Below are 57,671 nucleotides of genomic sequence, written 5' to 3'. Positions count from 1 at the left end.
GATTCTTATGGATTACCATCAAGACGTGGATATCTACAAAAAAAGGATGAAAGAGATTATTGATGAATAGTCCTTATTGAATATTTTGGTTTCTCTTAAAACAAGCTAATATTGTGGCATCATTTAACAAAATGTTTCCACAAGGTTCGGGGAGGGTCATACTCTCATGGGTCACCAAGGGGTATTCCTTTTAGGTCGCCCTCACAAATTCCTCAACCTAAGTCCGTCAGACCACTCGGTACATTAGCCCTTTGCAGGCCATGAGCACCTTCGCTCTAAAGGTTGAGAAACGTGGGAAACACGAAATGTTATCTGAAATAAATTACTATGCTATAAAATTGAAGTGGTCATAAGAATATTACGAATTTAAGAGTGATCATTATATAATTATTAGAGTCTATAAAAATTGAGATTAAATAAGGAGCTGAAGAATAAATGAATATAAATGATTATAACCCTAAAGAGAGATTTAGTAGTCGTGCAGAAAATTATTCAAAGTATAGACTTAGTTATCCAAAAGATTTGATTGTTTTTTTGAAGAATGTATACGGGTTTGATGAAAAGTTTGTAATCGCAGATATTGGGGCGGGAACAGGCATACTTACTAAATTGTTCTTAGATAATGGTAACAAGGTCTATGCAGTTGAACCAAATAAAGAAATGCGTGATGCTTCTGAGGAGGCACTTAGTTCATACGATACTTATAACTCTATTTGTGGATCATCAGATAAAACTAATTTAAAAGCAGAATCTATTGATTTGATATCAGTAGCACAGGCATTTCATTGGTTTGACCTGGAGCTTACAAAAAAAGAATTTTTAAGGATATTAAAACCCGACAGTCCGGTTATTATATTATGGAACGATATAAAAGTAAATTCGAGTGAATTTATGACAGAATATAAACATATTAGGGATAAATACTCTGAAAATCTTAATCTTAGTCCAATAGATGAATTAATATCAAGTTTTTTAAAACAACATAATGTACATAAGAAAAGTTTTCATTGCTTAGCTCAATTCAATTATGAAAGATTAATTGGAGAGATAACATCTCATTCTTATATGCCAAAAGAATCTCATGATAGCTATAATGCTATGAAAGAAGAGCTAGAACATATATTTAGAAAATATAATGAAAATGGGAAAATAGTCTTTGAGTATGAGACACATCTTCGTTATTCCTTAAAGGGCTTCAAGAAAATTTGGGATTAAAGAATATAAGAGAGATTTGGTAAAGTAAGTGTAGTGTAGGTATTTAATGAAAGTATGATAAAGCACTTCCGTAATTAACTCCAGATAACAAAAGGTTTGCGTAAGGTTCGGGCGTAGTCAGGAAGCAGGGCATGAGCACCGTCGCTCTAAGGTTGAGAAACGTTGCAGATGGAACGATATCTGAAATTCAATAATTCATATCGGAGATCTAATATAGGGTCTTTCAGCAGGAGGGTCAACACAGAATATGAGAGAATGGTTTACTATCGATAAGGTAGATGAGAAGACATACATAATAAGCGAGTATGCACATTGGGAGAGAGCTCATTCATATCTTCTGATAGGCGATAAAGAAGCGGCACTGATTGATACTGGATTAGGTATAGGCAATATAAAAGAGGTTGTTGATAAACTCACATCTTTACCAGTCGTGGTCCTCACAACTCATGCTCATTGGGACCATATGGGAGGACATAACTTTTTTGAGCAGATATTTGTTCATCATAAGGATGTAAAATGGATTGAACAAGGTCTACCTATATCATTAGAAGTTATCCGAAATCATGTTATAAGAGGTATGAAGAATAATGATTTACCTGTAGGTTTTAAAATTGAGAATTACCATATATTCAAAGGGCAGGTAAGTGGTAGACTGAAAGATGATGATGTTATAGATATAGGTAATAGGTTCGTACGAGTAATACATACACCTGGCCATTCTCCAGGACATGTTTGCTACTATGAAGATAAAACAGGATATTTGTTTAGTGGAGACTTGTTATATAAAGGGACACTTTTTGCATATTACCCAAGTACTGACCCAAAGTTATTCTATCAGTCGGTTGATAAGTTAACAAAGTTAAATGGTATCAGTAGAATACTACCAGCGCATAATGATCTAGACATAAAGGTGGATTTGATTGATAACGTGCTTGAGGGGTTTAAGGAAATAGATGATTTAGGGTTATTAAATCATGGTAGTGGAGAGTTTGATTATGGGGAATTTGCAATAAAGATATAATGGATAGTGTCAGACGCCAGTGATAAATTAGCGTTTACCAGGAGGTTGTATTATGATTTGTTTTGACAGAGGAAAGAATCGATTCAATCTAAGAGTTGCAGGAGTATCTATATATAATGGAAGAGTTCTTTTACATAGAACGGAAAAAGATGATTTTTGGGCATTACCAGGTGGTCGAAATGAATTTAATGAGTTTAGTGAACAAACGTTGGTTAGAGAAATGAAAGAAGAAATAGATGAAGTGGTAGAAGTTAACAGATTACTTTGGATTGTTGAGAATTTTTTTGAACATGAGTCAAAAGAGTTTCATGAAACATCTTTTTATTATTTGATGGATTTTAATGAAGACTCTCTAGTTCTAACTAAAGAAGAATTCCGCGGAATTGAGGGAGATGGGTATTTAATTTACAAGTGGTTTGATATTGAAGATATTGATGAAGTGGAAGTTTATCCAACTTTTATCAAGAAGAAGTTACTTAATTTATCACCTGAAATAGAACATATTATGGTTCGGGAAGATTAAGATAGGAATCGTGTCAAAAACCTCGTGGGTTATGCCCTCACACACCACTCAACCTAAGCCCGTCAGGAGACTCGGCACATTAGCCCTTGGCAGGGCATGAGCACCTTCGTACTAAGATTGAGTAACCTCGGTAACACGAAACGTTATAAGACATATCCACTATTGCAGGGTTTTCTTTTACTTAAGAGAAGGTGTAGTATCTTCAAAAAAAGAAGGTGGTATATGGGGAAAAGATAATGTGCCATCTAAGTATAAGAAAATTATCAATCAAGCTTTAATGGAATATTGTAATGAAAGAAGTACTGTATTTGATGATAATGAATTGTTAGTTGAGTTTGCTACATATATGTTAAAATACATCATGCAGTGTTAAAGATCATCAGGGTCTGTGGATACAGGCGGGGGACCGTGGTGTACTGGCGCGGATTGTGAAAGAATAGCCTTCGAAGTGTTGATCTAGGGATAGGTCTTCGCAGTCTTTGATATGTCAAGTATGTTATATATGACGAAGTACAGATAATTTATATACTATACAGAAGATAAATAAATGCTCCAATAAATAAACAACTAGCAGTTGATATAACAACAAATGATTGTTTGTTGAGTTTTATTCCTCTCCATTTTATAATATAGCTACAAGTGCTTGTAAAAATTATTATAAGAACGGAGGAATTTTTATGGTTATAAAAATAGGGCAAAAGATAAAAGAATTACGTAAAAAAGCTAATGTGAATCAGGAAAAATTTGCAGAATATTTAGGTGTTACGGCACAAGCTGTGAGCAAATGGGAAGTCGAGGGCTGTTATCCTGATATAGAGATTCTGCCGTCAATTGCGAATTTTTTTAACATAAGCATAGACGAATTGATGTGTTTTGATGTTATGAAAAATCAGGAAAAAATTGATATGATTATTAATCAAGCGGGACCTGAGAGGAGTAAAAAATGGTTCGACGGTACAATAATTGAAATGTTCAGAAACGCCGTTCATGAATTTCCGAATAATTACGATTTATTGTACTGTCTTGCAAAAACATTGTGTTTTACGAAAAAACCATATATAGATGAAGAGGAGAAGCAAAAAAATCTGCGGGAATCTGTATCCATTTGCATACGTATTTTGAGTGATTGCACAGATGACAATCTGCGTTTTCGTTCGCTTCAAGTACTCGCACGCGCTTATAAAGACATAGGTGAAAAAGAGAAAGCTGTTGAAACAGCAAACAGACTGCCGCTTGCGCGTGATTCGCGTGATATGGTGCTACCGGAAATTCTTGACGAGGATGCGAAATCTAATCAGATTGTTCAAAATATTTGGTTGTTATCGGATATGTTTGAATATTTAATTGAAAATCTTGCAAACTCTAAATATAAGAATAACCCAGAAAAACGAGTAGAACTATTTAAAAAAATCATAAGTATAGAAGAAATACTACACGAAAATAATGATTACATTTATGAAACTTTAAGGTTACGAGCAGTTTATTATTGGCTTGCGGAAGATTATATAAAATTGAAAGATTATGACAATGCGCTTGACTGTATAGAGCTGTTTACAGAATATAGCATAAAATTTGACGCTTTGCCGGAAGTATCTACGTACACATCGGTAATTTTTCAAGGCCAAACCTGTTCGAAGTATAAGGATCTTGATATAAAAACCACGGCATCAGGCTCAAAAGAATACTTAGTATCAAAAGAAATTTTTGCACCGGTACGCGAACACGTAAGATTTAAAACTGTTATTACCGAACTTGACAAGTACATAAAATAACCATTAGTACCAAAACTACTGCAGTATATTTGAATTTTGTTAACTAACGATTCAGCAGTTATTGTTTTGGGGCCTGGCGTATTGCCGGTTCTGTTCCTTGCGTCACTACACCCAAGTTCATGAGTCAAAGCCAAGTCTGGCTAGGACTCATGAACTTCGGCAATACGGATACGTTATGTGAAAATTTTCTCACTCATTCAAGTAACTCTATTTCGTGTCTTAGAGAGAAAAGAGTTGTACATAAAAGATTAACGTTGCAGATTAGTAAAATATGAGGACATACATTAAGGAGGATAATGATGGGCATTTCCGTTGATGAACTTTTTACATTGAGAGAATTAGACGAACAAGCAATATTTGGAGGGGTTAAGCATCCTTGGGAAGTTCTTACAAAAATTAATGCTTTTATTTTTGAGTACGCAAAAACTCTGCCAAATGATTTTGAAAGAATAGAGGAGTTTGTATGGGTTGGCAAAGGCACTACTCTTGAAAAAAGTGTTCTGATAAAAGGTCCAGCTATTATCGGTTATAATTGCGAAATCAGGCATTCCGCTTACATTAGAGAAAATGTTATTATTGGTAATGATGTTGTCGTTGGAAACTCAACTGAAATAAAAAATTCAATTCTCTTTAATAAAGTGCAAGTTCCGCACTATAATTATGTTAGTGATTCAATATTAGGGTATAAATCCCATTTGGGGGCAGGCGTTATAACATCTAACTTAAAATCCAATGGAACATTAGTAAAAGTAAAATATGGTACAGATATTATTGAAACTGGTTTAAGGAAATTTGGTGCAATTTTAGGTGATTCATCAGAAGTAGGATGTAATACAGTTTTAAACCCAGGGACAATATTAGGAAAAGGTAGTATTGTTTATCCATTATGTTCTGTAAGGGGGTTTATTCCAGAGAATTGTATTTTGAAAGATAGTGGTGAAATTGTAGAGAGAAAACAAAGGTAAGTAACCAGAATATTTGTCCAGAATTACATATTCAGATGTAAGTTTTTTAGTAATTTTCTTCACCACAGATTTATTCTGAACCTTCGCTCTAAGGTTCAGAAACGCCTCGAATCCAACTCCGTTATGCAAAATATACCCTTTTGTTACCAAGACAAATACAATTAAAGGAGAAATAGATGAAGTTTAAAAGTACAGAGGAACAATATGAATATCATTTAGTAGATGAAGACAGTAAGATTTTAGCTAAAGGATATATTTATGAAAGTGAATCTTCAAAATTTTATAAGGTACCAAGGATGAATTATTATATAGAATATGAAGCAGTGGTGGAGGACACTATAGAAGTTGGTAAAGCAGTTGTTAAAGGGCTGATTGATGTAGCAAAGATAAAGAGGAAATGTTTTGATGGTTTTGATGCCAGAGTTTACCATTGCTGTTTTGCAGAAAATCTGCAAGCAATTGAGTTCTACAATACGATAGAAGGTTTTTATGAAGATGAAGGTATGCACATACTTGAACTAGAACTGAGAAATATACATAGAATTGATCAACTTGATGAAAAATATAGCGTTGTTGAGAATCTATTAAGCACAGAGAATGATATAGAGCAATTAATTGAATGCCATAGCAGGGTATTTCGTCCAGGACTTTACATTATTCAAGATATAATAGAGCTGAAAGAGAAAGATGGATTTAAGTGCATTTCTGTTTACAAGAAGGATAAACTAGTTGCAAATTTATTAGTATACATAGACGAAGGTGGTATTGGTGTTCTTGAAGACTTATTTGTCATGAATAACGAGAGACAAAACGGTATAGGTAAATACTTAGTTGACTATTGTAGCCATTATATGCTTAGTAGAAACGTAAAAAGAATTCAATTGGAAGTATGGAGTAACAATGATAGAGCAATGAACTTATATAAGAGTAAGGGATATCAGTTTAAAAGAATATCTGAAGTTTCAATAGGAATGAGTATCTGAGTTTGCGGTGCAAGCACTTTCTACGAAGAATGGCTCCGCGGGTTCAGTTCATAGACGTCGTAAACACGAAACGTTGTACGACATTGAACACGATAAAAAACTACACATTTATTAGAAATTACTACATACAAATTGCTAATAAAACAAACCGATAAATTGAAAGTTTGTAGAGTAACTAAACAGAGATTTAACCAACTAAGGGTTAGGACGACAAGTCATAATTTATATTATACATATAGGAGGATAATATGTTTCCTAATAGAGAAATGGCTGAAAAGGAATTAGAATTAGCAGGACAATTAAACCATGGACCATGGATAGAACATTCTATCAATGTAGGATTAGCGGCTCAAATGATTGCTAAAAAATGTAGTAATCTTAATCCTGACAAAGCATATGTTTTAGGACTTCTTCATGATATAGGTAGAAGATATGGTATAAGTGCAAGAAGACATGGTATTGATGGATATAAATTTATGAAGGAAAAAGGTTGGAACGAAGTAGGTAGAATTTGTTTGACACATTCATTCCCAGTTCCTGACTCTGACAAAGAAATAGGCAAAAATGATATGAGTGACGAAGAAAGCGAATTTGTTAGAAAGTATTTTAATGACATAACTTATGATGATTACGATAAACTATTGATTGTTTGTGATGCACTTGCAGATGATCAAGGTTTTTGTATGTTAGAAAAGCGGTTTGTTAATACAACAAGACGCTATGGAACATTTCCATTTACTGTGGAACGTTGGAATGCAACTTTTGAAATGAAAGAGTATTTTGAACAACAAATGAATTGTTCCATATATGATATTCTTCCAAATGTAAAAGAGACTACGTTTATAGATGTACCACTATGGAAACCACCAGTAAAATAGACAATTTACAATTTATAAAAGTATATATCCTGAAGCATTAATTACGTCATCTTTTTATATATTACACATGTTTGTTAGTCAAGAAAACTGAAGGATTCGAGAATATTGGTAGCCTCGGTGTGCAACGTCCTACAACAAAAGGTTTTTACAAAGTGCGGGCTAGGGTTAAAAAGCCTAAAGGGTCGCCCTCACATATTCCTCAACCCTAGCACGTCACAACACTCGGCACATTAGCCCTTTGAAGGGCATGAGCACCTTCATTATATGGATGAGAAACGTCTTAAATCCGAAACGTTATCAGAAATTGTTCTATACTGAATTAGTACTGTGATTAATTGTGAGTTTGTGATATAATTACCATAATATATTAATGGAAGGAAGTGGGTTTATGATTATTAGAAAGAGCATTGTTTCAAAGGTGGTTTTTGAATAACATACATATGTTATTAAGTTGAATAACCATTTATCTTTGTATGTTATTCTTCCCACCAAAACTCTTACTATTTGAGATTTTTTTAGAGAGAATAATTATTCAAAGGAGAATTTAATCATGATAGATTTTAAACGTTGTGAAAAATACTATAAAAATTATAGTAATTTTTTTGAGAGTAATAAAATGCTTGGACCAAATGCTATGTGGCTGATAGAAATATTATCTGAAAAAATGGATTTAAAACCAGGTATGCGTGTGTTAGATATGGGTTGTGGTACTGGATTGACATCTATATTTCTTGCAAAGGAATTTGGCGTTACAGTATTTGCAAACGACTTGTGGATTAGTCCATCGGATAATTATAAGCGTTTTGTAGAAATGGGAGTAGACGATAAAGTATTTCCAATTCAAGCTGAAGCTCATGCTCTACCATATGCTGATAATTTTTTCGATGTTGCAATAAGTATTGATGCATATCATTATTTTGGAACAGACGAAACATATTTCCCATGTCATTACTCAAAACTTGTAAAGCAAGGGGGACAATTTGGTATTATTAGCCCTGGACTTACGAGGGAATTTAACGATAGTTTACCAGAAGCGATCAAACCACATTGGGATCCAGACATGTATACTTTTCATAGTTCAAAATGGTGGCATGAAATGTGGGGAAAAACAGGTTTGGTTGATATCATACTTGCTGAAGATGTTCCTGAAGGAAAGGCGCTTTGGAGGTCAACAGCTGATTTTGAACTTCTTGATGCAGATATTGAAAACTACTTGACACTGGTATTGATGACAGCCATAAAGAAATAAACTTTTAATTTTAAAGACCACATCCGTGTGGTCTTTGAAACTTTTTATATAACAATCACAACTTCAGATTACAATGTGTTTAGGCTTGTTTAAGTATAGGAGTTCTTAAAGGGCGCCAAGGTGTATTCCTAATTGACCACCCTCACACATTCCTTAACCTAAGCGCGTTGTGACAGTCGGTTCATTAGCCCTTATTCAGGTCATGAGCACCTCCTTCTAAGGTTGCGAAACGTCGTAAATCCATAACATTAAGTGAAAGATGGTGCTAGTGAAAGACGTGATTATGTAAAAAAAGGAGGTTAATATGGATAGAGGAAAATATCAAGTTATAGAAGATTATATGCTTTCGAGTATGGATAATAATGATACTGCCCATGGTTACCAGCATGTTTACAGAGTACTATATAATGCATTAGAAATAAGCAAGGATTATGAATTAGATGATGAAGTCTTAATTGTATCATCGTTACTACACGATATAGGTAGAGATGCACAGACTAAAAACTCTTACATTGATCATGCTGAAGAAGGAGCTGAAAAGGCATATTTATATCTGATCTCAAATGGTTGGAGTAAAGGTAAGGCTAATCATATTAAGGATTGTATTTCAACACATAGTAACAGAAATGCATGTAGTATTGAAGCAAAGATAATATTTGATGCAGATAAACTAGATGTAATTGGTGCTATAGGTGTTGCTAGAATAATAGCATATAATGGAATAGTGTCACAACCTTTATATTCTGTGAGTAATAACGGTATGGTGTTACCTGGAGAAAAAAATGAAAAAGATTCATTCTTTAAGGAGTACAATAATAACTTTAAGAAGATATATGATAGATTTTATACTAAAAAAGCTAAAGAAATGGCAAAAAACAAAAAGAAGACAAGTGAAGATTATTACAATAAGTTATTTGAAGAAGTCTATAATATACATAAGAATGGAATAGAAAATTTAAACATAGTGTTAAAAGCATAGGTCTAGGGGGGCGGACCGTCCATCACTTAACAAAGCATCTGCATAAGGGTTCCAAAGGTTTTCCTATATGGCTTACCGAGGAAGTACTCCTAACGGGGTCAGGTTCACCACATTCTGTAACCATGCTATAGGAACAAGGTAGAATAGAGTGGCATGGGTGCAGGAAGCATAATGAGAAAAGATTATTTATCAGGGCAGATTATTGGATAAGTCTTTGGAATTAAAGGGGGGCATTATATGTACAAAATAAAACAAAAGTTGAATTCTTTTATTTTTATAGTCTTAATATATGTAGTAGGATATACCATTTGCAATATTTATTTTTCGGTAGGAAAAACTTTTGAAGCATATACAGCTGGTTGGTTTACACATAGCAGTTTAAGGATGTTTATCCCCGTAGCAATTTCATTAATTCTATTATTCTTAGGAAAAAATATAACTGCCATAGCAACAACAGTATCATGTTTTGCTGGAATGCTAATTGGAGAGTGGTTGGGTGGATTTATTAGAAATGTTAATCTAGAAAGAATTAATGAGGTCTTAAATAGTGGAATATCGGTTGATTCATCAGAGATAGCACACGCCCACATGCATTATGGTATCATTCCCATATGGGTTACTGTTTTTATTGCTACGGTAGTAATTGGCTTAATTTTAGATAAGAAAAGAAACAAAAAAAATTAGAGGTTGGGAAACGCTGCGAATCCGATACGTTAGCAAATATTACCACATTTATTACGTGGTATTACTTTGGAGTGAAAGAATAATAGCTTGATACATTTAGAGCTATAATTTAATTTATTATGCTGGGGGCTAGAGAAAATGAAAGAGAAAATTGTTGATTTACATATTCATTCTTTTTATTCTGATGGGACAATGTCACCGCAAGAAATAGTAACTAAAGCATTAACAAAAGGGGTTGGGCTATTAGCTATAGCAGATCATAATACTTTAGAGGGTAACATAGAATTATCCAATTTATCAGAAAAGTATAAACTTGATTTTATATCTGCAGTAGAATTAGACTCTATTGATAATGGAGTGGACGTTCATATTCTTGGATACGGAATAGAAGTAACTAACCAAGAGTTTTGTGACTTTGTTGATTCAAATAAGCGTTTACTTGAGGAAGTTAATATTAGATTAATTGAGAAAATGGAAAATGATTTTAAAGAAATATCAGTATCTGAATACATTACATTTCAATATGATAGGAAATTAGGTGGATGGAAGGCACTTCATTATTTTATGCATAAAAACTTAACGGTTAATCTGATGGATGGAATAAAGTTTTATTCTAAATATGGAAACTCATACAGTAGTGTAAACTTCCCCGATATAAAAACTGTCTGTGAGTCAATTCATAGAGCTGGTGGAAAAGCTATTTTAGCTCATCCAGGATTGACAATCAAATCAGATAATATTCCTGATTTCAAGAAGGAAGTACTGAGAATGGTGAATATGGGATTAGATGGAATAGAATGCTATTATCCCTTACATTCTAATGAAGTAATTTCAGCATGTGTTAATATCTGCAGAGATAAAGATTTAATTATAACTACAGGTTCCGATTACCATGGTAGTTTCATTGAAGATGCTGAAATTGGTGAGATGGATATACCAAAGAGTAAACTTGTTCTTAAAGATTTAGTTTAAGCACATTAGCCCTTTTCAGGGCATGAGCACCTTCGTTCTAAGATTGAGAAACGTTGGTAAAATGGAACGTAAGGCAAAAGAATTAATAAGGTTTAATGATTCAACTGTTATTATAATGTGTAGATAAAAATAGATAGTTGGAAGTTAATGTTGGGGGAAATTTGCTAAGCTTTAGCATAAATTATAGTTAATTATACCATAAATGACATATTAAAAACTGAAAGGGTGTCCTAAACTAGCTAGTATATGATGACTGTTAAAAACGATGATTCTTAAGTCAAAGAAAGGAATTGTTATAACGATGAAAGAGGCTAGTAAAATCAGTATTAGAAAAGCTCAAAGTAGTGATATAGAGCAAATATTTTTATTTGAGCGAGAGTATATTATAGAACATGAACCTGAGCAATTGGCTAAATGGGATTCTGTAAAATACAGGACTATGGAGTTATTGGTGAGTAATTTAAAAAGAATGTTTGTGGCAACTGTAGATGGACAACTGGCAGGTCATGGGTATTGGAGTATATATCTTGGACAACCATGTATTTATAGTATTTATCTTCTAAAAGACTATAGGCTTATGGGAATTGCTGCTGGCTTAATGAAAACAATTGAAAAACAAATATTTGATAATGGGCATAAAAAAATAACATTATCGACTTTAGTGACTAATCCAGCACAACATTTTTTTGATAAGATGAGTTATGAAGTATTGGCAATAGAAGATGGATGGATTCATTATAGTAAAACCATGAAGTAAAAAGCAGGAGGTCATATTTACGGTTTCAAAGAATAAATTATCATTATGTACGATGCTAATAATAATCTAATACAATGGTATTTTGATATTATAAAAAGTATTGGAATAGATTTGGGAAGAGTTTATTTTGAAGATATGTATTTTGATATAGTTTATCAAGCCAAAGGCGATATCTATTTGCTTGATGAAGATGAGTTAGCAGATGCATACAAAGAAAAAGTGATTACAGACCATGACGTAGATGTAGCATATAAAACGTATGAGAAAATAATATACGAAATCAATAGTAACCAGAATTACATAATTAATAATGGAGCAAACTACTTCAATAAACTAATGAAAGTAATTGTAATATAGTACCAATACTTGATGGTGGAGAGTAGTAGTGGAGTAAAATTAATCAGCCTGCATATTCCATCATCTAGCAAAAGATTTGCAAGGTATGGAAAGAGTTTGAATTAGAGAAAGAACAGGGGGATTTTATGCAAAATATATATGATAATGATCAATTTTATGAGGGGTATATCGAACTAAGAAATAGAAGTAATAGTTATAATGAGTTACTAGAAATACCAGCTATAAGATCTTTACTCCCTGACTTAATGAATAAAGTTATTTTAGATCTAGGTTGCGGATATGGCGAAGGATGCCTTTGGTATGTTAGTAACGGTGCAAAAACTGTAGTTGGTGTTGACATATCTGAGAAAATGATTGAGAGAGCTAAAGATGAGAATAGTAGTAAGTTTGTAGAGTTTATAAATAAACCAATAGAGACATTTACTTATGAGGAAGATTTTTTTGACTTAGTATTAAGTTCAGTAGCCTTTCATTATATTGAAGATTTTGATGCTTTAATTAGGAAGATTTATTCACTTTTAAAACCAGGTGGACAACTTGTTTTTTCACAAGAACACCCTGTAATACTAGCGAATAAAAAAAGAGAAGGTTGGATTAGAGATCAAAATAATAAAAAAGTTTACTGGCCTCTTGATGATTATCAGCTAGAGGGGAAAAGAGAAGAAACTTGGATTGTTGATGGTGTTATAAAATACCACAGAACTTTTTCTACTATAATAAATACTTTAATAAGGAATGGTTTCATTGTTGACAAAATATTGGAACCTATTGCTACAGATAAAGCAATAGAGCAAAATTACAGGTTAGTTAATGAAAAAAGAAGACCCTCATTTTTGATGATAAAAGCGAGAAAACAGAATGAATAACAGGCAGATCTTATAAATTCAAAGATGTCGCAAATACGAAAACGTTATATGATATTGGGTAATTCTTCTCAGAGTATTTCTATTGGGTCGAATAGAGCCTATATATTTTGTTTTAGGAGAATCAACTCAAGATGAGACAACCTGCCACGCTCTTGTTGTAGATTTATTAGGGGAAATCTTTGTAGTATTGAGAAATGTGATTCTTAAAATGCAAGTTAAAGATTATTTGACTTAGGAGGTTAAGAAATGTTAGATAGTATGTTTAAAGATACAATGGTCAATATGAAATGGACAGACATAGAGTCCTATGCAAATAAAAAGGCGCTTGTTTTAATACCACTTGGAGTAATTGAAGAACATGGACCACATTTATGTTTAGGAACGGATATATTAACTGCACATGTATATTGTTTGTCAATCAAAGAAAAGCTTGAACAGGAGGGATACAATGTAATAATCGCACCACCCTTTTACTGGGGTGTATGTCAGTCAACGGGTGGGTTTATAGGTTCTTTCAGAATTAGGAAAGAAACCGCTAAAGCTTTACTTTTTGATATATTGGCTTCATTAGCGGAATTTGGTTTTACCAATATCTTTGGTGTAAATGCTCATGGTGATATTGAACACAGTCTTGCCATAATTGAAGCATTTAAAGATGCAACTGAAAAGTTAAAAATCAATGCTTGCTATGCTTTTGATGAATGGAGACTTCCACACTTTGGATTCAGTGGGAATGAACCTTATTTATGCCCCATAGAACTTCAATCAATCGTAGTAAGTACGGCTGAAGTTTCTGATGTTCATGGAGGAGATATTGAAACGGCTATAATACATAAGTTTTATCCTCATCTAGTTGATGTTGAAAAAGCCAAGTCATTGCCCCCTGTTGCATTAGATGATGATAAAGTTGAACAGTGGTTATTTGGTGGTCACATCAAAGAACTATCTTCAGATGGATATTTGGGTACTCCATCTAATTACGAAAGTGTTGATGCTCTAAACTACGTAAGTGATTATACTTACAGGATATCAAAAGCTATTATAGGACGAATAGTATAATCATAATATTAAGTTTATTCTGTTGTAGGAGGAATAAAGATAAGGAGCACCTTTGTTCTAAGGCTGAGGAACGTCGTAAATCCGAAACGTTAGATGACATTAACACTAGAAATTAATAAGGGGTATGATTATGAACGATATTATTGAAGTATTTAAGAATCTTAAAACGACAAGAAAGACCGAATTTAACAATGATCACATCGAAGAAGAATTAGTCGATAAAATTAAAGACTGTATTTTAAGAACTTCTAATGCATCAAACAGACAATCTTATTCAATAATTGAGTTAGATAGAGAACAGATTAAGGAATTAGGTTTTAGGGGGGATAGAGTTCTAATTTATTGTGTTGATTTTTATAGATTAAAGTTATGTGCAGAAGAATTAGAACAAGACTTTAATTCTGAGTATTTTATGCAATTTGTAACAGGATTAATAGATATAAGTTTACTAGTTCAATCAACCGTATTGGCTGCTCAGTCATTGGGAATAGATACACTAGTGACGAATGAAGTATACCATAAAAAGATTGATAGATTATTTAATACATTAAAGTTACCAAAGTTTTTTGTCTTTCCGATGATAGCAGTATGTATGGGCTATACAAACAAGAGCAAAACTGTCAAAGGAAGACTTAACAAAGACAATATAATATTTAGAGGTACATATAAGAGTTTTACTAAGAAAGATATAAAGGGGATTATTGAAGAAGTAGATGATAAGAAAAAAAGGATTGGACTAATAGATACTTGGGATGATAAAGGATATGAGCATTATTATGAATGGTTTTTTGATAAGTGGTCTAAAAGCATAGGGAATGAGCAAGAAAGTGTTGAATTGGTAAATGAGTTGAGAAAACATAAGATGATCTAAGTAGGTCGGTGTTAACATCACCTAATAATATTTTCTCAGCATTCATTCAGCATTTAGTTGAAGAACCTGTTATATATGAACCAGGAACTCACTTTACATATAATAATTCATCTACTTATATGCTTTCAAGAGTTATTGAAGCAGCTACAGGACTTAATTTGCTTGATTATATAGATAAGAAGATATTTCTGCCTTTAAATATTTCTAAACCACAGTGGGATACATGCCCTCTAGGAGTACCTCAGGGTTTTTCAGGATTATATTTAACTGCAGAACAACTATCTAGATTCGGTCAACTGCTTCTAGACAAAGGTGTTTGGAAGGGTAAGCAACTAATTCCCACAGATTATATAGAGCGAGCAACATCTGTTCAAATACAAACAGATGAATTTAATCCATTCTTTGCAACAGATGATCATCATCAGGGGTATGGATATCAGGTATGGATGAACTCATATCCTAACTCATATCGTATGGACGGTCTATTTGGCCAATATGTAGTGATTCTACCAGATAAAAATGCTGTTATTACATATATTTCTAATGAGTCTGAAAACATGACTGGAGTACTAGAACTCACTTGGGACACATTAGTTGATAAGCTTTAGGTAAAAAGCATTGCTCCATCTGAAGACTTAACTGAGGTGAATATTTCTGGATGTTCAAATAGTCTTGACCGGACAGTTCTTCATAAGGGTAACTATGTAATACTCATTACTAAAAGTGGTGTAGAAACCAAAATCAATTATCAAATTATAAAGAGAAAGTCGTATAGAGGCTGAGGGTCTTTAGATTGCCAAATTGGATAATGTAATATGGAGGATACGATATGAAGAAGATGAAGACAATAGTTATTTATAAATCAAAAACTGGTTTTACAAAAAGATATGCGGAATGGATTGGTGAGGAACTTAACTGCGATATTTCTAATTATGAAGATTTCTCTCAATCATCTATTGTGGAATATGATTGTATTATTTATGGTAGTCGTATACATGCAGGAAAAGTTGATGGGTTAAAAAAAATAAAAACATTGGTTCAAGGTAATGGAAGGTCTAAGTTGATTATATTTGCGACAGGAGCAACCCCTTTAGCTGCAGAAGATGTAATTAATACAATTTGGCGAGAAAGCTTTTCAGAGGAAGAGTTAAAAGCAATTCCACATTTTTATATGCAGGGTGGATTGAATTATGAAAAAATGGGTATAGGAGATCGACTGATTATGAAGACACTTGCTCAAATGTTAAGTAGAAAAAAAGCTAAAAGTTCAGTTGAAGCCGGTTGTGAGCAATCTATTGGAAATTCCTATGATATTTCTTCTCGAAAATATATTTTGCCCTTAGTTCAATTTGTACAAAAACAAGTAAAGATGTGAATTACATATAGGTTTATTATAAAGAGTATTTAATCTTTATCTGAGTGCCAATATCTGTGAGAAAGAGGAGATAAGATGGTTATACTGCATTGTATGAAAAAAGAAAAATGGAATGAAGTTAAACGGAATCCTGAATTTGGTGAAAAAAATCTACAAATTGAAGGATTTATTCATTGCTCATCAGTAGAATATTTTTGGCGAGTTGCCCCAAATTTTACAAATATTAAAGATGATCTGGTATTATTGTGTATTGACACTGATAAATTAAAAGCTGAAATCAGATGGGAAGATGGAGACAACTGTGGACGAGAATATCCACATATTTATGGGCTTATTAATACTAATTCAGTCATTAAAGTGCTTCCATATAACAAGGACATTAGGGGCAATTGGATTAAGAATGAAGAGTTTGATACTGTTCAAAATAAGTAATCGTGAATACTATTTAATCAAAAGACAAAAGTCAAACATATACGTTGTAGGCAATTGTAGAATATGATGTACCATAAGGAAGGTAAAATTTATGAAAAGAAATATTTTTATCATGATAGCAATTTTAACTTTATGTTTATCCATTACAGCATGCGGGAATGCAGAGAATATTGTTAAGAAGATTGATGCGGATGATTTCACGATATCTTACGGAAAAAGTATATATCAGGCAAAAGATAAGCTAGAACAAAAAAACATTGATATTCTTATAGAGAACTATAATAAGATTACATTGGACGGGACAACAAATCAGGAAATTAATTACGATAATGCTATAACTATTATATTCATCAATAATGACCAAATTTCTGGGCAAGTAACTATTGATGATAAAGGAATTTGCCGTATAGATGATAATATTGATAACTATATTATTAATAAAGAAAATGATATATATGAAGATTTATTGAAAGTGTATCTTGATTTAAAAGAAAAGTATGAATAGTAATCTACTTAATAATAGAAATTTAAAATGAGAATGTAAAGATGGTACTTATTGTTAATGCAGAATAATATTTATAATGGCATAAGACCAAAGATTTCAGAGAATTTCTTTTGGATCATTTGAGGAGGGATGAAAATGAAAGAAGAGTTTAAAATACCATATATAATTACAACAATTATAATAATGTTATCAGTGGTTGCTTCAGTAGGTGGTTTGCTTTTAAGTAGTCTGTACAATGATAATGAATTTGTCAAGATAGTGTGGAAAAGTAATGATTTATTGACCTTAATTCTAGTTATTCCAATAATGATATTAGTATTGGTTATGTATAAGAGAAGTAAACATTTAGCTCAAATAATTTGGATGGGTACATTAGGTTATATGATTTATAACTATATATTCTATTTATATGGGGCTTCATTTAACTATTTTTTTCTGATTTATGTTTTTCTTTTCACATTTTCAACTTATGCCTTAATATTGATGTTACTTAAGACGAATGCAGATGAATTTATGAGTTGGTTTTCGGAGAAAGTACCAGCAAAACGTATTAGTATATTTATGTTTTCCTTTGCTGTAGTTCTTGGAGGAATGTGGATAGGAATATCTGTGAGTTATGTTATTACAAATGTAGTACCTATGACAATAACTCAAACTGGACATCCTACATCAGTGGTATTTGCAACCGATCTATCTTTTCTAATATCAGGAATGGTTGTAAGTGGAATATTACTTTGGAAGAAAAACATATGGGGCTATATTTTTAGTTCGATAGTATTATTCAAGGCAACTACATATGGATTAGTACTTATAGTAATGACAATAATAATGTATGTTAAAACGGGCCTCAAAGATCCGATATTACCATTATACATTTTTCTCTGGCTTGGTTCCTTAATATCATTAATATCTCTTTTAAAAAGAAGAAATCCAGAATGTTAGGTGAAATCGTTACATTCGATTTTATATTAGGCAAGTGGCATGATAGGAGTAAGATTATTCTGGGAAGGATTTTTTTGTCAGGATGAACTGTACCACAAACATGTACAAGGAGAGGTATAAAATATGATTGAAATAAGAGCTATGAAGCAAAATGAAGCACTGAAAGTTAGAAAACTGGGAAAGAAGACCTTCGAATGGTTCGAAAGTCTTTTTGTACCGAATCCAAAGGACTGTTGTGTTGCTGTTGAGGGCAATACGATTATCGGTGCGGTATTGTACAAGTACCTGACTGTAGCTGGTAAAAAGATTGGTTATGTCGATTACATATTTGTAGATAAAGCTGGTCATGGAAAAGGTGTTGGCAGCAAACTGGTTGATGTTTGTTTAGAGACAATGCAAAAAGAAGGTTGTGATGGCTACAGTGCTATTGTGAGAGATGATAATGTTGGATCTTGGAAGATGTTCGTTAATAGAGGTTTACAAAGGGTTGGTTTAGACGATCTAATTAAGCAATTTGGTATTTTGGGTATGTTTAGTCTGACATTCAAGACACCAATGAACATTGCTACAGGAATGGAGTTTTATCTTAAGCTAAAGCACGATGACCTTTCTGTCAAGAAAGAAGATTCCACTTCGCAGGCCTTCAATTATTTTATTTTTTCAGTCCTGTTATTATTGCCAACACTCATCTATGGTTTTGAGCATGCTTTCCATGTGATCGGAGCAATAGTATCTGTTCTTGGTATCAGAATGGTTTTTGGTTATATTGGAACAATGCTTTCAAATGAAAAATGGTATTTTAGAGTGTGTGATGGTGGCTATATTATACCGTTCATAGCTTCCCTTTTTGGTGGCATCTATTTAATTTCAGGGAACTGGTATCCAAGAGTTTATAGAAAAGAAGCAGACTTTAAGCGTTCTCTAGGTTTAACAGCTTTGGCTCAATGGATTTCTTTACTATGTATCGCACTCATGACAAGAACTCAATTGGGTGAACTGGAATTTATTAGAACTATGGCAAGCATGTCTGGTATTTTTATGTTGATCAGCATCGTACCATTTTACCCGCTTGCTAGTTTTGGTGGAAAAAGGATATTTGACTGGAACAAGTGGCTGTATGTTATCGTTGTACTTTTTTCTTTATGTGCTGTTTTTTTATATTAGTAAGGTCACTAAGGTTGATGCAGCTGAATTTAGATGAGTAGGTGTGTAATAAGGATTATGAAATGAAAGGTGAGTGTTTTGAGAGTAGATGAACTAAGCAATTACGGTAAAGATATTATAACTATTCAGAAGGACGCGAGATTACCATTAAAAAGTAAAGTGAAGATTATAAGATCACTGTTAGGGTTTGGAGGTCGTCTATTATGGCATATGAATCCAATAGGTTTTTTTAAGTTTATCAAGATTGTAAAAATAGAAAAGCAAAAAGCTTTACAAATGGATTGGACACATGTACGGGCAAGGGGTATTTCAGAGGAAAATCTTACATCAGTTATCAGTAAACAGGTAGTAGCTAAGGTTATGGTTGATATCTTGGGCTATGAACAAGCTGCAAAGATAAGAAACCGCTTCTCAGATAAATGCTCATATTACATATTTCAAGAAGTTTTTGCAAAACCTGAAGATTTTGTTGAGTGTGGTAATGGCGATTTTTTAGTAGCCTTTAAAGAATATTATGTAGCTCTTCAAGATGCTATGAAGAAGGTAGGCTTAGAAGAATATGAGATTGGTATAGATACTAAGGATTGCTTCCAGATGAATATAACCTATTGCGTATACCATGAGGTAGCTAAAGCATTAGGTAACTCAATGAACTGCTATTACTCTACTTGCTATGGTGATGAAGTATTTTTTCCTAAACTTTGTGAGCAAGTAAATTTTGAATTTAAGAGAGAGGGTACATTAGCTACAGGTAAACACTGCTGTGATATGACATTTATTCGTAAGTTGAATTGAAGTATGACTACTTGAGCAAGTCACAAAAAGACTGAAAGTGACAATATCGGCGCGACAGTCAATACATTAGCCCTTAACGCTATTGACTTTAAATTGCTACTATTTACAACCTACCTACATATCATGTATAATTTGTAATAAGTGTAACGAGACAATAGCTAATTGCTTTGAAAGAAAATGCCAGAAATGCAAGAGTGTTGATCGTTCTTACAATAGAAAAAGGTAACACACGGACGACAAGTTAAGAATTCAACAGACGACTGAATCGTTTGATTTGTTTACTAACAGATACATAATCATACATAACAAGGTAGACGAAATTGAAATTTAGTACTTACATCGATAAAAACTATATAAACTGATGAACGCTATTGACTTTAAGTATATGAATATTAGAAGTACTTGATCAATAGCTCTTATTTTATAATAGCTAATAGATTTAAATGTCTTTGCAAATCCATCACTTATCAAATTGTTTTTGCAAGGGGTTCGTGAGTATTCCTTTTGGGTCAAGCTCACCCTTATCGATTCATTAACCAAGTCACAAGCCTGCATTAGGCGCTCGGAGGGTTACGATTATGAGCAGACCTTAAATGATGTCACAAACATATGAACGTTATTTGAAAATATGAAACTCTTTACTAGCATTTAGGAGGAATTTTGGAGGTATATTATGAATCATTTAGAACTCGATGGTATTGTTACAGGATTTGTTATAGGGAGTCAATTCATTGATTGCATTATCAAAGACAAAATTGTAAGAGTAGATAAGACTTCTCAACAAGTCGTTAAATCAAGCATAGTATTTGAGAAGGAAGGATTCGCAAGGGACATGATTGCAGATGAGACACGATTATTCATTCGTGATTTTTACACATTGTATATATTGAATCGAAATGATTTTTCATTGCTTGCGATACTACAATTAGGTACAGATTTAAAGAGCGATATTTGCGGTATGGAAATTGATGAGGATTATATATATGCGTGCATAAGAAATGGCCAGATTAAGAAGATTAATTTAAACACTTATAATATCGAATCAACTACCGAATACGATTCAGGTAGTATATGGGATATACGTGTAGCAGGTGATAAGTTGATTGGAAGTAGCGTTGATGGTCAAATTCTACATATAGATAAAGAATCCATGAATATGGAGAGTGAGTTGAAATTAAGTAGGCAAAATATTGGGAGTATATGTTTGAAAGATAACTACCTTTATACTGCTGGGCAAGACAAAACTATTCATAAAATCGCGCTTGTCAATGGTGATGTTATATTTAAGAAGCGAAATGCTCATAAACGAATGTTTGATTGCATTGATGTGTATAAACATTGGTTTATAACAATATGTTATCCAATGAGTGAATTATGTTTTTGGAATAAGAATACATTTGAGCTAGAGCATAGAATTGAAGTACCATTGAAGCTATCTGGTAGGAATGTGATTAATGATGACAATTTATATATAGCCTCTAGGAATATTGAGGGTCTATATATTATTAATCTAAATGAGCTGGAAATGAGGTATTAAGCCCTTATCAGGGTATGAGCACCTTCTTTTAGGCTAAGGAGTAAGAAGGTTTGATCTTTGCAATATATATGTGATTCATAAGCGGGAGGTATGATAAGTTGAGAATAAAGAAGTATCCTATTATTTTATTACTTGGTTTAATCATTTTAGGTGTATTTGTTATAAGCATGAACTTTAAAGATAAGATTGTAGATAACAGTTGGATTTCTGAGTTAGGGTATACTGATGATCAAATACATAGTCTTACATTTAATTTTAAAGGAGATAGAGGTTGCCCAGAAATACCAGTTGCATTAAATAATAAAGAGTATCGTTTATTATTTGATACTGGTTGTGGTAGTGGAATAGCCTTAACAAATGTAGTAGAAGATAGCCTTGATTATGAATTAATAGGTAAAGTGCAACAACTTAATAGAGATGGTTCACATAGAGGTTGGTCTAAGCAAGTATTATTAAAGGAGTTAAAGATTTTTGGTGAATCATATAAAAATATTGAGACTGCAATTGTAGATTGGCAGATGAGTTCATCGAAGGAATTTAGTGGTCTGGTTGGTCTAGAATATTTTATTGGTAGAATTATTACGTTAGACTACACTGGATATCAAATGGGTATACGAGGTAATCCAATTGATTATAGTAGTTTAAATAAGAAAGAGTATATCATTTTACCATTACATAAATCTACAGAAGAAAGTCAAAAGAACTTACTTTTCTTTGAAGCAAAATATAAAGGAGAACTTGTTATTGTATATTTAGATACTGGTAAAAATCATTCATTTCTTTATAACCCTAATTCTACTTTTGCAATGGGGGGGAATGTACCAAACCTGAGAAATATTAATATAGAGGTTGGGGATCTAGAGTTAGAACTTTCTGAAATAGGAGAAGTACATGACATTGCACAAGCTCAGGGGTTGCCATATAAGACTATGATAGAGTTAAATTCTGATCAGATTTGGAAAAGCAATTTATTAGTAACATTTGATTTAATTGAAGGAAATATTATCCTTTCTAAAAGATAAGGTTTAACATTCGCTACGCACATTCATTCCCTTAGTGAAATGCTTAGTTGATCAGAATAAATATCAGCAATACATTTAAGTTAGGTGACATAGTGGCTATTTAAGTAGTCTTTATCAGTCAGTTTTATTTGCACAGATATGATAAGAATAATAATTTTTTTATAGGTGGGTTATTATGTTTGAGGGAAGAGAGTATTGGAAAAATTACATGATAAGATGGTTTGGTAAAGAATTAATAGAAAAGTGGAATGATTGGGCTACAGAAGACTATATAAAATCAAACGAAAAAAATATTCATCTGGAAATATATGATACTGGAGATGTTGAAGCAACAACAATAATTTTTTCGCATGGTATTGCTGGTTATGCAAGAGTATTACTTCCATTTATTGTTCCGTTAAGAGAAAAAGGCTATAATCTAGTTATACCTGATTTACGAGGATATGGATATAATGAAGGACTCAAGGGAGATTTTGAATGGAAAGCACATGTTGAAAATTTAATAGATTCAATAAAATATGCAAAAAGAAGATTTAAAGGAAAGATTGTATTAGGAGGAGCAAGTATGGGTGGATCTTTAGCGTATGCAGCAGCATGTCAATATAATGAAATTGATGCTTTAGTTTGTTGGTGCTTATGGGATTTTAGTGATAAAGAATTTATGCTAAAAGAAACCAATACAAAAGGGTTGACCTATTTATTAATACCATTTTTCAAAATTGCTTCATTGTTTTTTGGTAGAGCAAGATTAAAAACATATAAATTAATTTCATATGATACATTAAGTGATTCACAGGAAATGAATGAATTAGTAAAAAGAGATCCACAGGCAGGTACTCATATTACTTTAAGGGGAGCATCTAGTCTAATTTTACAAAGTAAACCAGATAGAAAGCATGAGGACTTTAAATTGCCCGTACTTGTTTTTCAACCAGGTAAAGATGAGATGACTCCTAAGCACTATACAAAAAAGACATTTGAGAAATTAGGATCAGAAATCAAAGAGTATATAGAATTAGAGGGTGCATCACATTTTCCAACACAGAAAGAATACTATTTAAAATGGGCAGAAGAAACAGATAAATTTTTAAAGAATACTATTATAAGCGTACAAAACGACAATTAGATAAAGAGCTATTAGCAGAATAGTTAAAATATGAGGACCTTTTTTGGGTTTTGAAAGGAGATAGATGTGTACAACAGCTATATACAAAAATGAAGCTTTTTATTGTGTATTGTGCTTCAGGTTGTAATGCAAAAAGAATTTCATGAATAAGTCAATGAAATTTTATAAAGAGAGTGATGAAAATGAAGACACCAATATTAAAAACGGATAGATTGATTTTAAGACCATTCAGAGCAGATGATCTAGAGGCTGTATTTCATGGCTGGGAGACAGACCCTGATGTAGCAAGATATATGATGTGGGAAAGTCATGATGACATTAGCAAAACTAAGAATTTTATCAAAATGGAATTACAAAGAATAGATTCAGATGATTGGTATCGTTGGGCTATTGTAATAAAGGAAACAAATCTCCTTATTGGAACATGTCTGATATATTATAAACATGAAACAGATAGTTTTGAAGTGGCATATAACCTAGGGAAAAAGCATTGGGGTCAGGGATATACTACCGAAGCCATGAATGAAGCTATAAAATTTGCTAAGGATTTTTTAGGTATCAAAGAACTTTTAGGAGGGTGCGCTAAAGTAAATGCAGCATCTGAAAAAGTGATGAAGAAATTAGGTTTTACATATGTGAAAGACTGTCCTTACGATTGTGGTGAGGAAATGCAGTTGGAAGGGGTAATATATCGTTTACAGCTATAAGTAATCATTATAAATTATAGGATTTGAATATAGACTGAGTTTAATATTGTAAAGTTTTTTAGCCTAATATTTTGTCTACTTTTTAGTGTTTTATAGGTGGCTGCCGAATTATCCATTGTATAACAAAAGATTTACGCAAGATTCAGAGGGGGATTATAGAGTAGATTGATTTAAGGATAAATAGACTAGATTGGAAGGGTGTTTATGTTATGATAAGCTATATTAATTCGATAGAGAGTGTAAGTACTAAAAACATAAAAGGATTTTTTGTGAATTGGCCTAACCCTCCTTCCACTGAAAAACATTACGAAGTACTGAAAAATAGCTCTTATATTTGGTTAGCATTGGATAATGAAACGAATGATATAGTTGGTTTTGTAACTGCCATATCAGATAATGTACTATCCGCTTACATTCCATTGTTAGAAGTATTACCAGAATACCAAGGAAAAGGGATTGGTACACAATTAGTAAAACTAATGTTAGAGACATTGGAAGATTTTTATATGGTTGATTTACTCTGCGATGAAGACTTAACAGAGTTCTATAGTAAGTTTGGCATGCTTAAAAGCCGAGGAATGGTAATTCGAAATTATGACAAGCAATGTGGCAGATGATAAAACAGAATGATATTATTTTAGATTTATACAAATATTATAATAGTATTGAGTGGTCCTTAAAAAATTACATATTTAGAAACTAACAATATAAATACAAATAATTCATATGATGGTTCTCTCTATGTATCAAAATGGTATGAACGAAATCTAAAAATCTTTTCTAATATACAAGAATTATGTAAAGATTGTGATAGGTTATTTGTAATATATGGAGCAGGTCACCTACAGATTTTAAAAAATTTTATTAATGCAAGTGATAATTTAATGCTTGTAGATGTTTACAGATATCTATAAAGATAAATAAGGTCTATAGAGTTTTAATGAACAAGTGACTAAGATATATGGGGGAAGCTATGAAGAAAAACAAATTAGCTAAGAATATGATCTTTATTGGAATTAATGCAATACTGTTTTTTATTATAACTATTGTATATAAAGATATGCAAAAGGCTATATCACTATACGATATGGTTAAATTGAATCTGAACATAATTTTTATAGGACTAATTCTATTTGCATTTGGGTTATTAATTGAGTATGACAGAATAAACCAAATAATAAAGATGGGGTTTAAAATAAACAGATTAAAATTATTACTAGCCATAATTATGCTAATAATATCCTGTTTGCCATATGGTTTTATATATAACATTAATATAAGTATAGGAGAACTATTGAATGCTAGACCGGTAAGATATCTCTTCAGTATTTGGAGTGGTATATTGGTTGCAAGAGCATTAATGGACAAGGAAATATCATTTTGACTAAAGTAACTATTTGACAGTGTTATTTTTTAGGAGGAACACAGATGAATAGAAAGAAAGGTATTATATTAATATTATTTACTTGTATTATACTTTTGGTAGGAGTATTTTCAGCACATGTTTATGTTGAGGCTGACAGAGATATGTGGGATATATATCGAATTGCATTAGACTCTGCAATGGATATTGACCCAGCACTTAATCATGAAATGAAATATATAGCGATTGATTCTAATTCATTAAAAGAAATGACTCTAAAAGATAAGACTAGAATTTTTACTTATTTTGAAAACAAGTATAATGTGGATGTAATTGAAGCAAGTTATGAGGAATTGAAGGCTGAAGGTCTTGTGAATAAAGATAGTTCAATTGATGGAGTTCTTTTATCAATTGAAAGCTCAAGAATAATTTTCTCTAACGTTTATTTAGAAGGATCTAAATTCAAATCAGGATTAGGGGCTATTGGCTTTAAATCAACGGTATCTTATGTTGGAATTAATAAATGGAAGTTAATAAATAGTAAAATGACTTGGATTAGTTAGTTTTAAAGATTGTGAATGTAATTCTATTGGGCTGTAGTCTTACAGCATATAACAATGATAATTGTTGTTTATCCATGGGCTGATTTGTAATCAAATCGATATCCTGTTTATTATTATACTTATATGAGGTGATAAAATGGCAAAACTACCTATATTAGAAGGGCACATCATACGATTGCGTCCTATGGAAATTGAAAAGGATAAGTATAACTATTATGACGTCTCTTTAGATGAAAAGATGCATAATTGGACTGGCAACACTGTTCCAAAGACAGTAGATGAAATTGAAGCGTTATTAAGAGTATATGAAAAGGTACTCAATGTATGGATGATTGAAGAAAAAGCAAGTAATAAGGTCATTGGCATGATGAGGCTGTCTTTTCCAGAAGTACATAATGGAGAATTAGTAGCTGGAGATTCTCAAAGACTCCATTCTAATTACTGGAGAAAAGGACATATGAAAGAAGCACGACAACTTATGTATCACTATGCTTTTGATACGTTAGGTGTAGACATGCTCATAGCTGATGCCTTAAAGGACAATATAAATTCTTGTAAGTCCTTAGAATCGGTAGGTTATGAATTGTACAATACTAAAGAAGAGTTCTTTGAAAAAAAAGGTGAAAACCTTATGAAGCATTTCTATAAATTAACCAAAGAAAAATGGTTAAGTCTTAAAGTGTAATAGAAAAGGAGATTATTTAGGGATGAGCGTGGGGGTGTAAAAGTTTTCTAGGAATTCTACTATGCGGGGATGAGTAATAATGAAGAAGATTTTTTTAGTAGGTACACTTTTTTGCATAATCTGTAGTGCAGGATGTGGTGTAAAAAATGATAATGGGAAAATACAAGATGAAATGCAGGTCTTGGTTGATATTGATACAAGTAACAAGAGTCATCAGGAAATCGCAGTAACTGAAAACCTTATAGAAGGTAAAAGTAATGTTGAGATGCTTTCTAGTGTAGAGAACACTTTATCATTTATTCCTGAAGGTTGGAGTATTGCGAAAAACAATATGGGAGAGTTAGCAGAGGTTGAAGGAGATTTAAATAAGGATGGAATAAATGACAAAGCTATAGTAATTCAAAATAACGCTATAGAAGATCATGCTCAAGATAGAGATTTGCTAATAGCATTTGGCAATTCTGACGGTACGTATGAGTTATCAATAAGAGCTGATAAGGCAATTTTATTATCTAATGAAGGTGGAACTTTTGGAGATCCATTTGAGGGTATTTCAATTGACAGAGGTTCTATACTGTTAAAGTTTTTTGGAGGATCATCTGAAAAATGGTACTATAGATTCAGATTTCGATTTGAAGATAATGGGTGGTATTTAATTGGTGCAACAGAAGGAGGATTAATAAATGTTAACGGTAATATGGAAGATATAAATGAAGATTATAACCTACTAACAGGTGATTACATAATTAATGAACTCGAGGACGGTAAGTTAGTCACTAAAAAAGGTAAAATGGATACTAAAGAGTTGATAGACCTTGAAAATTTTAGTCTTGAATTATACGAAAAAGAATATTAAGCACGGCGAGTACGTAGACCATGTATGAGTCTCCAAAACAGAGGAACGATGATATATTATGAAAACTATAATAGATTTAACACATGATATTAAGAATGGTATGTTTACACATCCATATGATGGTGATGTGAAAGTTTATGAAGATAAGATACTAAGCAGAGATGGGTACTATAATTCTAGACTAGAAACAGGTATGCATGCAGGAACACATATTGATGCCCCAAGACATTTCTTGGAGAGTAATACTTTTATTGGAGCCTTTGAACTTTATAATTTTATTGGAAATGGCTGTCTTTTAGATGTGAGGAATCAAAATCTGATAACGTATAAGGATGAATATGATGAGTTAGTGAAGCATGGCGATATTGTACTATTATACACTGGATTTAGTCAATGGTATGGGACTAGTGAGTATTATGATAATTTTAATAATCATCCTATTGTAGATAAGACGTTAACAGATTTCTTTATAAATAAAAAGATTAAGATACTGGGTATGGATATGCCAAAGCCTGATAACTATCCATTTGAAGTACATAAGCAATTATTTGAAAATGATATTTTTATCATTGAAAACCTTACAAATCTTGATAAGTTATTAAATGTATCAAGGTTTGAAGTGGTTGCATTACCATTAAAAATAAGAGCAGAGGCTAGTATTATCAGAGCAATCGCAATGTACTAATAATACTGGAAATATAATATGCAAGGGGTATTGTTGGGAACAAGAGTAGTTTACGAGATATTAAGGGTCATAAAAATTATGTGTACTAAAGATTATTTATATATGATCAGGAGGCTATTGTATGGAGGATAGTATCATCGCTGATTTAAAAGATCGTTTTGGGTTAACTTGTAATCATATTAATCCAGTAACAGGAGGATGGTTAAATAAGAAATGGAAAGTTTCCACTGAGAAATGCGATTTGCTGGTTAAACAATTCAGCAATAAGCGATTTAGCAGAGATAAATTGAAACTAGTTGAGTCTGCATTGCAACGACAGATTATTCTTAAAAAAAATGGAATTCCCTGTCCAGCTATTTGGCAGTATGGAGGTCACGCCATCCGTCTGTTGGATAATGAAACAGCTTATATGGTTATGGATTTTGACTCGGGAAAGGTTGAAAGCCCTAACACAATAACGATAATGCAAATGCATAGTCTTGGTAGTGCCTGTGGAATGATGCATAAAGCTTTTTCACTACTACCAATGCTTTCCGTTAAAGGGTTTCCCATTAATAACAAACAAGTAATAGATACGCTATGGGCTAACTTTCATGTCTGTATGAAGGATTGTTCATCAAGCACCCCCAATGAATACCAAAAAGCTGTGCTTACGCAAGAGCCTATTTTGAAACAACTTACAAATGATTTTTTTGATAGACTGCCCAAAGGGATTGCTCATGAAGATTTTACATCTGATAATATCTTATTTAATGTAGATTGCGTATCTGCTATCATTGATTTCGACCGCAACCATTACAGCTATATTTGGCATGATATAGGAAGAGCAATACTATCGTTTGCATTGGAAGATAATAGAATGAATATCGAAAAAATATCTGCTTTTCTTGATGGTTATTCCCAGCATTTAATGCTGACGTTGCCTAATATAGCAGACGCTTTGCGGCTTACATGGTGTATTGAAGTACCGTGGTGGATACAACCTGAATATTTTAGAGAAAATAGAGGAAAAGCAGTGCGTTTCAGAGATGAAATACTTTGGTTAACAGAACTCTGGTTTGAGATAGATTCGTTATTATGTTGCTAATTTATCGTTATGTAACAGATAAAGACTAAATATATGCAATGGTATGCAAAAAGGGAGGAAATACATAATGTCAATCAAACCATTATTAAATAACTCATATAGCATTGAGGACTGGAAGGTTAGGAGAAAAGATATAAAAAAGAGGTTTTATGAAATAATAGGTTTTCCTCCATTCGAAAGAAATACTAGAGATATGAAAGTGCTTAAAGAAGAAAAATTGTTAGAATACGATAGATTAAAAATTGAATATATTGTTGGTAAGAATGATAAAGTGTATGCATATTTACTGGTACCTAAAAAACTTGCTAAGAAAAATCCAGCAATTTTAGCTATGCATCAGTTTCAGGAAACGGATTATGGTAAAAATGAGCCTGCTGGAATTGGAGGAGACGAGGAGCTGTTTATTGGACACGAATTAGCTTTAAGAGGATATGTAGTATTAATACCAGATTATTTAACTGCAGGAGAAAGAATATATGGTGATAATATTTTTGACTCTAAGTTATTTTATGATGAATATCCAAAATGGTCAATGATAGGTAAAAACATTGAAGATTCATTCTCAGCTGTAGATATTTTGATGAAACTTGATTATGTTGATGAAAATAATGTAGGAGTTATTGGTCATTCTTTAGGTGGGCACAATTCCATGTTATCATTAGCATTCGATGATAGAGTTAAGGTTGGAGTTAGCAACTGTGGTTTTTCTATTTTAAGTGAAGAAGAAACGGTTATGGAATGGGTAGATGAAACATATAATTTCATGCCATTAATGAAGAATTATCTAGATAATAATGTGGAATTACCATTTGATTTTCATGAAGTAGCAGCCTTAATTTGTCCATGCCCGTGGCTAAATATTTCATCGTATTATGATGGTGCATATGGTAATCAAGAATTTCTGGCGGATGTAGGAAAGATGTTATTTAATGTTTATAAACTACATAATTGCGAAACAAATTTTAGCTATTTATTGCACGGAAATAACCATTCTTATCCTAAGTATGCTAGAGATTTATCATATGGATGGTTAGATAGATATTTAAAGCATGAAGAATGAGAACATTAATTACACCACAGTAAATGATAGTACAATATATTTCCGTTCGGCTACGTACATCTCTTCCCAGGTGTTAGCACCACCTACTAAGAAGAACTTTGTTGAATAAATCAATAGATTTTGGTTTGCTGTATAGTATGTAAAGCTAATAAATTGATATACAATATTGGGGTGTAAATTCAGCGTAAAAATAGTGTTGGAGGGATTAGCGTGATATCAAAGAGACTATATTTACTTATAGTACTTTTTCTGCTATGTACAAGTATTTTTAGTGCATACAAGATAGTAAAATTGAATGATAAATTTCATGAAGCTAAAATAGATTTAAAGGATGTAAGAGAATATAAACTTGGACCAAATATTTCAGAAGTTGAAGGGACGCTTATTACAAGGATGTACTACGGACCTCCGGGTTACGGAGAGGATCCTGATAAGGATGAAAAAGAATATCCATTTATTTTACAACTAGATAATCCAATAAGAGTAGTTATAGAAGAGACAGAAGATTATGGATCATACATAATTGAGATATCAGAAATACAAGTAGTACTGAATAATGAAGAGGAGATCAATATTGTAAAGCTACATAAAGATAAGCATATTAAAATTGAAGGAAAGCTATTTTTATCTTTTACAGGTCACCACCATACTCGTGTATTAATTGAAGTAGAAAATATCGTGGAGTAACTAATTTATAAATTGATTATGTAATTCAAAAACAGGTGCTGATATATTTTGTTGACAACGGTGTTATTAGACAAGAGCATAAAAGATTACCAAGTAATATTAGAAAGATGCTATACCACCTCACTTTATTCTGCATGTCCTGGGCGGATTTAAAGGAAGGTATGTTGGTAATAGGAGAAATAGAAAGGAGTCCAGAATGGAACAAATATTCAATGCAGTTATTAAGTCCAATAGGGTCACATATATTGAATTACCGTTTGATGCTTCTAAAGTATTCAACGTAAAAGGTAAAATACAAGTTTCTGGGGAGCTAAATGGTTGTAGTTATAAGAAATCGTTAATTCCAAGAGGGAATGGTCAATACATATTGACAATTAATAAGACCTTATTAAATGAATCAAGATCAAAAGTTGGAGACAATATTCAAGTATCAATGATGCTAGATAATATTCTGGCACAAAAAGAGCTAGACATCACAGAACATGAAGATGTTGTAAGATGTTTTGAAATGTCTAAGAAGAAAAGAAAATCGGATGAAATCATGAATGTACTAGAGGCAATTTTCACAAGAAGAAGTATACGAAAGTTTACTGGAAAAAAGATTAAAGACGAAGACATATTTACCATAATAAAGGCAGGATGCTATGCACCTTCAGCAGAGAATAAGAGACCATGGGATTTTGTAGTTGTTAGAGAGAAAAAAGCACTTGAGAGCATATCGGTATTTCATCCAAGAGCAAGAATGATAACTCAAGCAGGTTGCGCAATAGTAGTGTGTGGTGATAAAGAAATACAATCACAAATAGGATTTTTAATAGAAGATTGTTCTGCTGCAATTGAAAACATGCTTTTAGCTGCTCATGGACTTAATTTAGGCGCAGTGTGGTGTGGTTTATATCCAATAACCAAGTTTACGAAGCCGATGAAAAACTTATTGGATTTACCAGTAAATATGGTGCCAGTAGGATTAGTGGTTTTGGGTGATATCGATGAAGAGAAAGAAATTGTTTATAGATTTGAAAAGGAAAAGGTACATTTTGAAAAATGGTAAGAGCTGACGTCCTATCGGCTTCTGGCTACGTAGGGTGATACATCGTATAACGATAGACTTAAACGGATTAATTACATTATCTTGATTAAAAAATAATTCTGAGCAAAAGAGATACAATAAAATATCTACATAACAGGGGAAAATTATGAAAAAGAAAATAGATTACCTTACAGAATATGTAAACATTAATGGTATTGACCAATTTTTACTGTACTATCGCAACATGAATTCTGATCTTCCAGTACTTTTGTTTTTACATGGTGGACCTGGAATGTCCGAATCTACCTTTTCCTATGCATTTCAAGAAGAAATATCAGACTTATACACGGTAGTTCATTGGGATCAAAGAGGCGCAGGAAAAACGCTATCAAAAAATAAAAATATTTATCCGACCATAAATGAATTGTTAGATGATTTATATCAAGTTGTAAAATATTTGAAAGAAAAGTATACTAAAGAAAAGGTAGTTATTTTAGGTCATTCTTTTGGAAGTGTCTTAGGAACTCTATTTGTATTGAAACATCCAGAAGATGTATTATATTACATTGGTGCTGGACAAGTAATTAGTCTGACAGAGAATGAAAAAGTTGGCTATGAAAAGCTAAAGGAGCTTATTATTAAATCAGATAACAAAAAAGATCTAGGGAAGCTAAAAAAAATCGGGAAATATCCTAAAAACAAATACGATAAATCAATGATAAAAAAGATTCAAGAGATTAGAATTTTACAAGGAAAGTATAAAATTGGTATGGATTTTATTCCTATTTTAATAACCCTATTCAAGAGTCCTATTTTTCAAGTTTCTGATATCCTAAGTATTGTAAAAGGAATGAGCAATAATAAGCAGTTATTCGAATATCTTTTTTCTCATAGCTTAAATGACGAACATAATTATGAAATTCCTGTATATTATATTGTTGGAGATAGAGACTTTCAAGCCCCAAACACTATAGCAAAATCATATTTTAATACAATAAATGCCCCCAATAAAGAAATTTTTATGATAGAAGATGCTGGACACTTTATGATGCTTGATCAACCAAAATTATTTGCCGAAGCAATGACTAAAATTTGCATGTTAAAGGGAGTTTATGAGTATAATTATTAGTCACAGTCTTTATAAAGCCCACATTAAGTCAATAAAAACATACTGAAGGGGTTCAAGGTTATTAGTAGCTTCCATGTATAACATCGTATAAGAAAAGATCTGTATAAAGTTCTGGCTAGGGTAGTAAAGCCAAAGAGATCACAAGAAAAGCAAAGGAGACAGTAGAATGAAGGATATTAAGGTAGTTATTGAAGAGCCTACTAGAGAAATATTGAAGGATTATAGTAATATATCAATTGAATTTATAGTTGATTCTGAATATACATTTGAATGGCAAAACAATGGATTAGGTGGAATTAAGCTAGTCGAAAAGCATGTTGAGCCTTATACGAAGGATTATGATTCTATAGATGATAATCCAAGTGTACTTATTGATAAGTTTAACTTGAGTAATTGGTGTGTGGTGTCAGTTTTTGATGGAGACAAACAAGCAGGTGGCGCGATAATTGCGTTTAATACTGAAGATATTAATATGCTAGAAGGTAGAGATGATTTAGCTGTTTTATGGGATATTAGAATTAATAAAAACTATAGAAGAATGGGTATAGGAAGTAGAATTATTGATAGGTGTATTGAATGGGCACGAAGTAAGAACTGTACTAGATTTAAGATTGAGACACAGAATAATAATGTTAAGGCATGCAAATTTTATGCTAGTCAGGGTGCTAAATTAAGTAATATTAATAGATATTATTATAAGGAGTATCCAAATGAAATACAGCTAATTTGGAGCATTGATTTATAAAACTGCGGTATTTTAATATCATCAAAGTTTCCTGATTAACTACTTCAATAGGGTTCAGTTTAGAAATGGTGTAAATCCGGAACATTAGATGAAAGATAAATCATTTCAGAGAACCTCTTTTGAGTCAATATAATGCACTAGTTATAGGTTTTACATAATGTTAGATAAATTTATGGCACTTAAAATCCATGTAAGGGAGAGAGATTGATGATACAAATTTTAGGAGCAGTATTATTCGGTATTGTAGCGTTATTAACATTATTAATAGGTCTGGGATTTCCTCTGGGAGAATTTACAATGGGAGGTAGACACAAGGTATTGCCATCAAATCTAAGAATATTATGTTGGTGTTCTTTAATAATTCAAATGTTTGCTATTATTATTATATTGCAAGCTGGTAATATCATACCTCTTTGGTTCTCTGTTAAAACAACAAAATATATAGTTATATTTTTTGCGGTGTATTTAACGATTAATACAATAATGAACGTTTCTTCAACAAGTAGGAAAGAGAAATTTTTTGCAACTCCATTATCTATTTTAGCTTCAATAAGCTTTTGGATTACTGGATTAAATATGTAATTTATGAAGTCTGTATATTCTTAGGTATAATGTAATAACAGACTTTATACATCCTAATATATATTCAATTGCTGAAGCACAGTTGTCACCCGAAAGCAATATCAAAAGCAATTGATGATTGTAATGATTTGTCCACTTTTACGGATCTAACAGAAGATAGAAAACTATGTAAATAGAGAGGGGATCTAACGTGAATATTAGTCAGTTATATAAGTTAGGAAAGAAAGATATTAACAAAAGCGCTGAAATTCTAGCAAAGGCTTTTTACGACTATCCTATGTATAGGCATATATTGGGGGAACAACATAGTCTTGAGAATATAAAAGTTTTTCTTAAGTTTCTTATTAAATATTCAGTCCTATATGGAGAAGCATATGCATGTTCAAGTGAACTTGAAGGGATTATACTATTTACTGACTTTAAAGATTATAACATGAATTTCTTCAGGTCATTAAGAGCTGGCGTATTGTCGCTTATTAAACTGGGACAAGATAGTGGAAAAAAATTCACTGAATATGATGAGTTTTCAACTAGAATACATAAAAAAAGCCTAAAAGAACAACATCAATATCTAATGTTAATTGGTGTTGACCCTGAAAAACAGGGGCAAGGCTTTGGGAGCAAATTGTTGACTCCTATGTTGAGAATTGCTGAACAGAAAGGTCACCCTTGTTATTTGGAGACCCATAATGAAAATAATGTGCAAATTTATGAAAAGTATGGTTTCAAAGTGATTTCTGAAGATATTGTACCAGGTACTGATATTATTCAATTCTCTATGGTAAAAGATAATTAATGGCATTACGTAAATAAAAATAGATCAGTCCTATTGATATGTATTTTTAATGAGTGGTACGATAATTTTGTAACAAGTCATAATCCAATTCTATTCATTGATTTAGAGATTTTGACCACTTATTCATAGATTCATCCATAAGATCAAATGATGAGATATACTTGTATCATATTGAGAGGGGTGATAATATGAAGTTAGTGGTTAGAATCCTTGTTGTCATTATTGCTTTACTAGTTTTAGGTTATATTGCTGTTGATATAGTGTCTTCTCCGTTATCCGAAGAAGAAGGGACTTTGGCGATTGAAAAAAGTCTAGTAAAGTTTTTAGACAAATACGATGAAGTGGATAATGTGACCTTAAGGTTGTACTCTGGTGCAAGTGAATATGATGAATCTTTTGTAGTGGGTAGTAGAGATAATGGAGAACCTATTTCGGTTAACAGTCCATATCATATTGCTAGTATAGGTAAAACACTGACTACTACCATATTCTATATGCTGGACGAAGAAGGTATATTATCAGTACAAGATCCCATTAATCTATATATCGAGGAAGTTATGCTAGAAGACTTATTCGTATATGGAGGGGGAGATTATAGTAGCCAAGTAACCATTGAGCATTTATTGACTCATACTTCAGGAGTAGCATGTTTCTTTGATGGTCCCGTGGTAGAGGGGTATGGGATGCAGGAGTTAATGATTGTAGAACCTGATAAGTATTGGACACCTGAGGAGTTAATTGACTTCAGTAGGGAGTACCAAGTACCTGTGGGAATACCAGGTGAAACATTTAATTATTCAGACACTGGATACATGTTATTAATGTTAATACTAGAGAAAGTAATGGGCATACCCTACTATCAAGTTTTTCATGACAAACTATTTGATCCTTTAGGTATGAGAGATTCCTATGTGATGTTAGAAACTAGCCCATTTAATGAAGGGACAGAAGATATTCTTGGAATGAAGCTGGATGGAAAAGATATAAGTAAATCTAAGGTCTTGTCTGTAGGCCGTTCTGATGGCGGTGTGGTATCAACAACAGGGGATTTATTAATATTTTTTAATGCCCTACAAAATGGGGAATTGATATCACAGCAATCCTTTGAACAAATGAAGAGCTTTGATAAAATTTATGATAAAGGGATTATGTACGGTTCTGGTATGATGTCCTTTAATCTGAAGGAATTAGCGCTAATTTTTCCAGGGTTACCTACAATCTATGGTGGTGTTGGGACATCAGGTACTTTCATGATGTATGATGAAAGCAAGGATTTATATATTATTATGAATGTTGGGGTAGTAGACATGATGGAAGAAAGTGTTACCCAGATAATAAAAATACTCATGATTTATAATCAGATACAGTGATATTTGGTAGTAAGGATTGGTGCTTATGAAGATACATTTGTCTTGTTCAGAATGTGTGAATGAAAAGCTAAGGAAGCTGATGTTGCAAGAGGGAATTCAGGTAGATGATAATGGTCAGGTAGCTTTAGTTGAAAAGGGATATGAGATGCCTAGCCATAAGGTGTGTATTCTATTTGAAGCCATTGATTTTATGGAAGCATTTGAATTAGTTAAGCTTAAACATATAAATGATTCACAGTCAAATAAGGATAAGCAAGAGTTGAAGCAAATTGGGGATAGGCTTACGGCATACAATAACAATAGATATATATTAATAAATCCTCAAGACATACTGTATATTAATGTAAACAAGACAGAGGTGACCTGTATTACCAAGGATAAAACTTGTTACCTAAAGGAGCCCCTATATTACTATGAAGAAGAACTTAAGCATAAAAACTTCATTAAGATTAATAAGTCACAACTGGTAAATCTAATGAATGTGGTTGAGATTATTCCGTGGTTTAACTCTAGATTAGTTCTATTACTGGATAATGATATAAAGTTAGAAGTATCTAAGATGTATGCCAAATTACTCCGTAATGTGTTGGGTATATAAGGAGGGGTAACATGCTTGAAAAAATGAATGTAAAGAATATTGTCTATTCAGTTTATCTGGGTCTTTTTATTGGTGCTAGTATCCAATTTTATTTTGGTCAGCATAGAAATATTGGATTGTTCCTAGTGGTATTGATTATAAGTGGTATCATTGGCTTGCTTATTGGTGGGATTACAGAATTTTTCACTGCTTTGTTACCAATATCTATAGCCACAACCAATAAATATTATTTATTTAATAATATAATTGCATTGATGGTGACATTAATAGTATTTGCTTCAATCAGTAGATTCATAGATTTGTCCAAGCACCCCAAAAATAATATCTATATGATGCTTTTTATTTGTTGTACTATTTCAATCTGTAATTTGCTGGTCTATACGAACCATAAGCGGATAAATAAACGGTTAGAAAAGTATAAAAATTAATGATAGTTATGACTTACCTCTTACATTTGGCAGATAACTATGAGAAGGTTTATAGTCATATAGGAATAGTAGTCACCAACATTCCACACATGTAGAGGCTTGTGTACTGCTGAAGAGGCGTGAGTGTTGTGATAACAATAAAACATTATATATGGTGCTGTGTACTAATGAATTAGTGTTCAGCGCCCTTTTTGTGTATTTACATCATAAATTATTTTATTAATTACACTTGAATAACAATGGATTTACTAATATTAACTCTCAGGAGTTTTTGGAGATGGGTTATAGATAGTGATTAAGAAGTCACTTAAATTCTTATGAAAGAGACAATAAGGAGGTAATGATGACTAAAAGGGGAAATAAAAAAGTAATACTAGGAATAATAATTTTATTTTTATTGGCTATAAGTATTTTCTTGTATACTTCTAACAACTGGATTGAAAATACTAGATATATTATCTCTTCACCTAAAATAGAGGACCCCATTACTGTTGTTCATCTGTCAGATCTTCATGGAAAGCAATTTGGAGAGAACAATAGTAGACTTATGAAAAATATCGTGAAAGAAAATCCTGATATTATTGTGTTCACAGGTGATCTTATAGATGCTGTAAGAAATGAAAATATAGAAGAAAGTGTGGAATTTTTACAACAAGTATCGCAGTTTGCTCCAATATATTATATAAGAGGTAATCATGAATTCAATTCAAGTAGATATCAGGAAATAATGAATAAACTTAATGAAGTAAAAGGAGAATTATATATACTTGATGGAGACTATATAAATATCACATTAAAAGAACAGAAAATCAGTATTCTAGGGCTAGATAGAGATAAAGAGGGTGTAATGGAAAAGTTTTTATCGGAAGATGGATATAAAATAATTCTTGATCATTATTCAGAAAACTTCTTAGAGAATGCTAACCTTAGTCAATTAGATTGTGATTTAGTCTTAACAGGACATGCGCATGGAGGTCAATGGAGGTTACCTATAATTGGTGGAGTGTATTCTCCAGGGCAAGGAATTAACCCAAAATACTATCAAGGTATGTTTGAAGCTAATGGAAGTACACAGATAATTAGTAGGGGATTAGGTAATAGTATATTTCCACTTAGACTTTTTAATAGACCAGAAGTTATTACTATTGTTATAGAGTAGAAGATAATCATTCCTCAAGCTAAGCACGTCGGAGCTTAGCCCTTAGGAGTATGAGCACCTTGGCTCTAAGGTTGAGGAATGTCGTAAATACGGAAGGTTATACAAAATCGAAACCTAATTTCTAGACATTGATGGTGATATAAGGTAAAATAGAGAAAAGATATGAAAATTTGGTGATTTAATTGTTTAGAGAGATGTAGTCTTAGAGGGGTAAGAGTATTATGAAGCACTTGATAAGGTTCATACAACTGGTGATTATAAGGATTTTGAGAACTTAATAAAAGATGAAGTAGAGAATAGCTTGGATTTATATTTGAGTTTGGTATAAATTATGGTTCCCAATTAATTGGGGACCTTAAATTATATTATGTCAAAATGTCGATTAAAAGGCAAAAATGTAACATCTCCATGAGATAAATAATAAAAGGCAATTATCTTTTATTTTAAGTATAGTTGTTGGAGAGTAGTTAGATTTATTATATAGCAACGCATAAGTAAAAACGGAGGGAAAAGAATATAGGATGAGTATACGAGGATTAAAGAATGAAGGTAAAAATAAAATATGTATATTCTATTTTAGTGGAACAGGAAACACTGCTTGGGCAGTAGGTAAATTAGCCGAGAAATTACGTGTATTAGATTATGCGATTAAGCTAATAGACTGTGAAGATGAGATTGATTTTATTTCAGAAGTCGAATGTTGTGATATAGTTGGACTTGCTTTCCCAATTCATTCGTCTTATGCGCCTAAACTGTTTCAAGGTGTATTGAATAAGTTACCAAATTGTAAAGGTAAGCCTTTAATAGCACTTACAACTGCTGGTTATATGGCTGGAGATGTTTTGTGGTATACGTTAAAGTCATTGAAAAGTAAGGGGTATGTTCCAATTGTATTTAGCAATATCATCATAAGTAACAACATGCATCTTCCAGTATTATGTCCATTGCCTGTAACGAAACCCAATAAGCTTCCTAAGAAATTAGCAAAGGCAGAGAGAAAGATCGATAAGATGGTAAATTATATTGAGGAAGACATGTTACATATAGAAGGAGCTAATCCACTTGGTAGATTATTCGGTATTATGCAAAGAGGTATTGCTGGTAATTTTGAATCATTGGCATTTAAAGGATTTTATTCAGATGAGAGTTGTACTAAATGTGGTTGGTGCATAAAGAAATGTCCTAATAATAATATACAGATGGATAATAAAGGGGTAAAATTCCTTGGTAGTTGTATGATTTGCATGAGATGTTATAGCTTTTGCCCTAATCATTCTATTCAAATGACAATGAAAACAAAGAATCTAAAGAAATATAAACGATACACAGGACCCGAAGGAAAGAGACGATAATAAACATCGACTAACAATACGTTAGCATAAAGACATATACCTCAACTTGAGCTATAAACGGGTGGTCATGACTACTCATCTTGAATAATGAGGTAGCTTCAAAAAAATGAAGATGGAGGAATCTTTAATTTGAGTATTAATAAGAAAAATCCGTATGATGTAGAAAGCCATATCGCTGAAATATATGATAATATCGAATGTAATCGAGATGATGTAAATTTAATTTTACAACTACTAAAAGAGTTTAATTGTAAGAATATATTGGAGCCCTTTTGTGGGACAGGAAGAATACTATTATCTCTAGCTGAAAATGGCTTTGATGTAACAGGAATTGATGCATCTCATGTAATGTTAAATGCACTACAAAAGAAGCGAGCAGCCCAATCCACCAGTATAAGGAATAAGGTTAAAATTATTGTAGCAGATGTGACTGAGTATGGATGGGCTAAAGGGTATGATGCCATTATTTTAGGGTGTAACTGCTTATTTGAGCTGGCGACATTAGAAGAGCAAGAAAAGGTTTTGACAAAGGCATATAATTCAGTAAAATCAGGGGGATACATATTTATTGATAGTGATATTATAGAGAATGAATTACCGGACTATTGGTGTAAACTGAATACTGAAAATAGTGCATTTCCATCAGGATTGTGTGAGGATGGAATAGAACTTAAATCTTATTCAAAACCTACGTTCGTAGATAAGAAGAACAAAATATGGAAAGCTTCTAGAAGAACTGAAGTTTACAAAGATAGTAAAATTATTGCGGAGTATAGTTGGAAACAGCAAAAACATCCTATTGGATATAGTGAAATAATGAATATAGTAGCTAACCTAAACCTTTCTGTAATCAATGTGTGGGGAGACATAATCGGTAAGAAACCTTTTAAGTTAGGTTCTGGGCGTGCTACTTTTTGGCTAAAGAAATAAAAAGATTGTAGGATCATGTTAGGTAGGGTAAAATGAGCAAAGTAAATTTAAAAGAAGATGATCTTAAGCCATGAAACTGGATTTTCGGCAACAGAGCATTCCTTTTGGGTCTGATTCAACGATGTCGTAGATATGAGACGTTAGAAGATATATTTCCATGGCAATATCAAATTTATTTATTCAAACATCTAGAAAAACATTGGAGGGTTTTTATGAGTACTATTTTAGTTGTTGAGGATGAAAAAGCAATAGCAGACATACTAGCATACAATTTAGAGCGAGAGGGATATCATATATTAGTAGCTTATGATGGCAAGAAAGCCCTAGAAATTATTTTTGATAAGAAACCAGATTTAGTATTGCTAGACATAATGTTGCCAAAGGTAAATGGTTTTGAGGTATGTAAGAAAGTTAGAAGCCAACTAACAACACCGATTATAATGTTAACTGCTAGAGGGGATTCAGTGGATCAAGTATTAGGCTTAGAATTAGGAGCCGATGACTACATTAAAAAGCCTTTTGTTATGAAAGAACTATTAGCTCGAGTAAAAGCAAATTTAAGGCGGGTAAAAATGATGAATAGTGAATCAAATCTTAAAAACAGTCTAATCGAAATAGGAGATATAATTATTGATGATGAAAAATACGAAATAAGAATGAAGGATAAGGCACTAGACTTAACCTTACGAGAATATGAGTTAATAAAATTTTTGTCAAAAATACCGGGTAAAGTTTATACGAGAGAAGAGTTATTGAGTGAAGTATGGGGATATGAATATTTTGGGGATCTTAGAACAGTTGATGTGACTATAAGCAGATTAAGGGATAAGTTAAAATTGGATAATAATGATACAAGTGAATACATAATGACTAAGCGAGGAAGAGGGTATTATTTTAAAGTTAGTTAATTATACACTAAAAATCCATACGCCTTCTAACCCTTAAACATCAACTTAAGCCCGTTGCGACACTGGGTACATTAGCCCTTTGCAGAGCATGAGAACCTTCACTCTATAGTTGAGAAACGTCACAAATCCAGAACGTTATATAACAGAATAAATGGACTTTTAAGACTGATTTTAGGGGCCTAAATCGTTTATTATTACATCAAATCTACAGGAGGATTGAACATGGACATCTTATTAGGGAAAAAAGATAATTTGAATGAATTGGAACAACTATATAACGAATTAAACGATTACTTAGAAAAAGGGATAAACTATCCTGGATGGATAAGAGGTGTGTATCCAATAAGAGAAACTGCAATCAGTGGTATTGAAGAAGGGAATCTTTATATTGCCAAACAGGATGAAAGAATTGTGGGTTCGGTTATTTTAAATCATAAACCTGAACTAGCATATAATCAAGCCAAATGGAAACTAGTATCAGATTATTCAGATGTATTTGTGGTACATACTTTTGTGGTACATCCCGATTATTTAGGACAAGGTATAGGGAAAGCACTGTTGGAGTTTTCAATTATGCACTGTAGAAATTTAAATGCTAAATCAATCAGATTAGATGTATATGAAGGTAATACACCGGCGTTAAAAATATATGAAAAATTTGGCTTTGATTATATTGATACAGTTGATTTAGGGCTTGGTGATTATGGTTTAAAGTGGTTTAGGTTATATGAAAAATTACTTTAAATTAACAATCAGAAATAGGGTATAAACTCTCGGTGTTTTAGCTATTTACAGGGTGTGAGTACCTAATGAGAGTTGAAAAATAAATGAGTATAGTATTGATTAGATACATTAGTGTTTGATATGGTTTAAGATTTCAGGAGATTTCGGGTTATTAAATGATTAGGAGATATGTAAAATGAAGATTATCAAAAGAGTGAGTATATTACCAATATTAGTCTTAATAAGTTTTTTGTTGGTAAGTTGTGATATGAAAGACGAAGAGATGAGTGAATCTAAAACATATTCTAATGTTTATTATACTATAAAATATCCATCGAATTGGCGAGAACCTGAACTAATTGCACCTAAGGTATTTTTTTTGAAAGATGATAATAAATGTTCTTTGGATATAAAAGCACTACCGTATAAAGATTCTATAGAAGATTTAATACCTAAAGATGAATCTGAAGAATGTATTATTGACGGAAATAAAGGATATAAAGTTAAAATTGAAGAGAATAATGAGATTATCACATTTTATCTTATCCAAAAAAATGACATGCTTTTCGAAATGATGTTCAAAAGTCAAGTTGATGACTATAAAAATTGTCTAGCTTCTATGGATCAAATGATAAAATCATTTGAGTTTAATGACTTTGAGTCCATGAGTTTTGCAAATTGGAACCAATTTACTATAGAAAATATAGAAGTCTATTATCCAAATAACAGTGTTATAAATGATACCATAGAAGAATGGGGTAAAGATAGAGTTGAAGCATTTAATTATATAACTGAGTATTTAGATGTTCAATGGGAGTATGAACCGATTAAAATGTATGTTTTTGATTCGGAAGAACATGGTGAACAATATGGTTTGCAATTAGGGTTTGCGCTACCCGGTTACAACCATATATTTACTTTACATAACCAATACCCAGGACACGAATTAGCACATTGTGTATCCTATTATATTAATAATGGTGAGAGGATAGATTCAGCTTTAATTAATGAAGGTTTAGCTACACATTTGAATATGACTGGAAAAGACTATCATAGAATGACCGCAGATATATTACAAGAAAAGAGTTATACCATTAAATTATTAGGAGATGATTTTAGGAAAAATGAAGATGCCTATACTTTTGGAGCATCATTTGTTAAATATTTAATAGATAAGTATAGTTTAGAGTTGTTTAAAGAATTTTTTGCACAGAACCAATATAATGAAGAAGAAAGTTTTAGAGAGTTCTATGACAAAGAAGGAAATGTACTTGTAAATGAATGGATGGATTATTTAAAAACATATTAACTTATCCATTCCTCAATGTTTGATGCTCAAAACGTTAGATGACATAGCGAACTAGTTTTATAAGACGAGCTGTTTAGACTGAAAAAATTGATAATGACCATCTGAGATATCAGTAGTATCAAGTATATTATGTTTAGACTTTTATTAGGGTAAATCTAAGTAAGAAAGGAAGAAACTTATGATTACTATTTATGATTGGTTTGGCTATGAATTGCCGATTAAGGAACGTTATCAGTTAATAAAAAAAGCCGGATTTGACGGTGTTCTGCTATGGTGGAGCGAACACTTTAGTCGGAACGATTACCGCAACGGACCACAAATTGTGCGTGAAGCAGGTCTTTTTATAGAAAATATCCACACGCCAATCCAATATCAAAACAATCTCTGGCTTGACAATCAGGACGGTGAAGCTTTAGCGGATTGTTATTTGCAATGTGTTGTAGATTGTGCCGCATTTGAAATTCCGACAATGGTGGTACACCTACCCAACGAAGACAATCCATATAATGCATTGGGACTGGATAGAATAAAGAGAATTGCTGAAAAAGCTGAGCAGCTTGGTGTTAATGTTGCGCTGGAGAATTTACGAAACATTACCAATGTCTCATATGTATTGGACCAAGTGGATTCACTCCGTATCGGATTTTGTTACGACTGCTGCCACCACCACAACAACAATCCCAGCGATGACTTATTATCCATGTATGGTTCCCGCTTAATGGCACTACATTTACATGATAATGGTGGAAATTATGCCCAACACCAGTTACCATTTGACGGTATGATTGATTGGTCTACAACTATGAAAAAAATTGCGAAAACGAATTATTCAGGTGCTACTGCATTAGAGCCTATGAATTGGGATTATAAGGATTTATCAGCAGAGAAATTTTTACAAGAAGCCTTTAAGCGAGCAAAAAGGCTGGAAGCATTAAAACTCTATAATCCATGAAAACAGAAATAATCTTTAATAAACTTTATTATTAGTAGGATACCGTAATCGCAGCATCATCGCCTTATTTATATATTACATTTAAACTACGTCCTTATGGTTATTGGTAGCCTTAAGCACGCAACATCATCTAACAGCGTGTTCTGGACATGCACAGGAAATCAGAGGATAGGCACGTCGGGAACACACATAATGTTAGGCGATATTTAGTACTATTTTGGAGGTATTGTATGAAAAGAGCAATGATAATGATACTAGCGTTAATGTGTATGATAAATGTAGGGTGTATGGCTCTTGATTTAGATAATGAGCAAGAGCAAACAGAAAAAGATTTTGAAGAGATAAATCAAGTTAATAATATAGTTGAATCACCCAAATATCATGTGACAATAGAAGATTCTCAAGAGGCTCAAAAGCATCTAGATAGTGAAGAAGGTATAATAAAAGCAATAGATTATTTAATAAAGTCTAATCTAATAGAGGACTTAGATATTATTTATAAAGGAATTGATGATTTTAATAATGATGGAATAAAGGAAATCATTATTGCAACCGGTTATAACAGTGATGATATATATAGTAGATCTATCCAGCATGTATATGTTTTAAATAATAAATATGAAAAAGTAGATACCTTTAATGAAATTGAAGGAGATACAGGATATGGTTTTTGTGACATCAAGATTATAGATCTTGAAAATAACGATAATAAATATCTGTATATAGGACTTACTAATTCTATATCAATGTTAGGGTTTCAAATTTATGAATTTAATGGAGAAGAATTTGAATTGTTTGAGACATCAGCCTCTCCAGTTGGAGTTGGAGAGGATAAGTTGGTTGATGATAATAATGATGGTAAAATAGATGGGTATATTCAGAAAAGGTGGAGTTATGATGTTGCATATAGTACAACTAGGATTTATAAATTAAGTGAATTGGGAGTATTCAATTTAGAAGAAGTAAATATCACATTACCTGATTACCCAACAGAGGCAATGGACGTGTTTCTTCAATATGTAAAGTTAAATGGTATAATGTTGTCTTATGATGTACACATACCAGAAGTAGAGCAAAGAATTAATGAATTATGTGAAGATACTGATAAGCATAATTTTGGTGGATTAGCTTACGCAATAATGGTAAATGAGACTTACGGTGATACATATGAGATTAATTACGAAATTGAAGAAAACGTAGATGATACGGATATTATTGTCTCGTATAAGGATGAAATAGAAAATGTAGAGAAAAAATACCATATTTATCTTTACAAAAAGAAAGAAAAATGGAAGATTAGATCAATCAAATGAAGTAAAATTTGATTATTTACCAAGTTTTCTTACATATTTTATCTTTGCATTAATAGGATCAGTACTTATTGAAGTCTTAGTTAACATATTATTACTTAAGAAAGAATTTGGAGTGAAGAAAGTTATCAAGGAGACAGTCGTTACAAATTTATTATCTAGGCAATAGTAATTTCAATAAGGTACATAGCTAGTTTGTGATATAATGGTGGAATTAAAAATTACATAAGAATTGTTCGCAGCGATTATAAATAATACTAAATCTTATAATTACATATGTTTAGAAGATCAAGTAATATTAAATGTAAGGCATTGAGGTCTATTTCAAAGTCGTCGTATATCTGGAATTATAGAGGATGATGATGTCGGGATGCTTTTTGGGTCATTTTTAGTAAGAGTATTTATGGTATTAATAATGGGGTGAATAATGGTGCAATATGGAAAGATGTTAGGGGTAGGTAATACTGCAACTGTATATGAATGGAAAGAAGATAAGGTACTTAAGCTCTTTCATCGAGGATATCCTAGAGATGCAGTAGAAAAGGAGTTCAATAATGCACGGACGATAAATAGCTTGGACTTTGCAAAAGCTAAAGCCTATGAGATTATTTCTTGTGAAGAACAGCTTGGTATAATATATGATAAATTGGAAGGAGAATCTCTATTAGATTGGGTTTCGAGGACAGGGGATGTAGAAGGATGCGCAGTACACATGGCAAAGTTACATAAGCAAATCATAAGGAATAAAATTAGTAATGTGCCAAATTATAAAGAATTTTTAAAGGATAATACAGTTAATTTGCCAATGAGCAAACAGAAAGAAGTACTTAATATGTTAGAGAAGCTACCTGAAGCAAACACACTCTGTCATGGAGATTTTCATCCAGGTAACATATTTATTTCTAGTGATAGTACTATGATTATAGATTTCATGAATGTATGTCATGGAGATTATTTATATGATGTGGCACGAACTGTATTTCTGATAGAATATACGCCTGTGCCAATAGATTCTAAGGAACGAGAAATGATAATCTATTTGAAAAAAACTCTAGCGGATTTATATCTTATACAAATGGATGTAACTAGAGAAATGATACAAGATTATTTGTCAGTTATCATTATATGTAGGATGGCTGAATGTCCTGAAACTTCCTTCTAAGGTTGAGAAACTTCACAATTCTGGAACGTCATATAACATTAAAGCTATTATGTTGGTGCACTTAACCAAGTACGGTACGAGGAGAAAAAAGATGAATGATATTAAACCAATTAAATTTTTATCATGTTTTTTATTGTTTTTTATTTTTGGTATAATGTTTACATTTTACAACTACTTGTTAATTCCATTAATAATTGAAGAATTAGAAATTAGTCCATTCATAGTAACGCAAACAGTTTTTACTGTACTATTGAATGTCCCTATTTTCTTAACAACTTTAATTTTAGTAAAATCTGAGGGCAATGAACTTAGTTGGGAAAATATAAAGGTTAGATTAAACTTTCGCAAACCAGTTTTAAACGACTTTCTTTGGATGCTTGGAAGCCTAATTGTTGCTATAGTTATAACAGTACTTATTATATTATTACTCAGTGTTTTACCAATTTCTTTTGATTTGTTAGATTTAGAAAAGATTTCACCAATTATAATAAAACCTTTAAAGGGATTTGAACGATTATTTGTTTTATTTATGCCGATTTCTTTCTTTTTTAATTATGTTGGGGAAGAGATTCTTTGGAGAGGATATATCTATCCAAGACAAGAGCTAATTTATGGTAAGAAAACATGGATAATAAGTGGGCTATTGCATGGAGTATATCATTTTTTTATGGGGGTATCTGTGTTAGTTTTTTTACCAATTCTTTTAGCTATACCTTTTGTATATAGTAAAACAAAGAATATTTATATTGTTATCATTATGCATGCCTTATTGGGAGCACCAACTGATTTTTTATTAGCCATTGGCATTTAACATAATATAGAACTACTACAATGTGATGTGAGGGGGAGAGGAGATTTTAATGATTAATAGAAATTTTATTCCATTTCCAGAATTAGAAACAGAAAGATTGATACTTAGAGAAACCCAGAGTAAAGATGTTACTCAATTGTTTAAAATTCTAAGTGATCCTAAAGTAGCACAATTTGAATACTATTATCCAGTAAAAGCAAAAGAAGAAGCCAATGAATTTATTAAAAGATATAGAGTAGAGTTAGAAGAAAAAGAAGAAATAACGTGGGGAATTATATTAAAAAGTACTGATGAATTAGTTGGAATATGCTGTTTGGGAGATTTTAATGAAGGGGCAAGAAGAGCTGAAATTGGCTATGATATTACGCAAAGTGAATGGGGAAAAGGATTTGCAACTGAAGCAGTTGGAGCTATTGTTGACTATGGATTTAATGTTATGAATCTAAATAGAATTGAAGCTGCTATTACGCCTGGTAATGATGCCTCTGTAAAAGTATTAGAGAAACTGGACTTTACCAGAGAGGGACTACTTAGAGAGAGGGATTTGATGAAAGGCAAGCTAGAGGATGGAATAATTATGGCAATGCTTAGAAGAGAGTATAAACTATTGAGGGATTAAATATCACAGTTGATTAATAATCAGAAATGTAAGATAATTGAAATAAAATATGAATTAAACGATGATGGAATTTGTCTATGGGGACAGGCAGTGTATAGAATCATTCGGAAGGAGTAAGCAAATGATATCCACTACAACAGCAAAAATTATGAATATTTTACCGGATAAATTTGTCACATACGCATCTAAAAAAATTGTTAATAAATACTTGAAAAAATATGCAAATATAGACATTGAGAGGAGTGAAAACTTAAAGGGAATAAAAACACCAACTATTTTTATTTGTAATCATTTAAGCAATTCTGATGGATTAGTTTTAGATAAGGCTTTAAAAGAGATTGATCCAACTTTTGTAGCAGGTGTAAAGCTGTCAAATAATGTTGTTACAAGTATAGGGGTTAATGTAATAAAGACTACAAATATAAAACCTAATACTACTGATAAAGAGGGTCTTAAGAAAATTATTAAACTTGTTAAGCAAGGGGAAAGTTTATTGATTTTCCCAGAAGGAACTAGAAGTAGAGTTGGTAGTTTGATAGAAGCAAAGAAAGGAATCCTTCTTATAGCAAGAATGACAGGAGCTCCTATTGTACCTATTGGACTATATGGAACAGATAAACTCTTACCTATAAATAAAGAAGGAGATATGAGTGGGGAAACCTTTAATTATGCAGATGTTCATATCAATATTGGAAAACAATTTGAATTTCCCAAGAGAGCAAAAGATCAAGATAAAAAAGAATATGATGATTTTGCGACAAAATATATAATGAAGAAAATAGCTGAATTATTACCTGAGAATTATAGAGGAGTATATAAATTAGTAGATTGAAAAAACGCTATTTCGTTATGCCTCTCTATGTATAAGTTAAAGATAAACAAAGTTAGATTAGTATCTTAATAGGAGTCACCAATATTAAGAAAAACAGGAGGGAAAATTATGCCGATTATCAAAGGACTTGAATGGACATTTAACACAGTTTACAAGGAATATGACAAATGGCGTCCTACTTATGTGGAGGAGCTATATGAGGATATTTTTACTTATAAAGAAATAAACTCATCAAGCAAAGTAGTTGAAATAGGAATCGGAACAGGACAAGCTACACTACCTATTCTTGAAACAGGGTGTATCTTAACCGCAGTAGAATATGGTGACGAATTATCAATGTATGCAAAGCAGAAATTCAACTGCTATAAACAATTTGATGTTGTAAATGCTAAGTTTGAGGATTTTGAATGTGAAGATAATTCTCTTGATTTAATTTATTCTGCATCAGCTTTTCACTGGATACCTGAGGAGATAGGTTATGCAAAGGTTTTTAAATTGCTGAAAAGCGGAGGTGTCTTTGCACGTTTTGCCAATCACCCTTATAAGGATAAAAGTAGATATGGAATGCATGAAGCTCTACAAAAAGTATATGATGTTTATATGCCCGGAGTATTAGGCAGTGAAAAGGAATATAGTCAAGAAAACGCAAAAAACCGTGCTGAGATTGCTAAAAAGTATGGGTTTATCGATACTGCTTATAAGATGTATTATAGGACAAGAACCTTTAATTCAGATGAATATATTTTACTTTTAGGAACCTACTCTGATCATATTGCTATCGAAGAAAAGATAAGAAAGAAATTTTTTGGTGAAATTAAGAGTGCCATAGATGAATTGGGTGGGGTGATTACAATTTATGATACCATTGATTTGGAGCTAGCAAGAAAACCTTAACATTCTATTATGAGCATAATCTTTAATAAATCAAAAAAGTTTTTTTGTTAATCTATGAAAAATAGAATGTAACTATATAGAATTGATGGGATATAATAAGTTAAATCGTCTAGAAGTTTTAAGAAGTGCAAGGGAGAGTGAAAGTGAAGGGAGCGAAACATAATGGAAAACCATTTGGAGTTGGTTGCAAAATCCTATGATAAAGCCATTGATTTTGGGAGGAGGGGTATTGATTTGTACGAAAATCTACCAGAGCATATTACAAATCATCCCGACTATCCTATGTTTCAGAGGCTGAAAATGGAAGGACAACTATCCGATAGTGGACGTAAGGAAATCAAGGATTATCTTTCGCCAAATGCAAATATGAAATTTATTGATCTCGGATGCTGTTTAAACCTAATGTTCAATGGGTATGATAATTGGCTCTCAATATATCATGGGGTTGATATAAGTAGCAAAACCATTCAGCTGCTTAATGAGTTTGTTATGAAGAAGAGATTGCCTATTGGATCATTGTATTGCGGTAGTATACATGAAACGCCATTTGAAACTAATTATTTTGACATTGGTGCATGTGTCGGCATACTTGAGTATTTTGAAAAAGACTTTATTGAAAAAGCAATCATAGAAGCTCATCGAATTATAAAACCTTATGGAAAATTTGTTCTTGATGTTCCTAACTTTGATAGCCCAGTCTTCCGAATTACGATGTTAATTGAGGAACATTTAGGAAGAGCTGATAAATTTAACATGTCATCTCAAGAATTTGATGTTATGCTGAAAGATTACTTTGAAATAGAAAAAACCGAGAAAGTAGCCGGCATGATTCAATATTTCTTGAGTTGTAAAAAGTAATGGACTGAGTTGTTATTTAGCTTAAATAATATCTTAGTTTTTGGAGAGGTTTAAATGAGATGAAGAGGATAAGTGTAATAGTTATTTTTGTTATTATGTTATTCTTGGTATCTTGTATGCCAAGAAGTGAAGAAACTATTGAAGATGAAGGATATACAGACATTGATTCTGATCAAAACATTATAAGCAATGATGAAGATACCATAACAGATAATAATGTTGTTCTAAATGAAACAGAAGAAATATTGGAAGAAGATGAAACTGCTGAAAGCGAAATTTCAGAAGATGCAGGCAGTAATAATGATGAAACTGCTGAAGGTGAAATAAAAGAAGATGCAGATAGTAATGATGATGAAACTACTGTAAGTGAAATATCAGAAGATGCAGATAATAATGATGATGTAACTACTGATAATGATACTGAAACAGAAGAAGATGACATTATTATGAAGGGGTCTGCAAGAGATCTGAATACACTTGGGTATAAATTATATACTAGTGGTGAATATGAAAAGGCATTGAAGTATTTCAAAGCTTCAATTGAGAAAGACGATTCATATTTATATCCTCATTATAATTATGCATGCACACTCGGTGTTTTGATGAAATTAGACTACCCAATTTGGTATGATAGCAGAGATACCATTCACTATCACTTACAGAAGGTAATAGAAATAAAACCTGATTACATTGAAAAGATTAAGAATGATAGTGATCTAGATATGATACGAAAAGATTTTGAATATCTACAACTATTAGGATTTTCAACTATGACGGATGGAGACATAAAATACATATTGCATGAACTGGATTGGTTTATAAATGGTCCAGGAGTTATCACTCCAATCGGTGGGATGGAATTCAAAGAAGATGGTAGGTTCTCAATATCTTTCTTGGATTTAAGTGGATTTGGTGACGGTGATTTTGAATTACCTAGTGAACAATTTGAGGGTACATATAAGGTGCAAGACCGAGAAATATACTTTACTCTAGATGAAAAAATGTTATTGAGAAGAACCTATGAAGATTTTTCTAATAGTGGGATATACGAAGATGTTATTGAGTTTAAAGGATACCTGGATGATGATGGTACATTGATTATTGAAATATTTGATTATCCTATCCATAATTGGATGGATGAGTTTAGCGCATAAAAATCGCATTTTATATAGAGGAAGACATCAAAAATAAGTACTTGGCTATTCAGCAAGAACACCTTTGCTCAAAGGAGAGAAACGTATCAAAACTGGAACGCTATACAACAGAGGTATACTAGTATTAGAGATACGAAGGAGATGGAATATGGACATAAAGAATGTAGAACAGTGCTACAGCAAAGTTGCGAGTAAGTATACAGAGAGTTTTTTTGATGAACTGAAAAACAAACCATTGGATAGATATTTGTTAGATGTATTCTGTAATCAAATAAGAATTGGTGGTAAGGTCTGTGAGGTTGGGTGTGGACCAGGTCATGTAGCACGCTATATAAAGGATAAAGAGATAGATATATTTGGATTGGATTTATCAGAAGGAATGATAAAGAATGCAAGAAAACGTAATCCAGATATAGAATTTTTAAAAGGAAATATGTTAGAACTAGAATTAAAAGTAGAAAGTCTAGCTGGAGCTGTATCATATTATTCAATTGTTAATTTTACGTTGGAAGAAGTCAAAAAAATATTACAGAATTTATGGACAATATTGGAGGACGAGGGAATCTTATTTTTGGGGTTTCATGAAGGAGATGAAGTTCTTAATTTAAGTAATTGGTTTGAAGAAGAAATGCAATTGGACTTCACTTTTTTTAGTATTGATGATATAGTGCAGATTTTAGAGGAACAGAATTACAAAATAATAGAAGCATTGACTAGATATCCATATGAAGATTGTGAGTATATGAGTCCTAAAGGATATATTATCTGTAAAAAAGCAAAAGATAAAAAACTATAGGGGAGCGGGATATCAAAACAAGGAATTCAAATGTAATTAGAAATCCTTTGTCCATGGAACGTATAGATAAAAGTGATCTAATTCCAGAGTTTTCTCTTGAATAGATGGGGGAATTTACTTTATTGAAGTAAAGGTATATTATCATATGTAGCAGAAAAAAATGAAAGGTGGAATATAGTTGGGGAAAAGAGTGTTAATGGTTATTCTTTTTTGCTTAATGAATCTGTGTTTTACTGCATGTTCTACAAATAATGAGCTTCTTAAAGATAAGATGGATGAATCGGTTATTAGTAAAATTCAGATTGTCACTGCTATGGGAAATCCAGAATTTGGATCTGACAGTAAGATTATTACTGATATGGAAGAAATAATAGCTATGGTGAGATTATTTAACAATGCTGTTGTAGCTAAAAAAGTAGATGATAGCGATGTAGTAATTGCCGATGCGAGTTATTATTATATTTATATCGATGATGAGGAAATTACCAAATTTATTTTTAACGGAAATGATACAACTAGAATTTGGTTTAACGATACATGGCACTATGTTACCTATGGAGAAAGTTCCGATACACCCTTTAAACTATATAAAGATTCTAAGGCTGAAGTTATGTTAGTTGATGAAAATTTAAATGTGATAGCAAGACCAAATGAATGATATTTAAAGGGAAATATTGATTTGGGTCATTTGAGAAAACAATGCAAATCTAAGCAGAATCATTGTAGATTGGGCATACAGGACTTACATATCTATTGGTGAGAGCAAGGAGGAACAGAGATGATAAAGAAGGGAATACTAAAAAATATTTTAATAGTATTTGGCTGTATTTTGCTGTCAATAATATTACATGCCATGACATCAGAGTTTTCTACAATGCTAGAGGGAGCAAGGATGAGTAGCTTGGTTAATACTCTTGGTCTGCCAATAACGTTAATATTATGGTATATCATAGCATTTGGAGGTATAGCAATTATCTTCTGTTTAATTAACCAAAGTATATCGCAATATATATTTAGTGGTGGTTTAAGGTATGGTTTTGCAATAAGTATTCTTTGGCAATGGGGAATGTTAGAAGGCGTGAGTACTAGCAATAATGCCTTTATCAATGAACTAATAACAGGGTTCTGTGATGCACTTCCTATCTTGTTAATGGGGTGTTTGTTGGGTGTAATAAGAATGCGCAAAGAACAGAATAGCTTACCAAAGAGACGGATTAATACCAGTAATACAATAATAATTGTTGTTGTTTTTTCAGTAGTATTTACAAGTATAAGATACATATCATATGTTACTAATATTATACAATCTGGATATATTCAGTATCCTTATTTTACTGCTATTTGGACTATTGTTATGGGGATGGTTATTGGAATAGTGTATATGTTATTAGGTGATAAAGTTAACCATACTTTGAAATTAGAGAAAATATTAAAATTTTGTATTATTGTATTTGGAGTAAATTGGTTCTTATTTACAATGTTTATGCCATTTGTTTTTGAAGGTATGTTAATGGAATCTATTTTGAGGGTTATGATTGATGTGTTATCCATTATGTTAAGCTGTTTTATAATTAAGTATGTTGATAAACTAAGGCAAGGTAAAGATAAAATTGCTAATGCTTAGTTTATATTTTGATGGATTTCATTACAGTATTTAAGTGTTACTGGTGTTATGTAGCTAAGTCATAGAAGAGCATAATTATAGAGGAAATGGGAGGTGAATGTTATGGTAGATAGAAGAACTGAATTTGATACCATTGCTGAAAGAATATTATATGGATTAATAATCTCTTATTCGGATTATAAGCCTAGTAAATCAAGTGTTGTAGAAAGTACTTATCAATTTGAATGGTACAATATAATGCGCAATATTTTATTAAAAGTATATGAAAAACCAAGTCTTATGAATTTGCCTATGAATAAAGATGAGTATTATAGGCTGCATCAATGTAATAATGAAAAGCCAGAGATCATTAAAATTTATAAAAAAGCTATGAAGATCATATCAAATTACTATAAATTTCTATACTATACAGGGCTTTATGGAGAGATAGAAAATGATACATTGATTGTTGATAGGGATGTATTCAAAAAGTATAAAACTACTATAAAAGAGTCGTTCTTTAAGTTACTAAAAGATGAAGGAATAAATTACATCAAATCTAAAAATAATATTTCATTTAACTCTAATAAAAGTAGTGAAGTACTTCAAGCATGGAAATTGCTATCAGAGACTGTATCATCCTTTAACAAGTCTGAAATGAAGGATAACAATAACACAAGAGAACTTGATCTTAGACTTCTTAAATTTGCATGCTGTGCTTTTACTAATAATCTATCATATTGGATCAGAAGAGTAGAGAAGCTAAATGAGTTAACACCAGGGTTTTTTGAGAAATATGAAAGAATATTATTGGATAAGGGATACTGCAAACAACTAGAGGTTGAATTTAATCACAATAGTTTATGTATTGCATATAGCATTAAGGGTGAGGTAAGTGGATTTAGTGTTTCATATCATTTTCATAGAGTTGAGCAGTTTTACTTCTCAGTGCTCAATTGTATTGGGGTAAAGGCTATATTAGAAAATTTTGAGCAGATGGATGATAATGTAAAAGACTACTTAATGATAAGCTGTCGCAGATGTTTTGGATGTAATCGTTGCACAAAAGGAGGTAAGAATAAGAGGTTAACGGTGAGTGTTGTAAAGGATGAAAGGAAAGTTGCTTTATGTCCTGATTTCCCAAGAAGAGAATGGACAAGTATAAACGAAAAAGAAATGAATACTATTATTGACTATATAGATTTGCAGAGTAAATACGGAACCCAGTGGAAAAAATAAATTACTTGAATCTTTAAATTGCTTACTAGCTCATAACCATGAGCTAAGAGCATAAGCTCTATGACGACGCATATACAACTTTGTGTAATGAAATCATCGCACATTGTATAACTTTTATTTGAAGTAGACTTGGAGTTATATTATGTCAAAGAACGAACAGTATTTTTATCATCTTGTTACAAATAGAAAAATGACTCTTGGACAGACTATTCATTTCGATGAAAAAACTAAGAATACTCTATATGGATTTTTCTTTGAAAAAGAATTCTATAATGATAAAGGCGAAGATGTTATGGATATATTAAAAGATAACCTAACTAATGAAGGGATTTCGTTAAATCATGAAGATGCAAATGTAATACATTCATATATAGATAATACAAGTAGATCTATACGAGAGACGATTGCTGAACTGGTAAGACTAAGTGAGTACCCAGAATATCCATCAAGATTATCTTGCTTATATGCTGCTAGAAATTATGAAGAGGTATTACAGTGGAAAGAGATTTTTGAATCGTATAATCGACAAGTCTTACAAATTGTAAAGGTAGTAACAGATGGTGTATATTTTATCGGTGATGGTGGCTTGTTACCAAATATTGATGCAGCACCATTTTCACAGAAGATAAGCCAGGCAAGA

At 32.1% G+C, this 57,671-nt stretch carries 67 protein-coding genes (2 of these 67 only partly in view); all 67 read left to right on the top strand.

Features of this window, described 5'->3' with window-relative positions; translation table 11 throughout:
• Positions 1–70 carry the 3' end of an HIT family protein gene (locus C1Y58_RS12850; protein WP_105616444.1) on the top strand. The gene continues 440 nt to the left of window position 1, outside the view, so only the last 70 of its 510 coding nucleotides appear in the window; its start codon lies beyond the left edge, outside the window; it ends in the stop codon at positions 68–70.
• Between the two features lie 365 nt (positions 71–435).
• The gene (locus C1Y58_RS12845; RefSeq protein ID WP_105616443.1) at positions 436–1,215 is read left to right on the top strand and encodes a class I SAM-dependent methyltransferase; all 780 of its coding nucleotides are present in this window, start codon (positions 436–438) and stop codon (positions 1,213–1,215) included.
• A gap of 247 nt (positions 1,216–1,462) precedes the next feature.
• On the top strand, positions 1,463–2,236 hold the full coding sequence (locus C1Y58_RS12840; protein WP_105616442.1) for an MBL fold metallo-hydrolase: 774 nt from the start codon (positions 1,463–1,465) through the stop codon (positions 2,234–2,236).
• A gap of 52 nt (positions 2,237–2,288) precedes the next feature.
• A complete protein-coding gene (locus tag C1Y58_RS12835; RefSeq protein ID WP_105616441.1) occupies positions 2,289–2,759 on the top strand; it encodes an NUDIX hydrolase in 471 nt (156 codons plus the stop codon).
• Positions 2,760–2,904: 145 nt separating this feature from the next.
• On the top strand, positions 2,905–3,132 hold the full coding sequence (locus tag C1Y58_RS12830; protein WP_105616440.1) for an aminoglycoside adenylyltransferase domain-containing protein: 228 nt from the start codon (positions 2,905–2,907) through the stop codon (positions 3,130–3,132).
• 304 nt (positions 3,133–3,436) lie between these two features.
• The gene (locus C1Y58_RS12825) at positions 3,437–4,531 is read left to right on the top strand and encodes a helix-turn-helix domain-containing protein (protein WP_105616439.1); all 1,095 of its coding nucleotides are present in this window, start codon (positions 3,437–3,439) and stop codon (positions 4,529–4,531) included.
• Positions 4,532–4,827: 296 nt separating this feature from the next.
• A complete protein-coding gene (locus C1Y58_RS12820) occupies positions 4,828–5,496 on the top strand; it encodes an acyltransferase (protein WP_334293837.1) in 669 nt (222 codons plus the stop codon).
• A 176-nt stretch (positions 5,497–5,672) separates the two neighbouring features.
• Positions 5,673–6,479 (top strand): GNAT family N-acetyltransferase, encoded by an 807-nt coding sequence (locus C1Y58_RS12815; protein WP_105616437.1) that lies wholly within the window; start codon positions 5,673–5,675, stop codon positions 6,477–6,479.
• Between the two features lie 248 nt (positions 6,480–6,727).
• The gene (locus tag C1Y58_RS12810) at positions 6,728–7,357 is read left to right on the top strand and encodes an HD domain-containing protein (RefSeq protein WP_105616436.1); all 630 of its coding nucleotides are present in this window, start codon (positions 6,728–6,730) and stop codon (positions 7,355–7,357) included.
• A 550-nt stretch (positions 7,358–7,907) separates the two neighbouring features.
• Complete coding sequence (locus C1Y58_RS12805) at positions 7,908–8,606, top strand: SAM-dependent methyltransferase (protein WP_207655746.1); 699 nt, start codon at positions 7,908–7,910, stop codon at positions 8,604–8,606.
• Positions 8,607–8,910: 304 nt separating this feature from the next.
• The gene (locus tag C1Y58_RS12800) at positions 8,911–9,585 is read left to right on the top strand and encodes an HD domain-containing protein (RefSeq protein ID WP_105616435.1); all 675 of its coding nucleotides are present in this window, start codon (positions 8,911–8,913) and stop codon (positions 9,583–9,585) included.
• Positions 9,586–9,822: 237 nt separating this feature from the next.
• Positions 9,823–10,269: a hypothetical protein gene (locus tag C1Y58_RS12795; protein WP_105616434.1), complete on the top strand. Its 447-nt coding sequence runs from the start codon at positions 9,823–9,825 to the stop codon at positions 10,267–10,269.
• Between the two features lie 138 nt (positions 10,270–10,407).
• Positions 10,408–11,241 carry a PHP domain-containing protein gene (locus C1Y58_RS12790; RefSeq protein WP_105616433.1) on the top strand — a complete coding sequence of 278 codons (834 nt, stop codon included), beginning with the start codon at positions 10,408–10,410 and terminating at the stop codon, positions 11,239–11,241.
• Positions 11,242–11,542: 301 nt separating this feature from the next.
• Positions 11,543–11,998 carry a GNAT family N-acetyltransferase gene (locus C1Y58_RS12785; RefSeq protein WP_170311584.1) on the top strand — a complete coding sequence of 152 codons (456 nt, stop codon included), beginning with the start codon at positions 11,543–11,545 and terminating at the stop codon, positions 11,996–11,998.
• Positions 11,999–12,043: 45 nt separating this feature from the next.
• Positions 12,044–12,355: a DUF402 domain-containing protein gene (locus C1Y58_RS12780; RefSeq protein WP_105616431.1), complete on the top strand. Its 312-nt coding sequence runs from the start codon at positions 12,044–12,046 to the stop codon at positions 12,353–12,355.
• Between the two features lie 125 nt (positions 12,356–12,480).
• Complete coding sequence (locus tag C1Y58_RS12775; RefSeq protein ID WP_105616430.1) at positions 12,481–13,221, top strand: class I SAM-dependent methyltransferase; 741 nt, start codon at positions 12,481–12,483, stop codon at positions 13,219–13,221.
• A 246-nt stretch (positions 13,222–13,467) separates the two neighbouring features.
• Entirely contained in the window at positions 13,468–14,280 is an 813-nt protein-coding gene (locus tag C1Y58_RS12770; protein ID WP_105616429.1) for a creatininase family protein, read from the top strand.
• Between the two features lie 130 nt (positions 14,281–14,410).
• Positions 14,411–15,151, top strand: coding sequence for a nitroreductase family protein (locus C1Y58_RS12765; RefSeq protein WP_105616428.1), 741 nt, complete (start codon positions 14,411–14,413; stop codon positions 15,149–15,151).
• 8 nt (positions 15,152–15,159) lie between these two features.
• Positions 15,160–15,759: a serine hydrolase domain-containing protein gene (locus tag C1Y58_RS12760; RefSeq protein ID WP_105616427.1), complete on the top strand. Its 600-nt coding sequence runs from the start codon at positions 15,160–15,162 to the stop codon at positions 15,757–15,759.
• 221 nt (positions 15,760–15,980) lie between these two features.
• Entirely contained in the window at positions 15,981–16,526 is a 546-nt protein-coding gene (locus C1Y58_RS12755) for a flavodoxin domain-containing protein (RefSeq protein WP_242985386.1), read from the top strand.
• Between the two features lie 75 nt (positions 16,527–16,601).
• A complete protein-coding gene (locus tag C1Y58_RS12750) occupies positions 16,602–16,958 on the top strand; it encodes a DUF952 domain-containing protein (RefSeq protein WP_105616426.1) in 357 nt (118 codons plus the stop codon).
• A 91-nt stretch (positions 16,959–17,049) separates the two neighbouring features.
• Positions 17,050–17,463, top strand: coding sequence for an outer membrane protein assembly factor BamD (locus C1Y58_RS12745; RefSeq protein ID WP_105616425.1), 414 nt, complete (start codon positions 17,050–17,052; stop codon positions 17,461–17,463).
• A gap of 135 nt (positions 17,464–17,598) precedes the next feature.
• A complete protein-coding gene (locus tag C1Y58_RS12740) occupies positions 17,599–18,405 on the top strand; it encodes a hypothetical protein (RefSeq protein WP_105616424.1) in 807 nt (268 codons plus the stop codon).
• A 123-nt stretch (positions 18,406–18,528) separates the two neighbouring features.
• Positions 18,529–19,569, top strand: coding sequence for a GNAT family N-acetyltransferase (locus tag C1Y58_RS12735; RefSeq protein WP_105616423.1), 1,041 nt, complete (start codon positions 18,529–18,531; stop codon positions 19,567–19,569).
• A gap of 78 nt (positions 19,570–19,647) precedes the next feature.
• Positions 19,648–20,364, top strand: coding sequence for an L-2-amino-thiazoline-4-carboxylic acid hydrolase (locus C1Y58_RS12730; protein ID WP_105616422.1), 717 nt, complete (start codon positions 19,648–19,650; stop codon positions 20,362–20,364).
• Positions 20,365–21,037: 673 nt separating this feature from the next.
• A complete protein-coding gene (locus C1Y58_RS12725) occupies positions 21,038–21,901 on the top strand; it encodes a hypothetical protein (RefSeq protein ID WP_105616421.1) in 864 nt (287 codons plus the stop codon).
• A gap of 98 nt (positions 21,902–21,999) precedes the next feature.
• Positions 22,000–22,923, top strand: coding sequence for a pepsin/retropepsin-like aspartic protease family protein (locus C1Y58_RS12720; RefSeq protein ID WP_105616420.1), 924 nt, complete (start codon positions 22,000–22,002; stop codon positions 22,921–22,923).
• A 175-nt stretch (positions 22,924–23,098) separates the two neighbouring features.
• Entirely contained in the window at positions 23,099–24,049 is a 951-nt protein-coding gene (locus C1Y58_RS12715; RefSeq protein WP_105616419.1) for an alpha/beta hydrolase, read from the top strand.
• A 182-nt stretch (positions 24,050–24,231) separates the two neighbouring features.
• On the top strand, positions 24,232–24,756 hold the full coding sequence (locus C1Y58_RS12710; protein ID WP_105616418.1) for a GNAT family N-acetyltransferase: 525 nt from the start codon (positions 24,232–24,234) through the stop codon (positions 24,754–24,756).
• A 209-nt stretch (positions 24,757–24,965) separates the two neighbouring features.
• On the top strand, positions 24,966–25,373 hold the full coding sequence (locus C1Y58_RS12705; protein ID WP_207655745.1) for a GNAT family N-acetyltransferase: 408 nt from the start codon (positions 24,966–24,968) through the stop codon (positions 25,371–25,373).
• Between the two features lie 66 nt (positions 25,374–25,439).
• Complete coding sequence (locus tag C1Y58_RS27250; RefSeq protein WP_408646595.1) at positions 25,440–25,670, top strand: DUF5694 domain-containing protein; 231 nt, start codon at positions 25,440–25,442, stop codon at positions 25,668–25,670.
• A 59-nt stretch (positions 25,671–25,729) separates the two neighbouring features.
• Positions 25,730–26,140 carry a hypothetical protein gene (locus tag C1Y58_RS12700; RefSeq protein ID WP_105616417.1) on the top strand — a complete coding sequence of 137 codons (411 nt, stop codon included), beginning with the start codon at positions 25,730–25,732 and terminating at the stop codon, positions 26,138–26,140.
• 44 nt (positions 26,141–26,184) lie between these two features.
• Entirely contained in the window at positions 26,185–26,682 is a 498-nt protein-coding gene (locus C1Y58_RS12695) for a peptide ABC transporter substrate-binding protein (protein ID WP_105616416.1), read from the top strand.
• Positions 26,683–26,818: 136 nt separating this feature from the next.
• Positions 26,819–27,367 carry a GNAT family N-acetyltransferase gene (locus C1Y58_RS12690; RefSeq protein ID WP_105616415.1) on the top strand — a complete coding sequence of 183 codons (549 nt, stop codon included), beginning with the start codon at positions 26,819–26,821 and terminating at the stop codon, positions 27,365–27,367.
• A gap of 79 nt (positions 27,368–27,446) precedes the next feature.
• The gene (locus C1Y58_RS12685) at positions 27,447–28,223 is read left to right on the top strand and encodes a hypothetical protein (protein ID WP_105616414.1); all 777 of its coding nucleotides are present in this window, start codon (positions 27,447–27,449) and stop codon (positions 28,221–28,223) included.
• A gap of 58 nt (positions 28,224–28,281) precedes the next feature.
• Positions 28,282–28,908 (top strand): cyclase family protein, encoded by a 627-nt coding sequence (locus tag C1Y58_RS12680; RefSeq protein WP_105616413.1) that lies wholly within the window; start codon positions 28,282–28,284, stop codon positions 28,906–28,908.
• A gap of 121 nt (positions 28,909–29,029) precedes the next feature.
• On the top strand, positions 29,030–29,995 hold the full coding sequence (locus C1Y58_RS12675; RefSeq protein ID WP_105616412.1) for a phosphotransferase: 966 nt from the start codon (positions 29,030–29,032) through the stop codon (positions 29,993–29,995).
• Positions 29,996–30,062: 67 nt separating this feature from the next.
• A complete protein-coding gene (locus C1Y58_RS12670) occupies positions 30,063–31,055 on the top strand; it encodes an alpha/beta hydrolase family protein (RefSeq protein ID WP_157950077.1) in 993 nt (330 codons plus the stop codon).
• A 210-nt stretch (positions 31,056–31,265) separates the two neighbouring features.
• Positions 31,266–31,742 carry a DUF4431 domain-containing protein gene (locus tag C1Y58_RS12665; RefSeq protein ID WP_105616410.1) on the top strand — a complete coding sequence of 159 codons (477 nt, stop codon included), beginning with the start codon at positions 31,266–31,268 and terminating at the stop codon, positions 31,740–31,742.
• Between the two features lie 196 nt (positions 31,743–31,938).
• On the top strand, positions 31,939–32,793 hold the full coding sequence (locus tag C1Y58_RS12660; protein WP_105616409.1) for a nitroreductase family protein: 855 nt from the start codon (positions 31,939–31,941) through the stop codon (positions 32,791–32,793).
• Positions 32,794–32,938: 145 nt separating this feature from the next.
• Positions 32,939–33,901, top strand: a complete 963-nt coding sequence (locus C1Y58_RS12655) for an alpha/beta fold hydrolase (protein WP_105616408.1) — start codon at positions 32,939–32,941, stop codon at positions 33,899–33,901.
• Positions 33,902–34,067: 166 nt separating this feature from the next.
• The gene (locus C1Y58_RS12650) at positions 34,068–34,646 is read left to right on the top strand and encodes a GNAT family N-acetyltransferase (protein ID WP_105616407.1); all 579 of its coding nucleotides are present in this window, start codon (positions 34,068–34,070) and stop codon (positions 34,644–34,646) included.
• Positions 34,647–34,853: 207 nt separating this feature from the next.
• The gene (locus tag C1Y58_RS12645; RefSeq protein WP_105616406.1) at positions 34,854–35,228 is read left to right on the top strand and encodes a hypothetical protein; all 375 of its coding nucleotides are present in this window, start codon (positions 34,854–34,856) and stop codon (positions 35,226–35,228) included.
• Positions 35,229–35,418: 190 nt separating this feature from the next.
• Complete coding sequence (locus C1Y58_RS12640) at positions 35,419–36,024, top strand: GNAT family N-acetyltransferase (RefSeq protein WP_105616405.1); 606 nt, start codon at positions 35,419–35,421, stop codon at positions 36,022–36,024.
• Positions 36,025–36,212: 188 nt separating this feature from the next.
• On the top strand, positions 36,213–37,394 hold the full coding sequence (locus tag C1Y58_RS12635; RefSeq protein WP_105616404.1) for a serine hydrolase domain-containing protein: 1,182 nt from the start codon (positions 36,213–36,215) through the stop codon (positions 37,392–37,394).
• 25 nt (positions 37,395–37,419) lie between these two features.
• Positions 37,420–37,992, top strand: coding sequence for a LytTR family DNA-binding domain-containing protein (locus tag C1Y58_RS12630; protein WP_105616403.1), 573 nt, complete (start codon positions 37,420–37,422; stop codon positions 37,990–37,992).
• Between the two features lie 11 nt (positions 37,993–38,003).
• Positions 38,004–38,420, top strand: coding sequence for a hypothetical protein (locus C1Y58_RS12625; protein WP_105616402.1), 417 nt, complete (start codon positions 38,004–38,006; stop codon positions 38,418–38,420).
• A 343-nt stretch (positions 38,421–38,763) separates the two neighbouring features.
• Positions 38,764–39,579, top strand: a complete 816-nt coding sequence (locus C1Y58_RS12620; RefSeq protein WP_157950075.1) for a metallophosphoesterase — start codon at positions 38,764–38,766, stop codon at positions 39,577–39,579.
• A 521-nt stretch (positions 39,580–40,100) separates the two neighbouring features.
• Positions 40,101–40,931, top strand: a complete 831-nt coding sequence (locus C1Y58_RS12610) for an EFR1 family ferrodoxin (RefSeq protein WP_105616400.1) — start codon at positions 40,101–40,103, stop codon at positions 40,929–40,931.
• Positions 40,932–41,060: 129 nt separating this feature from the next.
• Positions 41,061–41,861: a class I SAM-dependent methyltransferase gene (locus tag C1Y58_RS12605; protein WP_157950074.1), complete on the top strand. Its 801-nt coding sequence runs from the start codon at positions 41,061–41,063 to the stop codon at positions 41,859–41,861.
• A 212-nt stretch (positions 41,862–42,073) separates the two neighbouring features.
• Entirely contained in the window at positions 42,074–42,769 is a 696-nt protein-coding gene (locus C1Y58_RS12600; protein WP_105616398.1) for a response regulator, read from the top strand.
• 222 nt (positions 42,770–42,991) lie between these two features.
• Positions 42,992–43,513 carry a GNAT family N-acetyltransferase gene (locus C1Y58_RS12595; RefSeq protein WP_170311583.1) on the top strand — a complete coding sequence of 174 codons (522 nt, stop codon included), beginning with the start codon at positions 42,992–42,994 and terminating at the stop codon, positions 43,511–43,513.
• Between the two features lie 175 nt (positions 43,514–43,688).
• The gene (locus C1Y58_RS12590; RefSeq protein ID WP_105616396.1) at positions 43,689–44,801 is read left to right on the top strand and encodes a hypothetical protein; all 1,113 of its coding nucleotides are present in this window, start codon (positions 43,689–43,691) and stop codon (positions 44,799–44,801) included.
• Positions 44,802–44,979: 178 nt separating this feature from the next.
• The gene (locus tag C1Y58_RS12585) at positions 44,980–45,753 is read left to right on the top strand and encodes a sugar phosphate isomerase/epimerase family protein (protein ID WP_105616395.1); all 774 of its coding nucleotides are present in this window, start codon (positions 44,980–44,982) and stop codon (positions 45,751–45,753) included.
• 230 nt (positions 45,754–45,983) lie between these two features.
• Entirely contained in the window at positions 45,984–47,066 is a 1,083-nt protein-coding gene (locus C1Y58_RS12580; RefSeq protein ID WP_105616394.1) for a hypothetical protein, read from the top strand.
• Between the two features lie 424 nt (positions 47,067–47,490).
• Positions 47,491–48,225 carry an aminoglycoside phosphotransferase family protein gene (locus C1Y58_RS12575; protein WP_207655744.1) on the top strand — a complete coding sequence of 245 codons (735 nt, stop codon included), beginning with the start codon at positions 47,491–47,493 and terminating at the stop codon, positions 48,223–48,225.
• 91 nt (positions 48,226–48,316) lie between these two features.
• Complete coding sequence (locus tag C1Y58_RS12570) at positions 48,317–49,036, top strand: CPBP family intramembrane glutamic endopeptidase (RefSeq protein WP_157950073.1); 720 nt, start codon at positions 48,317–48,319, stop codon at positions 49,034–49,036.
• A gap of 49 nt (positions 49,037–49,085) precedes the next feature.
• Positions 49,086–49,655 carry a GNAT family N-acetyltransferase gene (locus C1Y58_RS12565; RefSeq protein WP_105616392.1) on the top strand — a complete coding sequence of 190 codons (570 nt, stop codon included), beginning with the start codon at positions 49,086–49,088 and terminating at the stop codon, positions 49,653–49,655.
• Between the two features lie 64 nt (positions 49,656–49,719).
• Positions 49,720–50,487 (top strand): lysophospholipid acyltransferase family protein, encoded by a 768-nt coding sequence (locus tag C1Y58_RS12560; RefSeq protein WP_330404420.1) that lies wholly within the window; start codon positions 49,720–49,722, stop codon positions 50,485–50,487.
• Positions 50,488–50,595: 108 nt separating this feature from the next.
• Positions 50,596–51,381: a class I SAM-dependent methyltransferase gene (locus tag C1Y58_RS12555; protein WP_105616390.1), complete on the top strand. Its 786-nt coding sequence runs from the start codon at positions 50,596–50,598 to the stop codon at positions 51,379–51,381.
• 162 nt (positions 51,382–51,543) lie between these two features.
• Complete coding sequence (locus tag C1Y58_RS12550) at positions 51,544–52,239, top strand: class I SAM-dependent methyltransferase (RefSeq protein ID WP_105616389.1); 696 nt, start codon at positions 51,544–51,546, stop codon at positions 52,237–52,239.
• A gap of 59 nt (positions 52,240–52,298) precedes the next feature.
• The gene (locus C1Y58_RS12545; RefSeq protein WP_105616388.1) at positions 52,299–53,393 is read left to right on the top strand and encodes a tetratricopeptide repeat protein; all 1,095 of its coding nucleotides are present in this window, start codon (positions 52,299–52,301) and stop codon (positions 53,391–53,393) included.
• Positions 53,394–53,541: 148 nt separating this feature from the next.
• Entirely contained in the window at positions 53,542–54,189 is a 648-nt protein-coding gene (locus C1Y58_RS12540; RefSeq protein WP_105616387.1) for a class I SAM-dependent methyltransferase, read from the top strand.
• A 178-nt stretch (positions 54,190–54,367) separates the two neighbouring features.
• Complete coding sequence (locus C1Y58_RS12535) at positions 54,368–54,847, top strand: hypothetical protein (protein ID WP_105616386.1); 480 nt, start codon at positions 54,368–54,370, stop codon at positions 54,845–54,847.
• A 120-nt stretch (positions 54,848–54,967) separates the two neighbouring features.
• Entirely contained in the window at positions 54,968–55,813 is an 846-nt protein-coding gene (locus C1Y58_RS12530; protein ID WP_105616385.1) for a hypothetical protein, read from the top strand.
• Between the two features lie 102 nt (positions 55,814–55,915).
• Positions 55,916–57,031, top strand: coding sequence for a hypothetical protein (locus C1Y58_RS12525; RefSeq protein WP_105616384.1), 1,116 nt, complete (start codon positions 55,916–55,918; stop codon positions 57,029–57,031).
• A gap of 142 nt (positions 57,032–57,173) precedes the next feature.
• Positions 57,174–57,671, top strand: partial view of a DUF2441 domain-containing protein gene (locus C1Y58_RS12520; RefSeq protein ID WP_105616383.1) — the 5' portion only. Its footprint extends 129 nt past the window's final position; only the first 498 of its 627 coding nucleotides appear in the window; it begins with the start codon at positions 57,174–57,176; its stop codon lies beyond the right edge, outside the window.

This window comes from Vallitalea okinawensis, assembly GCF_002964605.1.
Classification (GTDB): Bacteria; Bacillota; Clostridia; order Lachnospirales; family PQDH01; genus Vallitalea_A; species Vallitalea_A okinawensis.
This window is presented reverse-complemented; position numbering and strand designations above follow the sequence as displayed.

Coding starts and splice junctions, on each gene's coding strand:
- C1Y58_RS12845 (WP_105616443.1), top strand. CDS start 436: ATGAATATAAATGATTATAACCCTAAAGAGAGATTTAGTAGTCGTGCA.
- C1Y58_RS12840 (WP_105616442.1), top strand. CDS start 1,463: ATGAGAGAATGGTTTACTATCGATAAGGTAGATGAGAAGACATACATA.
- C1Y58_RS12835 (WP_105616441.1), top strand. CDS start 2,289: ATGATTTGTTTTGACAGAGGAAAGAATCGATTCAATCTAAGAGTTGCA.
- C1Y58_RS12825 (WP_105616439.1), top strand. CDS start 3,437: ATGGTTATAAAAATAGGGCAAAAGATAAAAGAATTACGTAAAAAAGCT.
- C1Y58_RS12820 (WP_334293837.1), top strand. CDS start 4,828: ATGATGGGCATTTCCGTTGATGAACTTTTTACATTGAGAGAATTAGAC.
- C1Y58_RS12815 (WP_105616437.1), top strand. CDS start 5,673: ATGAAGTTTAAAAGTACAGAGGAACAATATGAATATCATTTAGTAGAT.
- C1Y58_RS12810 (WP_105616436.1), top strand. CDS start 6,728: ATGTTTCCTAATAGAGAAATGGCTGAAAAGGAATTAGAATTAGCAGGA.
- C1Y58_RS12805 (WP_207655746.1), top strand. CDS start 7,908: ATGATAGATTTTAAACGTTGTGAAAAATACTATAAAAATTATAGTAAT.
- C1Y58_RS12800 (WP_105616435.1), top strand. CDS start 8,911: ATGGATAGAGGAAAATATCAAGTTATAGAAGATTATATGCTTTCGAGT.
- C1Y58_RS12795 (WP_105616434.1), top strand. CDS start 9,823: ATGTACAAAATAAAACAAAAGTTGAATTCTTTTATTTTTATAGTCTTA.
- C1Y58_RS12790 (WP_105616433.1), top strand. CDS start 10,408: ATGAAAGAGAAAATTGTTGATTTACATATTCATTCTTTTTATTCTGAT.
- C1Y58_RS12785 (WP_170311584.1), top strand. CDS start 11,543: ATGAAAGAGGCTAGTAAAATCAGTATTAGAAAAGCTCAAAGTAGTGAT.
- C1Y58_RS12780 (WP_105616431.1), top strand. CDS start 12,044: ATGTACGATGCTAATAATAATCTAATACAATGGTATTTTGATATTATA.
- C1Y58_RS12775 (WP_105616430.1), top strand. CDS start 12,481: ATGCAAAATATATATGATAATGATCAATTTTATGAGGGGTATATCGAA.
- C1Y58_RS12770 (WP_105616429.1), top strand. CDS start 13,468: ATGTTAGATAGTATGTTTAAAGATACAATGGTCAATATGAAATGGACA.
- C1Y58_RS12765 (WP_105616428.1), top strand. CDS start 14,411: ATGAACGATATTATTGAAGTATTTAAGAATCTTAAAACGACAAGAAAG.
- C1Y58_RS12755 (WP_242985386.1), top strand. CDS start 15,981: ATGAAGAAGATGAAGACAATAGTTATTTATAAATCAAAAACTGGTTTT.
- C1Y58_RS12750 (WP_105616426.1), top strand. CDS start 16,602: ATGGTTATACTGCATTGTATGAAAAAAGAAAAATGGAATGAAGTTAAA.
- C1Y58_RS12745 (WP_105616425.1), top strand. CDS start 17,050: ATGAAAAGAAATATTTTTATCATGATAGCAATTTTAACTTTATGTTTA.
- C1Y58_RS12740 (WP_105616424.1), top strand. CDS start 17,599: ATGAAAGAAGAGTTTAAAATACCATATATAATTACAACAATTATAATA.
- C1Y58_RS12735 (WP_105616423.1), top strand. CDS start 18,529: ATGATTGAAATAAGAGCTATGAAGCAAAATGAAGCACTGAAAGTTAGA.
- C1Y58_RS12725 (WP_105616421.1), top strand. CDS start 21,038: ATGAATCATTTAGAACTCGATGGTATTGTTACAGGATTTGTTATAGGG.
- C1Y58_RS12715 (WP_105616419.1), top strand. CDS start 23,099: ATGTTTGAGGGAAGAGAGTATTGGAAAAATTACATGATAAGATGGTTT.
- C1Y58_RS12710 (WP_105616418.1), top strand. CDS start 24,232: ATGAAGACACCAATATTAAAAACGGATAGATTGATTTTAAGACCATTC.
- C1Y58_RS12705 (WP_207655745.1), top strand. CDS start 24,966: ATGATAAGCTATATTAATTCGATAGAGAGTGTAAGTACTAAAAACATA.
- C1Y58_RS12700 (WP_105616417.1), top strand. CDS start 25,730: ATGAAGAAAAACAAATTAGCTAAGAATATGATCTTTATTGGAATTAAT.
- C1Y58_RS12695 (WP_105616416.1), top strand. CDS start 26,185: ATGAATAGAAAGAAAGGTATTATATTAATATTATTTACTTGTATTATA.
- C1Y58_RS12690 (WP_105616415.1), top strand. CDS start 26,819: ATGGCAAAACTACCTATATTAGAAGGGCACATCATACGATTGCGTCCT.
- C1Y58_RS12685 (WP_105616414.1), top strand. CDS start 27,447: ATGAAGAAGATTTTTTTAGTAGGTACACTTTTTTGCATAATCTGTAGT.
- C1Y58_RS12680 (WP_105616413.1), top strand. CDS start 28,282: ATGAAAACTATAATAGATTTAACACATGATATTAAGAATGGTATGTTT.
- C1Y58_RS12675 (WP_105616412.1), top strand. CDS start 29,030: ATGGAGGATAGTATCATCGCTGATTTAAAAGATCGTTTTGGGTTAACT.
- C1Y58_RS12670 (WP_157950077.1), top strand. CDS start 30,063: ATGTCAATCAAACCATTATTAAATAACTCATATAGCATTGAGGACTGG.
- C1Y58_RS12660 (WP_105616409.1), top strand. CDS start 31,939: ATGGAACAAATATTCAATGCAGTTATTAAGTCCAATAGGGTCACATAT.
- C1Y58_RS12655 (WP_105616408.1), top strand. CDS start 32,939: ATGAAAAAGAAAATAGATTACCTTACAGAATATGTAAACATTAATGGT.
- C1Y58_RS12650 (WP_105616407.1), top strand. CDS start 34,068: ATGAAGGATATTAAGGTAGTTATTGAAGAGCCTACTAGAGAAATATTG.
- C1Y58_RS12645 (WP_105616406.1), top strand. CDS start 34,854: ATGATACAAATTTTAGGAGCAGTATTATTCGGTATTGTAGCGTTATTA.
- C1Y58_RS12635 (WP_105616404.1), top strand. CDS start 36,213: ATGAAGTTAGTGGTTAGAATCCTTGTTGTCATTATTGCTTTACTAGTT.
- C1Y58_RS12630 (WP_105616403.1), top strand. CDS start 37,420: ATGAAGATACATTTGTCTTGTTCAGAATGTGTGAATGAAAAGCTAAGG.
- C1Y58_RS12625 (WP_105616402.1), top strand. CDS start 38,004: ATGCTTGAAAAAATGAATGTAAAGAATATTGTCTATTCAGTTTATCTG.
- C1Y58_RS12620 (WP_157950075.1), top strand. CDS start 38,764: ATGACTAAAAGGGGAAATAAAAAAGTAATACTAGGAATAATAATTTTA.
- C1Y58_RS12610 (WP_105616400.1), top strand. CDS start 40,101: ATGAGTATACGAGGATTAAAGAATGAAGGTAAAAATAAAATATGTATA.
- C1Y58_RS12600 (WP_105616398.1), top strand. CDS start 42,074: ATGAGTACTATTTTAGTTGTTGAGGATGAAAAAGCAATAGCAGACATA.
- C1Y58_RS12595 (WP_170311583.1), top strand. CDS start 42,992: ATGGACATCTTATTAGGGAAAAAAGATAATTTGAATGAATTGGAACAA.
- C1Y58_RS12590 (WP_105616396.1), top strand. CDS start 43,689: ATGAAGATTATCAAAAGAGTGAGTATATTACCAATATTAGTCTTAATA.
- C1Y58_RS12585 (WP_105616395.1), top strand. CDS start 44,980: ATGATTACTATTTATGATTGGTTTGGCTATGAATTGCCGATTAAGGAA.
- C1Y58_RS12580 (WP_105616394.1), top strand. CDS start 45,984: ATGAAAAGAGCAATGATAATGATACTAGCGTTAATGTGTATGATAAAT.
- C1Y58_RS12575 (WP_207655744.1), top strand. CDS start 47,491: ATGGTGCAATATGGAAAGATGTTAGGGGTAGGTAATACTGCAACTGTA.
- C1Y58_RS12570 (WP_157950073.1), top strand. CDS start 48,317: ATGAATGATATTAAACCAATTAAATTTTTATCATGTTTTTTATTGTTT.
- C1Y58_RS12565 (WP_105616392.1), top strand. CDS start 49,086: ATGATTAATAGAAATTTTATTCCATTTCCAGAATTAGAAACAGAAAGA.
- C1Y58_RS12560 (WP_330404420.1), top strand. CDS start 49,720: ATGGAATTTGTCTATGGGGACAGGCAGTGTATAGAATCATTCGGAAGG.
- C1Y58_RS12555 (WP_105616390.1), top strand. CDS start 50,596: ATGCCGATTATCAAAGGACTTGAATGGACATTTAACACAGTTTACAAG.
- C1Y58_RS12550 (WP_105616389.1), top strand. CDS start 51,544: ATGGAAAACCATTTGGAGTTGGTTGCAAAATCCTATGATAAAGCCATT.
- C1Y58_RS12545 (WP_105616388.1), top strand. CDS start 52,299: ATGAAGAGGATAAGTGTAATAGTTATTTTTGTTATTATGTTATTCTTG.
- C1Y58_RS12540 (WP_105616387.1), top strand. CDS start 53,542: ATGGACATAAAGAATGTAGAACAGTGCTACAGCAAAGTTGCGAGTAAG.
- C1Y58_RS12530 (WP_105616385.1), top strand. CDS start 54,968: ATGATAAAGAAGGGAATACTAAAAAATATTTTAATAGTATTTGGCTGT.
- C1Y58_RS12525 (WP_105616384.1), top strand. CDS start 55,916: ATGGTAGATAGAAGAACTGAATTTGATACCATTGCTGAAAGAATATTA.